Raw genomic sequence first — 57,671 nt, 5'->3', positions numbered from 1 at the left:
GCCACTGATCCCGACGCCGGATCGGGAGGCCATCCGGCGTCGCAGCGACATCGACCCTCCGGCAGGCAGACCAAGGTGATCATCCGCGTCGACGGCTCAGCCCTCGTCCGCGGCGAACTCGCCGACGGCGAGGTCTGCGAGATCGCCGGCATCGGCCCCGTCGCACTCTCCGCAGTCCGCGAACAGATGCTGGACGCCCACATCGCCTACGTCATCACCAACGCCACCGACGTCACCGTCGCCCACCTCGGACGACAGGTCACCGCACGGCAACGCACCGCACTGGAAGCCCGCGGCTACCGATGCGAGGTACCCGGCTGCACCGCCGACCACCTCCTGGAGATCGACCACGTCACCGGATGGGCCATCACCCGAACCACCCGCCTGGACGACCTCGCCTGGCTCTGCGCCGCACATCACCGCGACAAGACCAGACGCAACCACCAGCTCCACGGCCCACCCGGCCAACGCATCTGGACCACCGACACCGGCGTGGAGATCAGCCGCGACCCACCCGCCCACGCTGCCTGACACCCACCGGAACCCACACGCACCGGCCGTACCCGGGACGCCCGGTCCTTGAGCCGCCACACCGTCGTTGCCGACGACACGCGACCAATCTCGCCGATCGACCGGCCCGAAGCCGGGCTTGGCCCTCCGCCGATGTCTGTGCAAGGTGCGACCAACGCCACCCCGCGACCGTCACGGAAGATCGGGCTCTCCCACCGGTGTCGCCGCGAGGTGCGATCAGAGAAGCTTGTTCGGCAGAAGACGAGCCACTCAGGCGGGATCAAGGACGCTGGTCGAACGTCGATCTCGGGCGGTGTCGCTGCAAGGTGCGACCAGGGTGCCCCTTGACCACCCGCCGACCGATCTCGGGCGGTGTCGCTGCAAGGTGCGACCAGGGTGCCCCTTGACCACCCGCCGACCGATCTCGGGCGGTGTCGCTGCAAGGTGCGACCAGGGTGCCCCTTGACCACCCGCCGACCGGACTCGGTCCGCCGGTGTCGCTGCAAGGTGCGACCAGAGGCACCCCTCGACCGACCGGACAACCAACCTCGGTCCGCCGTCGTCGCTGCGAGGTGACCAGACCAGCCTCCTGCAGCTACAGCCGGATGACGCGCCGGGCTCGGGTCATGACGTTCAGCGCGCCGTGCAGGCCGCGGTCGAGGATGGAGTCCTCGTCGGGCATCAGGCCGAGCTCGCGGGCCATCTGCATGCCGTCCCAGTAGGTCCGGGTCGACGCGATCATGCCGTCGGCATCGACAGTGATCAGCTCGCTGCCGATGACCTCACCCGAGGCACCGGTCGGCTGGTACCCGTCGAAGGGGCCGCCGGTGAACGTGCCCGTCGCGGTGAACTCCAGGGCCACGGTGTCGCCCTGGACGATCATGGAGTCCTTCGTCCGCTGGAAGTCGGGGAAGGCGGTGAACAACATCTCCAGCGCACCGCGGATCGCATCGCGCCCCGTGTAGGTGCCGACCGGCAACCACAGGAGCGTCGCGTCCGGTGCATGCATCTCGAGCAGTCCGTCGATGTCGTGCGCGTCGATACGCTCCTGGTAGCGATCGATGACGAGGTCGAGTTCGGCCATGGCAATCCCTCCGGTAGTCGGCTACCGGGTCGCCGCAACGCAGCAGGCCCACGACCAACGTACGCCTGCCCACGCCAGCCGTGAACCCCTCTCATCACCCGCTTCAGGTCAGCTCGGAGATCTCGAACAGATGGCCATCGGGATCGCGGAAGAACGCCCGCGTCTCGCCCTCCCGTACGTGCGGCGGGGCCAGGAACGTCGCGCCGCGTTCGCGCAGCAGGGTGTACAGCCCGTGGCAGTCGGCGACGCGGAAGATCATCTGTGCGCTGACTCGGTCCGGGTCCTCCGGCGGCGCCAGGTGGACGGTCGGCTTGCCCTCGTCGGGGCCGCCGCCCTCGACCAGCAGGAGCCAGCTGTCCAGCAGTCGGAGCACGACCGACGTCCCGTACTCGCCCGTCACCTCGGCGTCCAGCACCGAGACGTACCAGTCGCGGCTGGCCACCGTGTCGGTGACAACCAGCATGGTGGTCAGGGCAGACGCCTCGAAACGCTCCATGCATGCACCGTAGAGGCCGATGCGCAGCAGGGGAACCCCGGCCCGCTACCCCTCTGCACTCCTTCGCCGGCGCTGCTTCGCCGCCACCAGCGCGAGGTCGGCGGCGTGGAGCAGCGTCGTGGCGTCGTCGCCGCCCGGGCTCCTGACCGACAGGCCGTAGCCGAACGAGGGGGTCCGGGGGATCGCGGTCAGCCGGTTCTCGAGCGCACGGGCGCCCTGCTCGTCGATGTTGGGCATGACGACGACGAACTCGTCCCCGCCGACCCGGGCGACGTGGTCGGCCGCCCGCGCCTCACCGCGCAGCACGTCGGCGAACCGGCGGATGAGCGCATCGCCGGCGTGGTGCCCCTCCTCGTCGTTGACGCGCTTCAGGCCGTCGAGGTCGAAGGCCACGACCGTTACCTCGGTTCCTCGCCGGTCGGCCTGCGCGATCGCGGTGTCGAGCATGGCCATCAACCCCCGCCGGTTGAGCAGCCCCGTCATCGGATCGGTGGTGGCGGCGTGCTCGAGGGTGTCGACCATGACCAGCAGCAGGCCACCGAGGTGGCTGGTGACCATCAGGACGATCAGGCGGCTGATTCCCGACGCGATCTCGGTGGCCAGGCCGCCAGCGCCCGGCTGTCCGAGCGACAGCGCGACCCCGACGCTCGCGCAGAGCAGGGCAACGAGGTCGGGGATCGGCTGGCGCATCACGGCGGTGACGATCAGCACCGCCAGCATGTAGCCCGCGGTGACCGACAGGTCGGGACCGGTGACCCGGTCGACCAACGCCACGACCAGCACCAGCACGAGCGACGCGGTGACGGCGGCCATCGGCGGTAGCCCCCGTAGCCCAGCCAGCAGTCGCATGGCCCGTAGGGCCCGGACGTCGTCTCGTGCGATGGACAGGATTGTGCCTCCTGACGCAGGAGGAGGGGGCGAATCCCGCTGCCGAACCAGGCATGCCGAAAATCATGCACGCCATGCGTAATTGCACGGCGTGCAAATTCGTCTAGCCTCGGTGTCCATGTCCGCCGACACCCTCCGCGAGCGCAAGAAGCGCGAGACGCGAACCGCGATCATCGTCGCGGCGCTGGAGCTGTGCGAGCAGCGTGGGGTCGAGGACGTGACCGTCGCCGACATCGCCGAGGCGGCGAACATCTCCCGGCGCACGTTCTTCAACTACTTCGGAACCCGCGAGGAGGCGATCCTCGGCGGCAGCCGCCAGCGGTCCGAGGCGATCGCGGGGCTCGTCGCGGCCCGTCCGGCCGACGAGGGTCCATGGGAGGCGGTCCGTCGGGCATACGGCCAGTTCCTCGCCGAGGGCGGCGAGCCCGAACGCGAGTGGCTGGCCCGCGCCCGCCTGGTGCGGTCCAACCCCAGCCTGCTCCCGCAGCAACGCGCCGACTTCGCCCGACTCGAGCAGGCGCTGACCGAGGCGCTCGTCGTTCGCAGCGGTGACGCGGCCGACCCCCTGCGACTTCGCCTGCTCGTTGCCGCTGCGGTGTCAGCCGTCCGCGTCGCCTTCAACGCCTGGCTGGACGGCGAGGTCGACGGGACCCTCGCTGCCGCGCTGGACGACGCCCTGTCCACCGTCGGCGCCGGCTTCGACCGCATGCCCACGCACAGCCCCTGAACGACGTCGAACCGTTCCGCCAGCCCCCGGAGAGCCCGCCGATGCCACCGCCACGTTCCGCCACGCCCACACCCACGAGCACACCCGCCTCCACGTCCACGGGGGACAAGCCCGTGTGGCTCGTCTTCACCGGGCTGATCCTGGCGATGCTGCTGGCGGTGCTCGACCAGACGATCGTCGCCACCGCGCTGCCGACCATCGTCGGCGACCTCGGTGGACTCAACCACCTGTCGTGGGTCGTCACCGCCTACCTGCTCGGGGTGACGGTCACCACTCCCCTGTACGGCAAGCTCGGCGACCAGTTCGGCCGCAAGCCGATCTTCCTGGGCGCGATCGGCGTCTTCCTGATCGGCTCCCTGCTCAGCGGTACCGCCCAGACGATGACCCAGCTGATCCTCTGGCGGGTCGTCCAGGGCATCGGCGGTGGTGGCCTGATGGTCCTCGCCCAGGCGATCATCGCCGACGTCGTCAGCCCGCGGGAACGCGCTCGCTACCAGGGCTACTTCGGGGCGGTGTTCGGCGGTGCATCCGTCGCCGGTCCGCTGCTCGGCGGCTTCTTCACCGACAACCTGTCGTGGCGCTACGTCTTCTGGATCAACCTCCCCATCGGCGTGATCGCCCTGGCCGTCGCCGCGATCGCCATCCCCCACGTCCGCGCCCCGATGACCCGTCGCGTCGATGTCGCGGGCAGCGTCCTGATGATCGCCGCGGTCAGCTGCCTGGTGCTGCTGACCACGTGGGGTGGCGCGGAGTACGCCTGGGGGTCGCCGCCCATCCTCTTCCTCGGGGCGGCCACCGTGGTGCTCATCGGTGGGCTGCTGCTGGTCGAGCGCCGTGCGGTCGAACCCGTGCTCCCCCTTCGCCTGTTCGCCGACCGCACCTTCACCGTTGCCACCATCGTCGGGTTCGTCGTCGGCTTCGGCATGTTCGGGGTGATCAGCTTCCTGCCGTTGTTCCTCCAGGTCGTCACCGGTGCCTCGGCCACCGGATCGGGCCTGGCGCTCGTCCCGCTCATGGGCGGCCTGCTCGTCAGCTCCATCGGCGCCGGGCAGGTCATCGGTCGAACCGGTAGGTACCGGGCCTTCCCCATCGTCGGGACGGGGGTCGCCACGGTCGGCATGCTGCTGCTGTCGACGATGGGCACCACCACCTCCGGCGCGACCGTGTCGACCTTCATGGTCGTGCTCGGTCTGGGCCTCGGACTGGTCATGCAGGTCATCGTCCTGGCCGTGCAGTCGTCCGTGCCCGCCCGGGACATGGGGGCCGGCACGGCCAACGTGAACTTCTTCAGGTCCGTCGGGGCCTCGGTCGGCGTCGCGGTCTTCGGGGCCCTGTTCAACACGGGACTGGCGAGCCGCCTCGGTGACCTGCTCCCGGCCGGCGCCGCCACCCAGCTCGGTGAGGCGGGGGCCCGCGGGTCCACGGCGATCGCCCAGCTGCCGGCGGCGGTCCAGCAGGCCTACGTCGATGGCGTCGCCGGGTCCCTGACGACGGTCTTCGGCTGGGCGGTCCCCGTGCTGGTCGTGGCGTTCGTGGCGGCGTGGTTCCTCCCCTCGGTGGAGCTGCGCGGCACCGGTGTCGCCGAGGAGCTGGCCAGGGAGGCCGCTGCCGGCGTCGCGCCCGGCCAGATCGCCCCCTCGGTGGTCGAGCCCACCGCCGACCATGGGCTGCGACCCGCCGGGGCCTGACGTCGGTCCATCCGCCGGACCCGCCGGGGGTCACACACCGTCATGTCCCCCGAAACTGGAGGTCATTGACAGTTGTTCGGCCGGCTGCCTAGGTTGCCCCCGTGACACGCCTGATCCCCATGCGTGCACTCCTCCTCCTCGGCGCACTGCTGGCCGCCGCCTGCAGCGGTGCATCTGCCGACGAGGTGGAGGTTCGCATGCTGGACAACACCTATGCCCCCGCCGTCGTCGAGGTCGACCCCGGCGAACCGGTCCGGTTCCGCAACGCCGGCCGGGTCCCCCACAACGTCATCGCCGACGACGGGTCGTTCGTCTCCGTCGACGAGACGGGGGACAACACCCAGCCCGGCGAGGACTGGACGGTGACGATCGACGACCCCGGCCTGTACGCCTACTACTGCTCGCTGCACGCCACGCAGAACGAGGCGGGCCGCTGGCAGGGCATGGTCGGCACGCTGGTGGTGGGTGACGTTGCCGACGCCGTCGACGTGGCCGCGGCCGGGTCCGACGCGCCTGCCGAATGGACCGGGGAGACCCGGCGCGTGCCCGAGGACCACCCGACGATCCAGAACGCCGTCGATGCCGCCGACCCCGGCGACCTGGTCCTGATCGGGCCCGGCGTCTACAGGGAGGCCGTGTCGGTCACCACCCCCGGGCTGGTCATCCGCGGCACCGACCGCAACGAGGTGATCCTCGACGGCGAGCTGACCCGCGAGAACGGGTTCGCCGTCACCGCCGACGGGGTGGCCATCGAGAACCTCACCGCCCGCGGCTACACCGTCAACGGGTTCTTCTGGAACGGCGTCACCGGCTATCGCGGCAGCTACCTGACCGCCATCGACGACTGGGTCTACGGCATCTACGCCTTCGACTCCGTCGACGGGCTGTTCGAGCACAGCTACGCCTCGGGCTCGTGGGACGCCGGCTACTACATCGGCCAGTGCGACCCGTGCAACGCCGTCGTCACCGACGTGCTCGCCGAGTTCAACGGCCTCGGCTACTCCGGCACCAACGCCTCGGGCAACATCTGGATCGTCGACTCCGAGTGGCGGCACAACGTCGCCGGCATCGTGCCCAACACGCTGGACTCCGAGCTGCTGCCGCCGGCCAACGACGTGGTGATCGCCGGGAACTGGATCCACGACAACGGTGAGGTGGGCCGGGCGCCCAACCGCACCGCCGAGTGGTCCGCCTACGGCAACGGCGTGGTCCTGGCCGGCGTCCGCGACGCGGTGGTCCGCAACAACCTGATCGTCAACAACCCGACGTCGGGCGTGCAGGTCGTGTCGATGATCGACGAGCAGTTCTGGCCGTCGGGCGGCAACGAGATCCGTGACAACGTCATCCGCGGCTCGGGCCGGTCCGACCTGGCCATCGGCGGTCCGCTGGAGCAGGGGTCCTGTATCGCCGACAACGACGCGGACACCACCCTGCCGTTCCTCGCCGGGCTGCTGCACCGCTGCGACGGCATCAACCTGCCCCTGTGGTACGGACTTGCCACCGCAGCCGACCCGCTGGCCCGCATCGCCCAGGTCAACGCCGGCCAGAACCCGCAGCTCGCGCACGGCGAGGCACCCAAGCCGGAGATGGACTTCGCCCAGCTGCCCGGCGGCGCGGACGCACCGGTCGTGCCGGCGGTCGACGTGTTCGCCGGGCTGGACTTCGACCCAGATGCGATCGTCACCCCGACGATGCCCGACGGGGTGGAGATCGCCGACCGCCGGACGACCCTGTTCGGCATCCCGCTGGACGGCGGCTTCTGGCCGGTGCTGTACGGGGCGCTGATGTGGTGGATCCCCGTCCTCGTCTGGCTCCTCGGCGGGCTGTGGGCGCTTGCCCGGCTGTGGCGTGGCGAGAAGGCGACGTGGCAGAAGGCTGGCTGGTCCCTCGCCGCCGTCGGATGGCCGACCGTCGGCGTCATCGCCTACACCGGCCTGGCCGCCGACGGCTGGTCGTGGCGACGACGACTCCTGGTCGCCGTCGGTGGCACGCTGGTGTGGCTGATCGTCGTGGTGGCAGCGCTGCTGATCGGTGGAGTGGTCTGAACCGGAGAGGGACGATTCGTGAGTGACAGGGCCGAGCCCGACGAGGTGACGCCAGCCGACGGCGGCGCGGCCGGTTCCGGCGAGCCCACCACGACCGGCACCGCCGCGTCCGGGACCGCGGCCGGCCATCGGAGGGTCGGCCGGCGACAGGCACTCCGAAGCCTCGGGGGCGGGAGCCTGTCGGTCCTCGGTGGCGGCATGGCCATCGGCGCCGTCAGCACCCACGCGATCACCCACGCGAAGGGGGCGCAGGCTGCGGCACCGGTCGTGGGGTCGGCTGATGTCGACCACGTCGCCCACTCCGCGTCCGGTGGCTACCCGACCGCCAACCCCGGCGCCATGTCGGCGGAGCTGCCGGTGGGCGCGGCCGCCGGACCGTACGGCGGGCCGTACGCCGCCCCGGAGGACGTGGCCGAGGACGCGCTCGACGGGGTGACCGTCCCCCCTCCCGCGACGTCCACCTCCACGGGCGAGGCGGTCGAGGTCGAGATCGACGTGGTCGAGCGGGCCCATCGGATCAGCCGGAGCCACACCCTCCAGGCGTGGACCTACAACGGCACGGTGCCGGGTCCGATCATCCGAGCCACCGAGGGCCAGACCATCCGCGTCCGGTTCCGCAACGCCACCGGACACGACCACAACCTGCACTTCCACGGCCGGCACTCCCCGTTCCACGACGGCTGGGAGCCCGTGCCGCCGGGTGGCGAGACCGTCTACGAGATCGTCGCGGGGCCTGCCGGCGTGCATCCCTACCACTGCCACACCATGCCGATCGACCGCCACATCGCCCGCGGGCTGTACGGGATGTTGATCGTCGACCCGCCGGGTGGACGACCACCCGCCCACGAGGTGGCGCTGCTGCTGTCGGGCTTCGACCTCGACGAGGACGGCCGCAACGAGGTGTACGCCTGGAACGGCATCGCCGGCTTCTACGAGAAGTTCCCGATCAAGCTCCCCACGGCCGAGCCCGTCCGGGCCTACGTCGTCAACGCCACCGAGTTCGACCCCCTCGCGTCGTTCCACCTGCACGCCGAGACCTTCGACGTCTACCCGGCCGGCATCGGCGACACCCCGGCGTTCTCCAACGACGTGGTCACCCTCGGCCAGATGGACCGGGCGATCCTGGAGTTCACCCTGTCCGAGCGTGGTCGCTACATGTTCCACCCGCACCAGCACTCCATCGCCCACCGCGGCGCGATGGGTTGGTTCGCCGCGATCTGATCGGCCGCGCCCGATCGCCCGGCATCGGGACGGCGCGTCGGCCGGGTCGACACGAGACACTGCCGGGCGTGACCGTCGAACGCCCGCCCCAGGACCCTGCCGCCCTCCTCCACCGTCGTCGGCGGATCCTTGCCTCCCTGGACCTCGAGATGGGCCGCGGGCTGGAGATCGGGCCGCTGTACCAGCCGGTGGCGCTGAAGGAGGAGTGCGACGTCCGCTACGTCGACGTTCACCGCACACCAGGGCTGCGCGAGTACTACGCCGCCCATCCCGGGACGCCGATCGACGAGATCGTCGAGGTCGACTTCCCCCTCGTCGTGGGTGACCGCACCCGGTCGCTCGCCGAGGCCACCGCCGTGGCCGGCCCGTTCGACTGGGTCGTCGCCTCCCACGTCATCGAACACGTCCCCGACCTGATCGGCTGGCTGGCCGACATCGCCGACGTGCTGGTCGACGGCGGTCGGCTGTCGCTGGCCATCCCCGACCGGCGGTACTCCTTCGACGCCCGACGACCCGCGACGACCGTCGGGCAGATGTTGCTGGCCCACCAGCACGGTGACACCCGCCCGTCGGTCCGCGCGGTGTTCGACCACCACCACGAGGCGGTCACCGTCGACGCCCGGGCGGCATGGGACGGTCGACCCGGCCGCGAGACGACGATGTTCCCGCTGGAGACCGCGCACCACATGGCCGTGCGAGCCATGACCGAGGACACCTACATGGACTGCCACGTGTGGCTGTTCACCCCGCGCAGCCTGGTCCGCCAGCTGCAGGTCCTCGCCCGCATGGGCTACCTCGACTTCACCGTCGCCCACGTCGACCCGACGGCCGTGGACACCCTGGAGTTCTTCGCCGTGCTCGAGCGCATGCCCCGTGACCTCGACCCGGCCGAGCGGGCCCGCTTGGTCGAGGAGGGGTTCGTGCTGCCGGCCGACCACGTCCGTCCCGAACCCGAGCCCGACCCGCGGTTCGTCACGAGCGAGATCACCCACCGGGAGCAGGCGCTGCTGGACACCAAGCGGCGGATCAGCAACCGCCTCAAGGGACTGCTCAGCCGTCGGTGAGGTCGGCGCACCGGATGGGGGCACGCCAGTCGGCGTCGCCCTGGCGTGGCGGGATGACCACCTGCGCGATCTCCTCCGGTGACGTGCAGGCGTCCTCGGCGATGTCGACCTCGACGTTCCATGCGGGGCCGGCGGACCGCAGCGTCGTCGGGCGGGCGTCGAAGGACCACACCGCCAGGAGCAGCACCCCGCCGAGCACCAGCCCGGGCGTGACGACGCCGGCCAGCATCCCGGGCCGGAGCTGCACGGCCTCGAGGCTGCGGAGGATCGCGACGAACAGCAGGATCCCCGGCACCAGCGCGTAGCGTCCGCCGTTGGTCGGGACGTGCCCACCGTCCCAGGTGACCGCCAGCTGGACGTCCGGTCCGCGCACGAACAGCAGCGCCGCGAAGAACACGACGCTCCCGAGGACGAGGGCGACCGTGGTCCCACGTGCGGCGGTGGTCTGCTCGCGGACGATGCCGGCGACCAGCAGGGCACCGACGGCGAGCGCCACGACGACCACGAGCACGGCGCCCAGGGACAGCCACAGCCGCTGGCCGATGGTGTGCCCGGTCACCAGCTCGGTGACGACCCGCTGCAGGTAGATCCAGATCAGGTCGAGGGGAGCGCCGCCGGCGTCGCCCACCGACTCGCCGGCACGCATCCGGCCGAGCACCGCCACCGCCTGCACAGCAGTCCCGACGATCGTCGCCCACACCGGCCACAGGGTCGGGGCCGACAACGACCGACGATCACGCCACACCCGCCAGGCTGCGACCGGCCCCAGCAGCGGGGCGAAGATGGAGGACAGCGTCGCGGTCAGGCAGACCACGCTGCCCAGCGCCTGACGGCCCCGTCCACCGCGTGTGTCGGCCAGCGCCAGCAGCCCGCCGGCCATCAGGTAGTAGTGCAGGTTGGTGATGTTCGCGAGCGTCTCGTAGGCGCCCCAGGTGCACAGGACGACGAACGCGGCCAGCGCCGTCCGTGCCCACCGCGTCGTCAGCAGGCTGGCCGAGGCGAACCAGCCGTAGGTCGCCAGGCCGGCCACGATCCCGCCGGAGGCCAGCGAGAACCACGCGTCGACCAGCCGGACGGGCAGGACCGTCGCGACCAGCGCGAGCAGCCGCGGGACGGTGTGCAGGTAGCCGGCGTAGGGATGCCACAGCGACCGAGCGCCGAGGTCCCATGCCTCGAACAGGAACAGGCGGCCGTCCTCGGCCCAGACCGTCGCCCATGGGGGCGCCCCGCTGTACCGCACCTGGGTGGCGACGGTGGCCCCCACCAGCGCCAGCAGCACCAGGCCGATCGTGCGCCGACGGTCGGGGGTCATGGCCGGACGGTACGGACGATCAGCGTCGTCACGCCGGCGACCGCGACGGTCAGGCCGGAGAAGGTGACCAGGGCCGCCCGCATCGCCAGGTCACCGCCCGCCCCGCTGACCATCACGACCCCGGCCACGGCCAGGGCCAGCAGCCACGGCGGCGCCAGCGAGACGTGGCGGTCGAGCGCGATCACGACCTGGTTGGCGAGCAGCGCCGCGCAGGCCAGGAAGACGGCGGCGGCGGTCAGGCCGGCGAACGTGGGGCTCGGGCGCAGATCGGACCCGAAGGCGATCGCGACCAGCGGCGGCCCCAGCACGACGCCGGCACCGGCCACGGGCAGCACCGCCACGAGGCCGTAGCGGATGACCTTGCGGATCCGCGGCCACAGCAGCGACGGCTGGTGGGTGGCCTGCTGGAGGTACGGCAGGATGCGGGCCAGCAGGCCGGAGTACAGCAGGACCAGGGGCGCACGGGCGGCGGTGGTGGTGACGAACACCATCGAGGTCACCGCCGGGTCGGCGCCGAGCAACGCGGTGACCAGCGGCCCGCCGGCGAGCAGCACCTGCGCGATGGCGTTGGCGAGGGTCGTGGTCGCAAGGAACGGCGTGGCCGTGGTTGCCGGTTGGGCGGGCCTGGCCGACGGACCTGCTGCGGACTCCTCCGCTGGCGTGGCCACCACGTCCCCGCGTGCCGCAGCGCGAGCCGGGGCCGGATTCGAGCCGAACAGGCGTCGCGGCCCGTGGCCGGCCAGCACCCACCAGGCTCCCGACACGAACGCGCCGCCCGCAAGGGTCAGGGCCAGCACCTCGGCGCGTGGCGCGATGATCATGGCCGCCACGGCGATCACGAGGCGCAGCAGCGACTCGCTGCCGGTCAGGACCCCGTAGACGGTGAACCGTTCGTCGGCGGCGCTCAGCCCGCGAGCGGCGACATGGGTGCCGAACCCCAGCGCGATCAGCCCGGCGGCGAGGGGCCACACGGGATCGGTCGACCCGAACAGCTGCATGGCGAAGACGCCGGTCAGCGTCGTCAGGCCGATGACCAGGCCCACGATCCAGGTCCATGGCCCCCGTCCCATGCGGCCGGTGCGGGTGACGTAGGCCTCCAGGGACAGCAGCCCGACGGTGTGGATCAGGTACTGCAGGGTCCACAGCACCCCGACGGGGGCGTAGTCGTGCTGGCCGAGCACCCGGGCACCGAGGATGGTGAAGGCGTAGGCACCCAGCCCCGATGCGATCCCGCCCATGACAACAGCGCGCGTGCTGCTGTCGCGGCGCGCGCTTCGGGCCGCGGCCTCTGCACTCATGCCATCCATCGTCGCAGGCCCTCCACCCGGCCGATCGACATGCCACCCGCTCTCGTGGACAGGGGTGGACGGTGTAGCTTCCCCCGCTTGATGGGAGATTCCGGGGAACCACAGCAGGGCAACGGCGTGGGTGTGCGTCGTGCGCTCGTCATCGTGCCGACCTACGAGGAGTCGGCCACGATCGGCACGGTCCTCGAGCGCCTGTTCGCGGCCGCCGACGAAGGTACCGAGGTGCTCGTCGTCGACGACGGCTCCGCCGACGGGACCAGCGAGATCGTGAGGTCCCACCCCCTGGCCGGTGACCGGGTCCACCTCCTGGAGCGCGGTGCCAAGCTCGGCCTCGGGTCGGCCTACCGCGACGGCTTCGCCTGGGGCATGGCGCGCGACTTCGATGCCCTCGTGGAGATGGACGCCGACCTGTCCCACGACCCCGCCGACGTGCCGCGCCTGCTGGCGGGGCTGGAGGACGCGCACCTCGTCATCGGGTCCCGCTACGTACCGGGCGGGTCGACGCACGGCTGGGGCGTCGGCCGCAAGGTCCTCTCGCGGTTCGGCAACCTCTACGTGCGGGTCGTGACCGGGCTGCCGGTCGCCGATGCCACCGCCGGCTACCGCGCCTACCGCACCTCCACCCTGCGGGCGATCGGCATCGACTCGATCACCTCCGAGGGCTACAGCTTCCAGGTGGAGGGGGCCATCCGCACCTGGCGGGCCGGCTACCGGATCGCGGAGGTGCCGGTCGCCTTCTCCGAGCGCGAGGAGGGGCAGTCCAAGATGCACGGCGGCATCGTCAGGGAGGCGCTGCGGCGGGTCATCGCCTGGGGCCTCGAGGGCCCGCGGACCCCCCGCACCGTCCGCGAGGTCGAACCGTGGACCGGACACCCGGACAGGCGCTGAGACTTTCGGAACCCGGGGTCAAGCCCCTAGGGTCGTGGTGTGGTGGACATTGGGGAGGATGTTTCGCAGCAGTCGGCAACCCGTGACGTGGTTCGCGCGTCCCAAGTGGTGATGCATCGTTTCGTGCCGCTGCTGGCGTTGGCCTGTCTCCTCCTGGCGTCGGTCGGTTCGCCTGCCGCCGCGCAGGACGCCGGCGCCGGGGGCGACCGCCTCGCCGTGGATGTCGCCGTCGGGTTCGACGGGGTGGGCAGGGGGTCCTCGTGGACGCCCGTGACGGTCAGCTTCCGTCCCGACCGGCCCATCAGCGGCGAGCTCCGGGTGCAGTCGAGCAACGACGCCTTCGGCACGACCAGCACGACGGTGATCCCGCTCGAGCTGGTCGCCGGTGCGCCGGTTGCCCTGCGGACGGTCGTCCCCCCGGGCCGGGTGGGGGTGACCGTGCTCGAGGGCGACGACGTGATCGCGTCCCCGCAGCAGCAGGGGGCAACCCACCGCGGCCTGATGCTGGTCGGGTTGCTGGGTCGCGGGCCGCGGCCCGCCGGACCGGCCGTCACCCAGCTGCCGCCGTCGACGACCGCCCGGTGGGTCGGGGTCGACACCGACTGGCTGGACGTGCCACGGGCCCTGGCCTCCCTCGACCTGCTCGTCGTCGAGCCCGACCAGTGGGCGACCCTCGGGGAGGACGACCGGCAGGAGATCTGGCGCGAGGTCACGACCGCCGGCATGACGCTGGTCCTGACCGGACAGGTCGACGACACCCTGCTGCCGCAGCCGGTCCGCATGGACGCCCCGCCGCCGGACGCCATCGTCGTGCCCGCCACCACCAGCGACGGTGCCGAGGGGCCCGACGCGGGTGCCGTCATCGCCCCCGCCGGGCTGGGACGCCTCGTCCTGACCGACGCCGACCCCAACGTCGACACCGACGTCGCGACCTGGGAGGCGATCGTCAGCCCGCGGGGGGTGCTGGACCCGCTGCAGGACGGCGAGTCCTACGACAGCCAGCCGTTCGCCGCCCAGGACCTGCTGCAGTCAACCGGCAACGTGCCCGAGATCCCGGCGATCCCCTTCCTCGTGCTGTTCCTCGTCGCCTACCTGCTGGTCGTCGGCCCGCTGACCAGCGTCGTCCTGGCCCGACGTGGCCGGCCGGAGCTTGCCTGGGTGGCCGTCCCCGTCGTCGGGCTGGTCTTCGCCGCCGTCCCCCTCGCGCTCGGCGGCTCGACGGACGGCGGGACGACGGTGACGTCGCAGGTGCTGACCTGGTGGGTCGACGGCGTCGGCGAGCAGCGGGTTGCCGCCGCGTGGCGCACCCCGACATCGGGTGCGGTCGAGGCCACCCTCGACGGCACGGACTGGACGGCCTCGGCATGGGGCGGCCAGATCGGCGACGCGGCGGTCAGCCGCACCGACACCGACACGGCCGTCCGAGGCCAGCTGCGCGGCGGCGAGGTCGCCGGCGTGCTGGGTCAGCGTGTCATCGACGACCCCGCCCCGCTGCAGGTCGCCGCGACCGCTGGCGCCAACGGCATCACCGTCCACATCACCAACACCACCGCCGACGCGGTCGAGGACGCCCAGCTGGTCATCGGCAACCGCCGTGTCGACCTCGACCCGATCCCGGGCGGGGAGACCGTCACCGTCGCCGACGACCCCGGGCACCTGCAGCGGTCGCGGATGCAGCTCGACGCGTTCCCCACCGACGCCGACCGGTTCGGTGTGGTGATGCAGGCCCAGCCCGACGTCGCGGTGGCGGAGGAGATCATCGTCGAGATCGGCCCGGACGGCACGCAGACGGAGTTCGCCCAGCCCCTGCCCATGCCGCTCCCCGACGGCGGCTTCATGGGGCCGGGTCAGGGGTCGGGGCTGCTGCCCGCGGCCCTGCGGCTGGGCACCCCCGGCATGGTCTGGGTGGTCGCCCCGGCCAGCAGCGACGGCCCGCTGGTCGACGTCGACGGGGCACAGGCGCAGGAGGTCTCGACGATGCGCGCGGTCGGATCACGGATCCGCTTCGACGCGCCCGTCGACACCGCGCCGCCCGCGGCGTTGCTCACCCAGGTCGTCCGCCCCATCCAGGGGACCGGCGAGTGGATCGGTCCGGGCGAGGTGCTCGGCCCGAACCAGGTGCTGCGCGTCCAGCTGCCCCCCATGGCACCCGGCACCGCCATGGCCGGGTTCCTCCAGACCTTCGACGGTGGCGTCGAGCTGTGGGACGCCACCGCCCGCACGTGGCGCAACATGCCGCGGCAGTTCGGTGACGTGGCCGCCTCTCCCATCGCCTCGCCTGCGGGTGAGGTCTGGATCCGCATGAACGGCCAGGTCGACGGCACCGGGCTCGCCCTGGCCCCACCCGGCGTCGTCGCCGGGCCCAGCCCGGAGCAGGGCGGCGCCCGCGGCGAGCTCCAGCCGATGCCGATGCCGCTGCAGACCATCCCCGCCATCGAACCCCCCGTCCCGAGCCCGACCGCGGAGGTGGGTCAGTGACCGCGGCCGCCTCGCCTCCACCGCCGCCACCGGGTGCCCCCCGTCGAACAGCCGTGCCCGACACCGCAGATGCGGCCACGGGGACGGCTGTCGCCGACCCGCCCGCCATCCACCTCCGCGGGGTGACCAAACGGTTCGGGCCGACCCAGGCCGTCGCCGGCATCGACCTCGACGTCCCTGCGGGATCCCTGGTCGGCCTGATCGGACCCAACGGGGCCGGCAAGACCACGACCATGAAGTCGATCGCCGGGCTGCTCGCACCCGACACCGGCGTGGTGCAGGTCTTCGGCAACGACCCGATCCGGCAGCCGGGGATCGTCCGTCGCCTCGTTGGCTGGATGCCCGACTTCTTCGGCGTCTACGGCGGCCTCTCGGTCCACGAGTACCTCGACTTCTTCGCCGCCGCGTACAAGGTGCCGAAGGGCGAGCGGGCCCAGCGCGTGGACGACCTGCTCGAGCTGGTCCGCCTGACCGACAAGCGACGCACCGACGTCGAGGGGCTCAGCCGCGGCATGCAGCAACGGCTCGGACTGGCCCGCGCGCTGGTCCACGACCCCGAGGTCCTGCTGCTCGACGAACCCGCGTCGGGGCTGGACCCCCGTGCCCGCATCGAGCTGCGCGAGATCCTCCGGGCCCTCCACGGCGACGGCAAGACCGTCCTGATCAGCAGCCACATCCTGACCGAGCTCGCCCAGATGTGCGACAGCGTGGTGATCATGGACAGCGGCGGGGTCGTCGCCTCCGGCCGCACCGCCGACCTCGAGGCCAGCCTGTTCGGCGGGCACACCGGGGTGCGCATCCGCCTGCCCGACCCCGCGGGCACCGACGCCGCGGTCGAGTCCGCCCGCACGCTCGGCGCGGCCGTCGAGCACGTCCAGCCGGGGGTGATCTACCTGCGCGTCGCCGGGGCCGACGCCGAGGTCGCCGCGCTGGTCCGGTCACTGATCGGCGCCGGCGTCGACATCGCCGAGCTGACGCAGAAACGCCAGGACCTCGAGGAGCTGTTCATGTCCCTGACCAACCAGCGGAGCGCAGCCCCACCCCCGGCGGCACCACCGCCCGCCGCTGGACCGGCGGCCACCACCCCGCCACCGGCCGACGGGAGCCAGTCGTGAACCCGGTCCTCCGCCGAGAGCTGCTGCGCCGCTGGCGCCGGCCCCGGGCCACCCTGGTGCTGGTCCTGTTCCTGCTCGCCCTGTCACTCGTCACGTGGGGGCTGCACGAGATCGGTCGCCGGGTCCTCGAGGGACAGGCGCAGTGGATCGGCGCCGACGCCGCGTTCCTGCGACCGCAGCTCGGCCGGTTCATGGTCGAGAGCGTCCTGGCCACCCTGCTCGGGCTGGTGCTCGTCGCCGCCCCCGGCTTCGCCGCCGGACAGATCGCCGGTGAACGGGAACGCGGCAGCCTGCCGCTGCTGCAGGCCACCCTGATGACGCCCGGCCAGATCGTCCTCGGCAAGCTGTGGGCCTCCACCGCCTGGGTCGGCCTGCTCGTCGTCGCGTCGCTGCCGCTGGTCACCATCAGCACCGTCTTCGGTGGCGTGGAGCTGCTGGACGTCGTGCTCGGCCTGGCCGTCGTCCTGCTGATGGGGCTGTGCGTCGGCGCGATGGCGCTGGGCATCTCCTCGGTCGCCAAGGGCACCACCTCCGCCGTCGTCATGACCTATGCCCTGGTGCTGCTGCTGATCCTCGGCACCGGCTTCGTGGCGATCCTCATCGGGCTGGTCCGGGGAAGCCCCGAGAGCGCGATCATCCCGCTGTACGCCAACCCGTTCACCGCCCTGGCGGGTGCGGTCAACACCGGTGAGGTCGGTGGGATCCTGTCCCTTCCCTCCCCCCTGACCCCCTTCGCCTACCTGCTGCGTGCCGGCGACTTCGACAACGTCGGCTTCGGGGTCGACTTCGACCGGACGTGGCACTGGCTCAGGGGTGTCGGCCTGCTCGTCGCGTTCGCCGCGCTGGCGTTCCTCGTGGCCGTCCGCAAGGTCCGCCTGACCCGACCGACCGTCTCGGCCTCGATCGGCCCCGCCCGCGAGCCCGCCCCCACGACCGCAGGGCACCACGATGGGTGAGGGCCTGACCCGGCTGCTGGCGATGGTCCGGCGTCGGCTGCGCGTCAACCGCCTGCTGGCCGGGCTGTCCTTCGGCATGCTGCTCGCCGGTGGGCTGGTCCTGTGCTGGGCGCTGGTCAGCCGGCTGACCGTCCTGCCCGACGTCGACGGCGCCGTGACCGTCGTCGCCGGCCTGGTCGCCGTGGTCAGCACCGTCGCGGCGACCGCCGGTCGGATCGACCCCGTCCAGGCCGCCCGTGTCGCCGACCGGTGGCTCGACAGCGAGGACGCGTTCACCAGCGCGCTGGTCCTCCCGACCGACGAGGTGTCGGACCCGCTGGGGCTCGCCAGCCTCCAGGCACGCCGTGCCGAACGCCGGGCAGCGGAGGTGGCCGAGCTGCCAGGGAAGGCCCTCGTCCCGACACGCCGCCTCGCCGTCGGGGCATCCGCCGTCGCCCTCGCCGGACTGCTGATGGTGGTCCCCAACCCGCGAGACGACGACCGCGCCCGCCTGGAGGAGGAGCGGCTGGCGGCCGAGGAGGCTGCCGAAACGCTGGAGGAGGCGGCCGACCGGCTGGAGGAGGCCGACGCCGACGCGGCCCCGGCGCTGGCCGACCAGCTGCGCGACCTCGCCGAGGAGCTCCGCGAGGCGCCCCTGGAGGACGCGCTCGCCGAGCTCGACCGGGCCGCGGCCGACCTGGCCGACACCGCGGAGGCCGAGCTGCCACGAGAAGTCGCGCTGGACGGCCTTGCCCAGGAGCTCGCGGGTGCGCCCTTGCCCGGCGGCGGCAGCGGTGATCCGGCTGCCGAGCTGGAGGCGCTCGCCGCGGCGATCGAGGCCGGCGAGGTCACCGACACCGAGGCGCTGGCCGAACGGCTCGGCGAGCTCGGCGAGGCGCTCTCCGACGGCCTGCCCGCCGCCGCAGCCGGACTGCAGGCCGCGGCGGCGACGCTGGGGCAGCCCGGCGGCCAGGCCACCGCAGCCGCGGCCCTGCGTCGCGCCGCCGACGCTGTCCGCGACGCCCAGGCGGCGACCGCCGACGCGGCTGCGGCCGGGGCGGCTGCGGCCGCGGCAGAACGCGCGGCCGGCCAGGCCCGCGACGGCGCCGGCGACGGGAACGGCGACGGCAACGGCGATGGGAACGGGAACGGCCAGGGCAGCGGCGACGGGAACGGCGGCGGCACCGGGAACGGCCAGGGGCAAGGACAGGGTCAGGGGCAAGGACAGGGGCAGGGCAGCGGTGGTGGTGGCGGTGGACCGGGTGCCGTGGTCGATGCCCCCGGCACGGGCAACGGTGGCAGGGGCCAGTCGACACAGGGCCAGTCCGGCCCCGGCCAGGCCCCCGGCGAGGGACAGGAGACCGCGACCGGCCGAGACCCGCTCGCCCCCGTCGACCCCGACGAGCAGGTCTTCCTCGGGGGCACCCCCGACAACCTCGACGACGCCCCCGTCACCGGTACCCAGGAAGGGCAGGGCATCGCCTCCGACGCCCGCGTGCCCTACCTCGACGTGCTCGCCGACTACGCCAGCCGCGCCACCGCCGCCGTCGACCAACCCGGCTACCCGCTGCGCCTGCGCGACACCGTCCGCGACTACTTCGACCGCCTCGCCAGAGGAGCCAGCCAGTGACCCAGCAGCCCGCACCCCCTCCTGCCCCGCCGATGCCGCCGCGCGGCGACGCGTCGTCCCGGGCGGCCGACGCCGAGGCGGCCATCGCCCACGCGCTGCGGCTCGGCGAGTCCATCCGCAGCGAGGTCAGGCGGGTCATCGTCGGTCAGGCCGACATGGTCGAGGAGGTGCTGGCCTGCCTGTTCGCCGGCGGGCACGTCCTGCTCGAGGGTGTCCCCGGCCTGGGCAAGACCGTCCTGCTCAAGTCGCTGGCTGGTGCGCTGCGCATGGACTTCAGCCGCGTCCAGTGCACCCCCGACCTGATGCCCGCCGACATCCTCGGCACGACCGTCCTCACCGGCGACCAGGCCGGGGCGTTCCAGCCGGGTCCGGTCTTCACCAACCTGCTGCTGGCCGACGAGATCAACCGGGCCACCCCCAAGACCCAGGCCGCGCTGCTGGAGGCCATGGCCGAACGCGGGGTGACGCTCGGCGGCACCACCCGTCCGCTGCCCGACCCGTTCCTCGTCCTCGCGACGCAGAACCCCATCGACATGGAGGGGACCTACCCGCTGCCCGAGGCGCAGATGGACCGGTTCCTCGCCAAGGTCCTCGTGCCGATGCCCCCGGCCGATGACCTGGTCGACATCCTGACCCGCACGACCGGCACCACGTCCGCGGAGGTGCGACCCGTCGCGACCGTCGACGACGTCCGGGCGATGGTCGCCCTCACCAGGTCCATCCCCATCGCCCCCCACGTGCTGCACCATGCGGCCGCCCTGACCACCGCCACCCACCCCGACCGGCCCGATGCCGCCGACCCGGTCAAGCGGTACGTGCGGCTCGGCGCCTCTCCCCGTGGCGCCCAGGCGATGGTGCTGCTGGCCAAGGCGACCGCGCTGCTGGCCGGACGGGCCCATGCGTCGGTCGACGACCTCCGACGCGCCGCGCTGCCGGCGCTGCGCCACCGGCTGGTCCTCGGCTACGAAGCTGCCGCCGCTGGCGTCACCGCCGACCAGCTGGTCGCCGCCGTCCTGGACCGCGTCGGCCCGCCCGACCCGCAGGTCCGGGGCGCCTGAGGTGCCTGCCGCCCTGCTGCAGCCCGCGGAGCTGGAGGCGCTGCGGCGGCTGCAGCTGCGTGCGCGTCGGCGGGTGGCAACGGGTGGCAGCGGACAGCACCGTGCCCGTGGGCACGGCAGCTCGCTGGACTTCGACGACTACCGCCCCTACCAGCCCGGCGACGACCCACGCCGCGTCGACCACCACGCCCACCAGCGGCTCGGTCGGCTGCTGGTCAAGCTGTTCGAGGCCGAGGACGAGGTCGGCCTCCAGGTCGTCGTCGACACGTCCGCCTCCATGGCGTTCGGTGACAAGGCGACCGTGGCCTGCCGTCTCGCCGCAGCGCTCGCCGTCACCGCGGTGCTGGGTGGCGACCGTGTGCGACTGGCCACGACCGACGGCGAGGGGGGACTCGGACCGTGGCAACGCGGCCGGCCGGCGGTCGGCGCGACCCTGGCCCGGCTCACCGCCGTCCGTGACCACCTCGTCGACGGCGCCGCCGTCCCGTCCGACCCTGCGCGCGTGGACGCCGAGGACCCGGCGCTGGCCGCCATCCGCCGGTGCCTGCCCGCCAGCGGACGGGGGCCGGTCGTGCTGATCGGTGACCTGCTGACGCCAGGCTGGCCCGACGTCATCCGGCTGCTCGGAGCCGGCCGTGCCGGCGGGGCGATCGTGCACGTCGTCGGCCGCGACGACCTGGACCCCTGGCTGGACGACGACCCGCGCCTGGTCGACGCCGACCGGGGCACCGAGATCGACGGAGCCGCCACCCCGGCGGCCCGACGACGCTTCGTCGAACGGCGGGACGCCTGGCTGGACGGCGTGGACGCCACCGCCGGGGCGGCCGGGGTGACGTGTGTCCGGATCGTCGACGACCTGCCGGTCGACGAGCAGATCCTCGCGCTCCCCCGCAGCGGGGTGGTCGGGTGAGCCTGCTCGCCCCCCTCGGGCTGGCCGCCGGCGCCCTGCTCGGACCGCTCGTCCTCTGGTACGTCCTGCGCAGCCGCCGTCCCCGGCGGGTCGTCGCCTCGACCCTGCTGTTCGCCGACGAGGCCGAGACCGCCTCGGCCGCCATCCCGTGGCAGCGGTTCGCGCCCGACCGGACCTTCTGGATCATCGCGCTCGCCCTGCTGATGGCAGCACTGGCGCTGGCCCGTCCGGCAGTCGCCGTGCCCGCGGAGGTGTCGGACCACACGATCGTCGTCGTCGACGGGTCCGCGTCGATGCAGGCCACCACCGCCGACGGGCTGGCCCGCATCGAACATGCCCGCGCCGTCGTCGCCGAGCTGGTCGACCGGGCCGGCGACGGGCGCCTGGTCTCCGTCGTCCTTGCTGGCACCCACGCACGCGTGATCGCCGACACGCTCCCGGCCAGCCAGGCGGAGGCGGCGCTCGACGGCATCCGCGCCGACAGCACCGCCGGGGCGATGGACGAGGCCCTGACCCTCGCCGCAGCGATGATCCGTCCCGGCGAGGACACCGTCCTGCACCTCGTCACCGACGGCGGCATCAGCCCCGACGCGGCCTCGCTCGCCCCTCGCGGCACCATCCTGGACCTGGTCGGCGAGACCGGCCCCAACTTGGCGATCGGTGCGGTGCGCGCCGTCCCCCTCGGCGGCGGCAGCGCCCGGCTGGTGGTGCAGGTCGACAGCCATGCCGACATCCCCCTGGACATCGTCCTGACCGTCACCGTCGACGACGACACCGTGGCCACGAGGGCGGCGACCGTCGACCCGCGCGGTCGCAGCGACATCGAGGTCGACATCGAGGGCCTCGTCGGTGACCCCGACGGCAGGCCCCCGGTGCTGGAGGCCGCCGTCGTCGTCGACGACACCGGTCCCGACGGCGAACGTGTCGCCGATGGGCTGGCCCACGACAACCGGGCACGGGTCGTCCTGCCCGACCGGCCCGACGTGCGCATCCTGCACGTCGGCCCGGACAACCTGTTCCTCGACGCGGCCCTGGCCGCCGTCCCCGGTGTGGACGTCACCCGCGCCGACACGATGCCCGCCGCGCTGACGGCACGGCCGGACGGGGACGGCCCCGGTGGGCCTGCAGGCGTCGACGGCGGCGAGGACGTGCTGGACGGTGTCGACCTGGTCGTCGCCGACCGCGTGGACCTGCCGGCCGTCCCGACGGTGCCGATCCTGGCGTTCGCCCCGACCAGCCTGCCCGACGACGTCACCGTGACCGGCCGGCGTGCCCTGCCGACCATCACCCGCGTCGACACCGCCGACCCGCTGCTGGCCGACGCCGACCTGTCCGACCTCGCCGTCGCCGAGATGGACGTCGTCGAGGCACCGTCGATGCGCCGGCTGGTCGACGGCCCCGGTGGGCCGCTGCTGCTCGCCGGGCGGGTGGGCGACGCGTCGATGGTGCTGCTGCCCTTCGCGCTGGCCGACTCCAACCTGCCGCTCCAGGTCGGCCTGCCCGTCCTCGTGGCCAACGCCGTGCAGCAGCTGGCCGCCCCGACCACCGACGTCCCGCTGACCGCCGGGGCCGACCGGTCCCTGCCGCTGCCCACCGGGGTCGAGGCGACCCTGACCTCCCCCGACGGCGCCACCGTTCCCGTCGGCGGGTTCCGGCCCAGCGCAACGCTGGACACCCCGGGCGTGTGGACCGTCGCCTACGACGGCACCGTCCCGGACACCGCCCCCCGGGTGCTGGCCGTCAACCCCGACACGGCCGAGTCCGACCTGGCGGTCGTCGAACCCGCCCTCGGCACCCCGTCCACGGCCGACACCACCACCGTCACCGCCGGCGAGGTCGCGCAGGAGCTGGCCCTGCCCGGCGACACGGCGCTGGCCACCGACGGCCGGATCGAGCTGTGGCGATGGTTCGCTGCCGCAGCCGCCGCCCTCGTCGGCCTGGAGGTCCTGCTGCAGGCGTGGGCCGCGTGGCAGGTGCGCGGCGTCGATGGCCGGACGGTCCGGCGTCCCGACCGGCGACAGCGAGTCGCCACCGGCATGCGCGTCGCGGCCCTCCTCCTGCTGGTCGCCACGCTGCTGGACCCGGCCATCCCCCTGCGGGGACGGGACGTCGACGTGGTCTTCGTGGTCGACGCGTCAGCCAGCATGGGGTCGGGTGGCCAGCAGGCAGCGCTCGAGTGGGTCAGGGCCGCAAGCGTCGACGCCGCGGAGGACGACCGCATCGGTGTGGTCCTGTTCGGGCGTGACGCCCAGGTCGCCCACCGGCTGCTGAACGCCTCGCCGAGCGTCCTGCCGCCCGTCGTCGTCCGCGAGGACGGCAGCGACATGGAACGCGCGGTCAGGCTCGCCGGAGGCCTGCTCGGCCGGGAGAACCGTCGCCGGGTCGTGCTGCTGACCGACGGGCGGGCGACGCAGGGCAACCTCGACCAGGCCGCGGCGCTGCTGGCCGAGACCGGCATCGGCCTGGACGTCGTCCGGGTCGGCGAGGCCGGCGTCGCCGACGTCCTGGTCGAGGCCGTCGAGGCGCCCGCGTCGGTCCGGCAGGGTGAGGCCTACCCCATCGACGTCGTGCTGCGCAACGACACCGGACGCGATGCCGAGGGTGTGCTGGTCGTCCGCATCGGCGACCAGCAGGTCGCCAGCCAGCAGGTCCAGCTGCCGCCCGGCACCTCCACCATTACCGTCGACCACGTGGCCGGTGACGACCCGCTGGACCGCATCACCGCCGAGCTGCGCAGCGGCGAGTCGACCGTCGCCCGCAACGACACCGGCCAGGCCGCCGTGAGGGTCGCCGGGCCGCCACGGGTCCTGATGATCGCCGACGACCCGGCCGACGCCGACCCGCTGGCCGCCGCCCTGGAGGCCGGCGGGGTCACCGTCGAGCAGCGGCCCATCAGCCAGGGCCTTCCCACGGCCGACCGGCTGCTGGCCAACGATGCGATCGTCCTGGTCGACGTGGCCGCCCCGTCCCTCGGGACCGCCGGCATGACCGCCCTCGACGCCGCCGTCCGTGACGGCGGGGTCGGCCTGGTGGCCGTCGGCGGCGAGCAGTCCTTCGGGCTCGGCGACTACACCGACACCTCGCTGGAGGACCTGCTGCCGGTCTCCTCCCGCATCACCGACCCGCTGCGGCGCCCGCGCGTGGCCGAGGCGCTGGTCGTGGACTCCTCGGAGTCCATGGGGGCCTGCCACTGCGCCGACGAGGCCATGGGCGGCCCCATCCAGGAGGACCCCGGCGCCGTCCAGAAGACCGAGATCGCCCGGCAGGCCGTCCGCCGTGCCGTGCAGGCGCTGGAGTCCACCGACACCGTCGGTGTGCTCGCCTTCGACACGCAGTCCCACTGGGTGCTGCCGCTGCAGCAGGTCCCCGAGTCCGCGGTGGTCGAGGACGGGCTGGCGCAGCTGCAGCCGTCCGGCAACACCGACATCCCGCAGGCGATCCGCGTCGCCATCGAGGGTCTCCGCGGTGCCGACGCGGAGCTGCGGCACATCGTGCTGTTCTCCGACGGGTTCATGGGCGACCTCACGGGCCTCGGGCCGGTGGCCGACGAGGCACTGGACGCCGGCATCACCCTGTCGGTCGTCGGCACGGGCGAGGGCAGCTTCGACGAGCTGGAGGACATGGCCCGGCGGGGCGGCGGCCGCTACTACCCGGGACGCGACCTGTCGGAGATCCCCGAGATCCTGGCCGCCGAGGTCATGCAGGTCGCCCGTCCGCTGGTCAGCGAGGGCAGCTTCGTCCCGACCGTCACCGGGCTGGACGACGCCACCGAGGGGCTGGACAGCGCCCCGCCCCTGCTGGGGTTCGTGGCCACCACCGCCAAGCCGACCGCCCGCCGGCTGCTGACCGTCGGCGAGTTCGCCGATCCCCTGCTGGCCACGTGGCAGGTCGGGGCGGGCACGGCCACGGCGTGGACCAGCGACGCGGCTGCCCGCTGGTCGGCCGGGTGGGTCGGCTGGGGTGGCTACCAGTCGTTCTGGGCCGACGTGGTCAAGGACACGTTCCCCGACGCGACGGGCGACACGATCGATGCGTCGGCCACGGCCGGGCCGGGTGGCCTGGACGTCACCGCGCAGGTGCCCGCCAACGTGGCCGGCACCACGGTCACCGCGACGGTCGTCGACCCCGACGGCGTCCGGCACGAGGTCGAGCTGCACCGCGACGACTTGGGCGGGTTCTCCGGCACGCTGCCCGCCGAAGCGGAGGGGGTGCACCTCGTCAGCATCCTCGCCACCGACGGGGCCGGCGAACCCATCGGCCGGGCGACCGTTCCGGCCGTCCGGGCCTACCCCGCGGAGTTCGGGGCCGCCCCCGCCGACGACGCCGCCCTGACCCGGGCGGCCGAGCAGACCGGCGGGCTGGTCGACCCGGCGCAGGCCGCGGCGTTCCGCAGCGACGACCTGGACCCGGGCCGGCGAGGCGTCCGCATCCGGTCGTGGCTGCTGGTCGCCGCGATGCTGCTGGCGGTGGCCGAGGTCGGGGTACGACGCCTGCGCCTCGAACGCGGTGACCTGCGCCGGCTGCGGTCGCGCACGGCCGATGCGTCCCGGCCGTCGTCCCGGTCGACCGCCGGCCCGTCGAGCACGGTCGGGACGCCGTCGACCACCGACCGCGTGTCGGGTGCGTCGGGGGTCGGCCACCGCGGTCCCCCCGGCGGATCACCCCCGCTGGCCAGCCCCGGCCCCGAGCCGTCGACCGACGCCGGCCCGCCCGCGCCCCCTCCTCCTCCCGATGGTGAACCAACTCCCACCGCCGGGGAACCCGCCACCGGCCTGGCCGCCCTCCGCAGGGCCCGCGACAAGGCGTTCGACCGGGATGACTCCAGCCCCTGGTGACGCGTGCTGGATCCCGGGCCGCCCGTCGTGACCACCCGACACGCGCGTCGGCGTGGTCAGGCGTCGAGCAGATCGCGGAGGAGGGGAGGGATCAGCTCGCGGGTGTCCTCGACGACCTCGTGGGTGGCCAGCCAGGCGTCCAGCTCGGCCAGGGGCACGCGGTCGAGGGCGGTGACCTCGCCGTCCGCGGGGTGCAGCTCGCCGTCGAAACGGGCGACGTACACCCGCCCGACCAGCGACGCGGGGTCGGTGGGCGACGCGGCCGTCCACTCCACCTCACCGAGGTCCTCCAGCGGGATGCCCTCCAGGCCCGCCTCCTCGGCCAGCTCGCGGCGGGCCGCGGCCTCCCACGGTTCGCCGACGTCGCAGATGCCGCCGAACGCCAGGTCCCAGTGGCCGCCGGCCAGGTCCTTCCACTCCGCCCGCCGGTGCACGACCACCTCGTCGTCGCTGGTCAGGACCACGACGTAGGTGGAGCGGTGGCGCAGCCCCTTGGCGCGCATGCGGGCGCGGGGCACCACGTCGGCCACCGACCCGTCCTCGGCCAGCACCTCGACCGGCTGCTCGGCGGCTGAGGTGGCCCCGACCGGTGTGGCCAGCTCGGCGATCACGGCGGCGACCTCCTCGGGGGCGAACTCGAGGGTGGCGTCGCCCACGGTCAGCTCGACCCGCTGCCACGACGGCATCTCCGACGGCCACGACTGGGACCAGACCCCGATCCCCTGCTCCAGCGCCAGGCGGTGGGCCCGGACCCGGAAGTCCGCGGCGGTCGTGCGCATCGCCACGTGGAACATCGAGACCTGCGGGGGGTCGGGGACGACCTCGACCCCGTCGACGTCGGCAAGGGCAGCCGCGACGGCGCGGGCGTGAGCCAGGTAGTCGGGCATGCGGCCCAGCCGAGCACGCAGGCCGGCGAGGGCGCTGGCGGCGTAGGGCCACAGGGCGAACACCGTCCCGCCGTGTCGGTGCCGCCACTCGCGGGCACGATCGACCAGGTCGTCCTCGCCGACCAGGCAGGCCCCCGCGATGGCGCCGAGCCCCTTGTAGAACGACACGTAGACGCTGTCGAACAACGCGGCGACCTCGGCGTGCGGGCGGTCGTACCCGGCGGCGGCCTCCCACAGGCGGGCCCCGTCCATGTGCACGGCCATGCCGCGCTCGCGAGCCCACGTGGTCTGGGCGACCAGCGCGTCCCAGGACGGCAGGCGACCCCCGATCTCCCGCTGCGGCAGCTCCAGCAGCAACGTCCCCGCGGGTTCGGCGATCGCCTCGAGGTCGGTGAGGGAGAGCAGCTCGACCGGCGACCCGACGGGCCGCAGGGTCAGGCCGTGCAGGCGCTGGGGACCCTCGTCCTCGTGCAGCAGCAGGTGGGCGGTCGGGTGCATCAGCGCGGTGGCGCTGCCCACGTCCTCGGCGTGGATCCGCAGGGCGATCTGCTGGGACATCGTGCCCGACGGCATGAACACCGCGGCGGGCTTGCCCAGCAGCTCGGCGACCTCGGCCTCGAGCTCGGCGACCACCCCGCCGCCGCCGTACCGGTCGGCCTCGACGTCGTCGGGCAGCTCGGCCAGCAGGTCAGCAGGCGTGCGCTCGCCGTGCCAGTGGAGGAACCGGGTGCAGCGGGCCGCCAGGGCCCGCTGACGGCCGGCGTCATCCATGGTCGTGGTCGTGCCCGTGTGTGTGCGCGGCGTCGAGCTTCGCCCGTGCCTCCGCGATCAGGTCGGGGTCGGCGGCAGGGCTGCCGTCGGAGAGGATGCAGAACTCGTTGCCGTCGGGGTCGGCCAGCACCTCCCACGTCACGTCGGGGTCCTCGTGCTGGCCGATGTCGACCCGTGTCGCGCCGAGGTCCAGCGCCTTGGCGACCGCCGCGGCCTGGTCGTCGGGCCGCAGGTCGAAGTGCAGCCGGTTCTTCCCGGCCTTGGGGTCATCGACCTCCACGAACAGGATGGGAAACCCCTCCCCGTCCCGCGGGCCGATCATGACCTCGCCCTCGTCCTCGAACGTGCGGACCCACCCGAGCAGGTCCTCGTAGAACATCGCCAGGGCGTCGGGGTCGGGTGTGTCGATGAGCAGGGCGTCGACGGTGATGCGCATGGCCGGCACGATACCCGCGCCGGCACCTCCGTCGACGGGGTTACTGGATGGCCAGGTAGCAGAGGTAGCGGGCCTCGGTCGACAGGTCGGTGGCCACGTCCGATGCGAGGGTCCACGACAGGGCGCGGTCCTCGTGGGAGGGGATCAGGTCGGCGTCGCTGCCGTCGAACCGCAGGACGTCGCCACCGCGGATGTAGTCGACGGTGTAGATGAAGGTGCGCTCGCCGTCGACGACCCAGTGGGCGGCCGACGCCGATCCCGCGACGGGCTGGAAGAAGGCCAGCTGGGAGATGTGGCCGGTCCGTCCGTCGACGTGGAACACGCGGGTGCCGTGCTCGTACCAGCCGGCGGCGACCATGATGTCGCCCTCGGCGGCCACGCCGGACGCGATCTCGGTCGCGGTCGGCTGACGGGTGTCGAACCAGTGGCCCGAGCAGCCCAGCGCGTTGACCGCGGCGTTGCCGTCACCGTCGTAGGTGCCCGACTCGGGGCGGAAGACCTCGATGGCCTCGAACTGCGTGCCGTCCTCCCAGTCCGCGATCGACCACGACGCCAGCGGGCCCGACCCCGCACCACAGGTGCCGGTGAAGTTGGTCTCGCCGTTGCCCAGCATGATCTCGCCCGGGGCCAGGTTGGTGGGCAGGCCGTCGGCGTCGAGGATCACCGGGTCGGTGGTGGTGTCGCGGGGCTCGTAGGCCTCGAAGTCCAGGACCTTGTTGTTGTGCTGGTACTGGGTCCCGAAGTCGCCGTGGTCGGCCCTGTTCGACTGGCTGATGACGAGCGGGACCTGCGGGTCGGTGACGTCGAGCATGACGATCGGGGTCGTGTCGGTCGTCAGGACCCGCTCGAGGTCGCCGTCGCCGTCGAGGTCGCGGTCGCCGATGACCTCGACGTTGTGGCCGCCGCCCGGACGCGACCCGATCTGGGCCTGCACGACGTCCTTCCAGTCCCCCACCAGCTCGGGGTTGGACTTGTCGGACATGTCGTAGATGTCGCCGTCGGAGCCGTAGACCCAGTCGCACGCATCGTCGATGCAGTCGACGATGTGGGCACCCTCCAGCAGGATCTGGCCCTCCAGGGTGATCAGCACCTGCCCGGTCGCCGCGATCGGGTCGCTGACGGTGAAGACGTAGTAGTACGCGTCGACGGTGAACTCGCTCATGAGCACCGTCCTGCCGTCGGCCGACACCGACACGTCCTCGTTCTCGAAGTTGGGGATCTCGAAGCGGCCGAGCGGCACGGGGAACGCCGGGTTGTCGACGTTGTAGATCGTCAGCCCCTGGGCGCCGGAGACGTAGAAGCGTCGCTCGCCGTCGGGCATCACGTGGTAGCGCGCACCGATGCCGGAGGAGTCCGCGGCGAGCGTGCCGAGGTAGTCCATGTTGTCGCTGGAGAAGCCGCCGGGCCCCGGGGCGGCGTCGACCAGCAACGAGCCGGTGTCGGTGGCCGCGTCGAGCGACGGCAGGGCGGTCGCGGGCATGATGCCGGCAGCCAGGGCAAGGAGGGCGACGAGTGCCGCGAGGATGGTGCGCATGGTGCGTGGTTCGACGTGGGTGCATGCGTTTCCTGCCCGGCGGTGCCGGTGGGTCGTGGCGACACGGGCGGAATCAGCGCCCCGCGGGACCGGTTGGGTCGGACGTGGCAGGGTTCACGCCGCCACCACTCGAGGAGGAGCGCCACGGTGATCACGACGTCACGATGCACGTTCGACAGCCCCAGGGGACACGAGCTGTCCGCCCGCCTCGACGTGCCGCAGGGCCGGGCCGTCCGCGGAGCGGCCGTGTTCGCCCACTGCTTCACGTGCTCCAAGGACCTGAAGGTGGAGAAGGAGATCGCCCAGGCGCTGACCCGTGAGGGCTTCGCCGTCCTGGCCTTCGACTTCACCGGCCTCGGCCGCAGCGGGGGCGAGCTGTCCGGGTCGAGCTTCTCCGCCGACGTCGAGGACCTCGTCGCCGCCGCACGGTACCTGGGCGAGACCGTCGCCCCGACCTCGCTGCTGGTCGGCCATTCCCTCGGTGGGGCGGCCGTGCTGGCGGCCGCCCCACGCATCGAGTCGGTGGCCGCCGTCGCGACCATCGGCGCGCCTGCCGACCCCGGCCACGTCGAACACCTGCTGTCGGCGGGCCTGGAGGAGATCGACCGCGAGGGGCAGGCCGAGGTGTCCATCGGCGGTCGACCGTTCACGATCGGGCGGTCGTTCGTGGAGGACCTGCGGACCCACCGGCTGGTCGACACGTTGCCGTCGCTGGGCAAGGCGCTGCTGGTCATGCACTCCCCGCTGGACCAGACGGTCGGCATCGACAACGCGCGGATCATCCACGACGCCGCCAAGCACCCCAAGAGCTTCGTGTCGCTGGATCACGCCGACCACCTGCTGAGCGACCCGCGGGACGCCCACTACGCAGCGGGGGTCATCGCCGCATGGGCCGAGCGGTACCTGCCTTCACCCCAGGTGGCGGGCAGCACCACCTACGACGAGGCCGGCGCCACCGCCGTGACCAAGGGCACCCTCGAGACGGACGTGACCAGCCGTGGCTACGTGCTGCGGGTCGACGAACCGGAGGAGGCCGGCGGCCTCGAGACCGGCCCGACCCCCTACGACCTGCTTGCCGGTGCCCTGGCGTCCTGCACCACCCTCACGCTGCGGATCTACGCCGACCGCAAGGGGTACCCGCTGACCGCCGCCCGGGCGACGGTGACCCACGATCGGGTCCACGCCAAGGACTGCAACGAGTGCGAACACGTGGCCGGGCGCATCGAGAAGTTCGACAAGACCCTGGTGCTGGAGGGCGACCTGACCGACGACCAGCGGGCCGACCTGCTGCGCGTCGCCGACAAGTGCCCCGTCCACAAGACGTTGCACGGCCAGATCGAGGTCCACACCGTCCTCGAGTGACGCCCGCCCGGTGGCAGGACGGGCACTGGCCGGCAGGTCAGCTGCTGGCGCCGAGGTCGCGGAACGGCGGCGGCATGTCGCCCTCGTCGCCCACCACGATCCACATGGAGAAGCGCGTCACCGTGGCGGCGGCGTTGGCGTAGCGATGGGGCTCGTGGGCCTCGAACACCACGACCTCGTCGGCCTGCACGTCAACCGACCGGGCCCCGACGGCCACCGTCAGCGCGCCCTCGTGCACACGGACCGTCTCGGTGGTGCCGCGGGGGTGGGCCTCACCGTCGAAGGCGTCGCCGGGTGCGAGCTCCCAGTCCCACAGCTCGACGCCACCCGGCGGGTCGGTGCCGATCAGCAGGGACGCCCGGCTGCCGGCCGGGGTGCTCCACAGGTCGACCGCGTCGTCCGCCCGGCGATGCTTGACCAGCGGACCGGATGGCCGTTCCAGCAGGGTGTGCAGGCCGACGCCCAGCGACTCCGACAACGCGCACAGGGTCGCCACCGACGGGTTGGAGCGCTGCTGCTCGATGGCGACGATCGTGCCCTTCGACAGCCCGCACGACTGGGCGAGGGTGTCTTGGGACCAGCCGAGCGCCTGCCGCAACCGCAGCACGTTGGCGCCGATCACGTCGGCCAGCTCCTCGACGTCCACGAGCACTCCTCGGTCAGTTCAGTAGGTATGTGGGCCAGTTGGTTGCACCGCATGCCATTGATGGATACGGTGGCGGGCCATTCAACTGGACGAGGAGGATAGCGAAATGACCGCGCTGCTGCTGTCGCTGGGGTCGGCCGTCACGTTCGGTGCCGCCGACTTCCTCGGAGGACTCGCGACGCGACGCGGTGACGCCGTGCCCGTCGCGGCGGTCAGCCAGGCGGTCGGCCTCGTGCTGGTCCTCGTGGCCATGCTCGTCCTGCCGGGCACGCCCAGCGCCCAGGCCATGGTGTGGGGCGGGGTGGCCGGACTCGCCGGGGCAGGCGGCCTGGTCGCGTACTTCCGCGCGCTGGGCATGGGGCAGATGGGTGCCGCGGCCCCCATGGCGTCCCTCGTCGGGGCAGCCGTGCCGGTCACCTTCGGGCTGGGCCTGGGCGAACGGCCCGACCAGCTGGCCGTCGTGGGCATCGCCGTCGGGATCGCCGGGACCGTCCTCGTGTCGCGCACGGGCGGATCCTTGACCCCAGAGACGGCGGCGCAGCGCCGTGGGCTGCTGGTCGCGGCGTTCGCCGGCGCGCTGTTCGGCGTGTTCTTCGTCGCGCTCGACCAGGCGCCGGACGACTCGGGCCTGTGGCCGCTGGTCGCCGCGCGCATCGTCGGCCTCGTCCTGCTCGGCGCGGTCATCGCGGCCCGTCGTCCGGCGTGGCCCACGGGCCGGGTGGCCGGCATGGCCACCACGTCGGGCCTGCTCGACATGACCGCCAACGTCCTGTTCCTCCTCGCCACCCGCCAGGGGCTGCTGGTCCTCACGTCCGTGGTGACGGGCCTGTACCCCGTCGGGGTGGTGCTGCTGGCGTGGCTGTTCCTGCGTGAACGGCTCGGCGCCAGCCAGCAGGTCGGCGTGGCGTTCGCCCTCGGCGCGACGGTGCTGATCGCGGTCTGACCCTCTTTGGGGGCTGATCGTGCCGATACCCACGATGGGGTGGGGTGGGCCCCGATCGGGCCGGTGGCCACGGGCGTGGCCGAGCCGTCCCGGTGGACAGGGATGAGGTGGGCCGTTTCTGGGAACTCCTCGGAGCAGACCCCGCCGACACGGCGGGGCCCGACCCGATAGGACATCCCCATGGCCGCTGCCGCCGACCTGACCGTCGAGGAGGCGAAGGACCCCAACCCGTCGCGAGGCGAACGGTTGCACGCCGACGAGTCCGGCGAGCTGAACGCCAGCTTCGACCGCAGCGTCGAGGAGGGCGCGGGCCGGCTGAACCGCCCGATCGGCAACCTGCTCGCGACCGGGTTCATGGCCGGGCTGGACGTCGGGTTCGGTGTGCTGGCCCTGCTGTTCGTGGAGCACGAGACGGGGTCGGAGCTGCTCGGTGGCCTGGCGTTCACCATCGGCTTCATCGCCATCCACCTCGGGCGCTCCGAGCTGTTCACCGAGAACTTCCTGGTTCCCGTGACCACGGTGATCACCCGCAAGGCCAGCCTGCGACAGCTCGGGCGGCTGTGGGCCGGCACGTACACCACGAACCTCGCCGGTGGCTGGCTGATCGCCGCGATGGTGATGATCGCCTACCCCGACCTGCACCCCATCGCGATGGAGCGCGGCGAGTCGATCATGAGCCGTGCCCTGTCGCTGGAGTCGTTCATGCTGGCCGTGCTGGCCGGTGCGGCCATCACCCTCATGACCTGGATGGTCCGCAACGCCGAGACCGAGGGCGGCCGGCTCGTGTCGGTCATCGCCTTCGGCTTCATCCTCGGCTCGACCCACATGAACCACGTCGTCGTCATCTCCATCAAGATGTTCGCGGCGCTCCAGGTGGGTGGGACCGGCTACGGCTACTGGGACTGGCTGCAGCTGTCGTCCTACGCCGTCCTCGGCAACATGCTGGGCGGCCTCGGCCTGGTCACCCTGTTGCGCCTCGTGCAGGTCGGCCGCCCCCACATCGAACGGCGTCGTCGCACCGCCATGACCATCAAGGGGTCGGACTACCGCCGCCGGATCCGGCCCGACGAGGACTGATCAGCTGTACGAAGGCCTCGTCGCCTGCCGTGTCGCTCAGCTGCAGGACCGCAGCAGCAGGATCAGCACGGCCGACGCGACGATCGAGACCAGGATGGACCCGGTGCAGCCGAGCTTGTTGGAGAAGAAGACGAACATGCGGCGATGCTGCCCCGCGCCGGGACGTTCGGAACGTCAGCGGATGTCGGCAAGCAGGTCGACAAGCTCGGTGACGGCCGCCGGGTCGACACCCGGGTCGCTGAAGACCTGCTCGTTCAGGACGGCCGTCGCCTGCTTGACGACGGCCCGTCCCTCCTCGGTCAATGTGGCCAGCTTGGCGCGCCGGTCGGTCGGATGGTCCTCCCGGACGACGAAGCCCTGCCGCTCCAGCCGGTCGATGGCCGATGTCACCGAGGTCGGGTGGACCTGCAGTCGCCGACCGATCGCCCCCATGGGCAACGACCCGGTCCGGCTGAACGACAGCAGCTGCAGGACCTCGTAGCGGGCGAACGTCAGGTCGAAGGGCTTCAGCAGCCCGTCGATGCGCTGCTGGAAGACCGCCTGCACTCGCGTGATGGAGGTGACCAGCGCCATGCCGTCGGCGGCGTCGGCCCAGCCGTGCTCGACCCATCGACGATGGGCTTCCCGGATCGGGTCGAAGTCGGCGTCCACCGGAGGGTCAGACGTTGCGGCGGTACTGCCCGCCGACCTCGAAGAACGCCTCGGTGATCTGGCCGAGCGAACACACGCGGGCGGCGTCCATCAGCGCCTCGAAGGTGTTGCCGTCGGACGTCGCGACCTCCTGCAGGCGGGCCAGCGCCGCGTCGGCCGCCGACCGGTGGCTGGCCGTCCACTCCTGGACACGACGCAGCTGCGAGGCCTTCTCCTCCTCCGTCGCCCGGGCCAGCTCGACCTCCGGCAGGTCCTCCTCCTCGCCCTTGGGCGGCAGGAAGGTGTTGACCCCGATGATGGGCAACGAGCCGTCGTGCTTGCGGTGCTCGTACTTCATCGACTCGTCCTGGATCTTGCCGCGCTGGTAGCCGGTTTCCATCGCCCCGAGCACGCCGCCACGGTTGGAGATGGCCTCGAACTCCTTGAGCACGGCCTCCTCGACCAGGTCGGTCAGCTCCTCGACGATCCACGAGCCCTGCAGCGGGTTCTCGTTCTTCGCCAGGCCCCATTCCTGGTCGATGATCATCTGGATGGCCAGCGCCCGGCGCACCGACTCCGTCGTGGGGGTCGTGATGGCCTCGTCGTAGGCGTTGGTGTGCAGCGAGTTGGTGTTGTCGTAGATCGCGCACAGCGCCTGCAGCGTCGTGCGGATGTCGTTGAAGTGCATCTCCTGGGCGTGCAGCGACCGGCCGGAGGTCTGCACGTGGTACTTCAGCTTCTGCGACCGCTCGTTGGCCCCGTACCGCTCCTTCATCGCGACCGCCCAGATGCGACGGGCCACACGGCCCAGCACCGTGTACTCCGCGTCCATGCCGTTGGAGAAGAAGAACGACAGGTTCGGCGCGAAGTCGTCGATGTCCATGCCGCGGGCCAGGTAGGACTCGACGTAGGTGAAGCCGTTGGACAGGGTGAACGCCAGCTGGCTGATGGGGTTCGCCCCCGCCTCGGCGATGTGGTACCCGCTGATGGAGACCGAGTAGAAGTTGCGGACGTCGTGGTCGATGAACCACTCCTGGATGTCGGCCATGCAGCGCAGGCTGAACTCGGTGGAGAAGATGCAGGTGTTCTGCCCCTGGTCCTCCTTGAGGATGTCGGCCTGCACCGTGCCGCGGACCGAGGAGAACGTGTGGGCGCGGATGCCCGCCATCTCCTCCTCCGTGGGCTGGCGCCCTTCCCGCTCCACGAACCGATCGACCTGCTGATCCAGGGCGGTGTTGAGGAAGAACGCCAGGATCGTCGGGGCCGGCCCGTTGATCGTCATCGACACCGACGTCGTCGGGTCGCACAGGTCGAAGCCCTTGTACAGCTCCTTCATGTCGTCCAGCGTCGCGATCGACACACCCGAGGTGCCGACCTTGCCGTAGATGTCGGGACGTTCGTCGGGGTCACGGCCGTAGAGGGTCACGGAGTCGAACGCCGTGGACAGGCGGGTGGCCGGCTGTCCCTCGGCCAGCAGGTGGAACCGGCGGTTGGTGCGGAACGGGTCGCCCTCGCCGGCGAACATGCGGGCGGGCGCCTCGCCGTCGCGCTTCAGCGGGAACACCCCGGCGGTGTAGGGGAAGTGGCCGGGCAGGTTCTCGCGCCGCAGGAACCGGACGAGCTCGGCCTTCTCGGTGGTCCGCGGCAGAGCGACGCGGCGCACCTTCGAGCCCGACAACGTCTCGCGGGTGGCGGGGGCGCTGATCTGCTTGCCGCGGACGGTGAAGGTGATCTCCTCGCCCGAGTAGTCCTCGACCGTCTGCGTCCACGAGTCCAGCAGCGTGTGGACCTCGGGGTCCATCTGGCCCTCGAGCTCGTCGACCAGCGCGTCGACGGCGTCGGCCGCGTCGCCGGCTTCCAGCATCCGGCTGGTCCGCTGGGCGGCCTGCAGCTTGCCGGCCAGCACGGCCTGCTCCTCGGTCATGGCGTGGTAGCTGCGGACCGTCGAGGCGATGTCGGCGAGGTACCGCTCCCGCTCGCCCGGCACGATGACCGACAGGTGCGAGGAGTGGCGCACGTCGACCCGGGGCAGCGCACCCCCACCCTCCGGCAGGCCCTTCGGGGTCAGCAGGGCCTTCAGCTCCTGGTACAGGGCGGTCACGCCGTCGTCGTCGAAGCGGGCGGCGGAGGTGCCGAAGACGGGCATCTCCTCCCACGGGGTGCCGAACGCCTGGCGGTTGCGGACCATCTGGCGGGCCACGTCGCGCATGGCGTCCTCGGCGCCGCGACGCTCGAACTTGTTGATGGCCACGACGTCGGCGAAGTCGAGCATGTCGATCTTCTCCAGCTGGCTGGCCGCGCCGAACTCGGGGGTCATGACGTACATCGACACGTCGACGTGGTCGGTGATGGCGGCGTTGCCCTGGCCGATGCCGGGGGTCTCGACGATGACCAGGTCGAAGCCACCGGCCTTGCAGGCGTCGATGACGGCGTCGAGGTTGTCGGGCACCTCCGCGCCCGGCGTGCGGGTGGCGAGGGAGCGGAAGAAGACCAGCCCCGGCTCGACGGTGTTCATGCGGATGCGGTCGCCCAGCAGCGCCCCGCCACCACGACGACGCGACGGGTCGATGGCCAGCACGGCCACCCGCAGCTTGTCCTCGTGGTCACGGCGGATGCGACGGACCAGCTCGTCGGTCAGCGAGGACTTGCCCGCGCCGCCGGTCCCCGTGATGCCCAGCACCGGCACGGTGCGCGCGGCTGCGGCCTCGGGCAGCCACGTCGGCACCTGCCCGTCCTGGATGCGGGTGATCAGCCGACCGATGGCGGTCTCGTCGCCGGTCTGCACGGCGTCGGCGCTGGGCTCCTCACCCGACGACAACGACACGTCGCAGGTCCGGATGATCTGGTTGATCATCCCGGGCAGCCCCAGCTCCTGCCCGTCGCCCGGGGAGAAGATGCGGTCGATGCCGCGGGAGTGCAGCAGCTCGATCTCTGCCGGCACGATCGTCCCGCCGCCACCGCCGTAGACGCGGACGTGGGTGGCGCCCTTCTCGTCGAGCAGCTCGCGCAGGTAGGTGAAGTACTCGACGTGCCCGCCCTGGTAGGAGCTGACGGCGACCCCCTGGGCGTCCTCCTGGATCGCGGCGGTGACGACCTCGGCGACGGAGCGGTCGTGGCCGAGGTGGATGACCTCCGCACCCTGCGACTGCAGCAGCCGTCGCATGATGTTGATCGCGGCGTCGTGCCCGTCGAACAGCGACCCGGCGGTCACGATCCGGACGGGGTTGGTGGGGACGTGCAGGGACGACTCGGTGCTCACGGCGGCTCCAGCCTGGGAAGGGGACACAGCGGTTGGAAGTCCGATACTAGGACATCCAAGTAAGTCTGTGAAGTGGTCGGCCGACGGTCGCCGAGCCCGTTCAGGGCAGGACGCGTTCGCGGATGCCGCGTGGCCGACGACGCCCCCCGTTGGCCTGCTCCTCCGCGTCGGCCTCCCGGACCGCACGGATGCGTTCCTTCAGGACGAACTCCTCCAGCAGCACCCGGATCATCGCGGCCACGGGCAGCGCGAGGAGGGCACCGACGGGGCCGGCGAGGGTGCCGCCGATCAGCAGCGCCACGATGCCGATGGCCGGCGAGACGTCGATGGCGTCGCGCATGACCCGGGGCACGATCACGTAGTTCTCGACCTGCTGGTAGGTCAGCAGCACGGCACCGGTCAGCAGGGCCTGGCCGACCCCCTGGGTGAGGGCGACCCCGACCGCGGCGGCGGCCCCGACGGTGGCGCCGACGGCCGGGACCATGTCGGTCAGGGCGATGAAGACGGCCAGCGCGGCCGCGTAGGGCACGCCGATGGCGGTCAGCGCGATCCATGCCACGACACCGGCGATGGCGCTGACCAGGAGGTTGCCGGCGATGTAGTTGGCCATCAGGCTGGTGGAGCGGTTCAGGAGGCGGAGGAACCCCTCGCGGTCCTCGCGCACCAGCAGGCGAACGCCCCAGCGCTTGATGCGCGGCAGGGCCATCGCGAAGTACGGCGTCAGCGTGAGGACCAGCAGCAGGTCGAAGACCGCGGAGAACACCCCGCCGACGGCGCTCATCGCCCCGTCCGGCAGCTGGCCGACCGCCGATCCGACCTGCTCCATCGGGTCGATCCGCGCGGTCAGGTCGGCGATGAAGGGGCTGTCCTGCTCCAGGCCCTCCACGTACTCCGGCAAGGTCTCGACCAGCGTGCCGACCTGGTCCACGACGACGGGGACGATCAGGAACAGGGCCGCGCCCGTGACGGCGATGCCGATGGCGATGATCACGGCCATCGCCGCCCCGCGTGGCAGCCCACGGTCCTGCAGCCACTCGATCGCCGGCTGCAGGCCGATCGCCAGCACCGCCGAGGCGGCGAGCACGATGAGCAGCCCCTGGAGGATGGCCAGCATGCGGATGCTGATGACCAGCAGCAGCACGAGCGCGGCGACCTTCACCCAGTAGGCGATGGGCGGGAAGCGGTCCTGCCAGAGCGGCCGGTCGGCGGTGGTCATGACCGACTGACCATGTCCATCCGCCGACGGCCCGAAACCGCCTCGCCGCTACTCCTCGGCGACCAGCAGGGGCCCGATGCTGCTGCGCAGCTCGTCGGGCAGGACGGCGGTGCCGCCGATCAGCGCCGCGCGGTCGGCGACGGTGGCGCTGGCCCGCAGGAACCCGGCCCCGGAGGACGCGTCGGCCAGGCCGTCGGGCGGCACGATGAGCACGATCCCGCCCATCGCCGCGGCGGCCGGCACCCCCGCGAGGGCGTCGGGGAAGCGGACACCCGATGCGAGCAGCAGCATGTCGAGTCCGGCCCCGGCGTCGGTGGCCGCCGACGCCAGGGCGACCGCGGTCTGGTAGCGGTCGGCGCCGGCCAGCCGTCGGACGGCACGGCCGAGGCCGTCGGCGGCGGCGGTGGAGACCGCCCGGGCGCCACCAGCCACCACGAGGGGGGCGTCGGCGAGGGTCACGCGCTGCACGATGCGCGCCACCTCGGCCACGCTGGCGTCGTCGACCAGCAGGATCGGGACCGGCGTTCGCTGGGCGGTCCCGCCGACCCCGCCCCCGACCACGGCCAGCCCGCCGGCGGCCAGGGCGTCGGCGAAGTCGTCGGCGCGGGCCACGATCGCCGTGGGTGCCGGTCCCCCGGTCAGCGCCGCGATGCGGTCGGCCACGATGCCTGCTGTGGTGATGCGGTTGCTGCCGGCCAGGCGCACGACCTCGATGCCCATGCCTTCCAGGGACGTGCGCACGGCGTCGCCCAGCACACCCGTGCCGCCGACGAGGTGGACGCGGTCGACTCCCAGCCGGTACAGGTCGTCGGCGACTCGGGGGTCGAGGGCTGCGCCCGAGGTCAGCAGGGTCGGACCCTCGACGGCGGCGGCCAGCGGGCCGGCCGTCAGCGCGTCGGGGAAGGCGTCGGCGTTCACCAGGACTGCGTCGCGGGCCTCCCCGAACGCCTCCTCCGACAACGCGACGGCCGTGGCGATCCGGTCGTCACCGGCGATCCGGCCGACCGTGTCGCCGCCGACCAGCGGCAGGCGCAGGATCGAGGGCACCGTCCCATCGGTGGACAGGGTGATCCGATCGGCGACGGGGGCGTTGCGGTAGCTGTCGTCGGTGGTCGCCACGACGAGACGGGCCGCGTGCCCCGTCTCGAAGCGGTGGACGGCCGCGGGCAGGCGGAGCTCGACCATGCCGGGCAGCAGGTCCGCGGGGATCCGGCTGGCCGCGACCATGCGCTTGATCAGCGTGGCCGTCCCGTCGGGGGCGACGTCGTAGAGCTTGGTGAACAGCACCGCGTCACGGCCGTTGCTGTTGGCGACGTGCAGACGAAGCGTGGGGATGCCCACGACCTCTGCCGGTGCGGTGAACGGCGGCGTGTCCAGCGCGACGTGCTGGCCCGGGACCTCCGACGGTGGGATGCCGGCGCCCGGCTGCCCCTCGTCGGTGAAGTTGGGGGTTTCGGAGTGTGCGGCCGGCAGGCCGTTGGGTGGGTTGAGGAGTGTCGCGGAGAGGATCGGCGCGTCGTCGGTGTGGGGGCCCGCACCGATCGGCTCGAGCCCCTCGTCGGTCAGCCGGTAGCTGGTTCCGGCGCCACCGGCGAACCCGGGTTCGGCGGGTCCGCGGCCGACCGTGGCGTAGGCGGCGTCGGCGTTGCCGACGGGACGGTCCCCCACCGTGGGGACCGAGTACTCGACCCAGTCCCGGAAGACGCTGAACCGTGGACCGGGATGGCCGATGCCCCGCAGGTAGTGGTCGAAGAAGCGGCCGATGCGGTCGGCGTAGGTCGTGGCCCGGAAGGCCTCCTGCGCCTCGGGCGAGTCGTCGTAGGCGCTGTTGTAGGGCTCGCCCTCACCGGGCCGCGGGGCGTAGCCGTGCCCGCCCCAGTTCCACAGCATGAACACGTCGTCGTTGCCGGCGGCCCGGAGCGCCTCGAACGTGGCGGTGGCCTCGACCGGCGTGAACAGGGTGTCGGACTGGCCCTGCGTCAGCAGCACGGGCACCGTCACGTCGTCGATGACGTTGGCCACGCTGGACCTGGCGACGAACGCACGCTGCTCGGCGGTCACGTCACCCGTGGTGGACAGGCTCGCGAAGATCGGGCAGACCATCGGGTCGAACCCCGGGCAGGGCGGCTGGCCCGGGTAGAGGGTCTGCTGGGTCACGGGGTCGCAGCCGCCGTTGCCCATCGCAGGCTGCGTGGCTGCCACCGTCGTGAACAACGAGGACCACGTCGACTTGAAGACCCCCTGCTCGTAGTGCTCGAGGTCGGACGTGCCGCCGTCCCCGATCAGGTTGTTGGGCACGAGTGAGAACTGCAGGGAGTTCCACGTGCGGGCAGGGGCGATGGCGTCCAGCCGAGGGTCGGTGGCCGCGACCAGCCCCTGGTGCCCGCCGCCGTAGGAGCCACCGGCCATGCCGACCCGTGGGTCGCCGGGGGCGTCCATCAGCACGTCGTCGCGGGCGGCCAGCAGGTCGATCAGCCGGCTGACGTTGCGGGCGTCGTAGTCCACCGAGTCAAGCGCCACGCAACCGGAGGACTGCCCGAACCCCTGATGGGTGCTGGCGATCACCACGTACCCCTTGCCGGCGAAGAAGGCCGCCAGGGTGGTGACCTCGCCGACGTCCTTGCTGTTGCCGAACCCGTGGGCGATCACCATCGCCGGCCGCGGGTCGGCGGCCGACGCCCCCTCCGGCACCCAGATGTCGTGGTCGAGGGTGACCGGGTAGGTCTCGTCGGGACCCGTCGTGGTCTCCAGCATCCCCGGGGTGCGCTCGTACGCCTGCGGTGGGTCCTGGGCGCGCACGGGGCTGGCGAGGGCACCCACGCAGGCGAGCACGGCGAGGACAGCGAGGACTCGGCTCTTCGGCATCTGCGGAGGGTAATCCCGCCGCGCCCGGTCCTTCGCTGTCCTCACCGTTTCGTGGTCAGGCCCTCCCTGGTCAGCCGGCTGGCGCCACCGTCGCCTCGAGCGCGGTGACCGCGCCGTCGGTGACCGCCCCGCCGGAGGACACCACGGTCACACCCTGCACGAGGCCGGACAGGCCCTCGAGCACGGCCGTGGACTCCGCTGACGCCTCGAGGTCGCCACCGTCGACGAGGACCAGCACCTGTCCTGCCGCTGCTGCAGCGGGCCCGGCCACCAGCGCATCGGCGAAGGCCTCACCGGTCGCGACCCACGGCTGGTTGATCCGCAGGCCGGCGTTGCGGGACGCGTCGACGACCGCGGCAGAGGTGCCGTAGCGGGTGTCACCCGCCAGCCGTGGGGCGTCGCCGGCGACGTCGTCCGACACGGCGGCGACACCGCCGAGCACGGTCACCTGCGGGTCGCCGAGCGCGGTCATCGCGTCGGTGGTCTCCGAGGGCATCCGGTCGGTCTCCACCAGCAGGATGGGCTGCCCGAGGAATGCGGCGAGGCCAGCGACGCCGACCGCGTCGGGGAAGTCCCCGCCGTCGGCGACGAAGACGTCGCTCGGCTGGCCCGTCGCGCTGGCGATCACGTCGGCCACCGCCCCGGCCGTGCCGAACCGGTTGGTACCGGCCACCCGGCTGACCTGGATGTCCGCATCCGCGAGCGCCTGCTCGACGGCCGAGGACAGGGCGGCGGTTCCGCCCAGCAGGACGACGTCGGCCACGCCCAGGCGCTGCAGCTCGGCCAGCACGGTCGGGTCGAGCGCGTCGCTGGGGTTCAGCAGCAGCGGTGCGTCGAGCGCGCCGGCGAGGGCCGACCCGGTGAGCGCGTCGGCGTACTCGTCGGCACGGGCCAGCACCGCGGTGGATGCCGCGGGTCGTGCCGACGACACCGCGATGGCGGTGGCGACCGCGTCCGTCCCGTCGATGACTCCCGCGGTGGGCGGCGCACAGGCGGGCATGCCCGGCCGCGTCTCGGAGGTGAACGCGCAGCCCAACGAGCGGTCGGCGCGGACCGCCGGGTCGATCAGGTCCTCGCCGGCAGGTGCGGTGCCGGTCTGGATCCACGTCAGCAGGTCCACGAACGCCCCGCCGAGCTCCTCGGCGGTGAAGTCGCAGTGACCGGGTGCACGGATGGTCCGCTGGACGAGGTTGGCCGACAGGTCGTTGGCCGCGACCTCCTCGGCGTACACGACCTGGTTGCGCAGCGGCACGAACAGGTCGCCGGTGGTGTGCAACGACAGGGTCGGCACCTGCGGGGTGCCCTCGATGATGGGGAAGGGCGGCTCGCCGTCGTTGCTCACCCGGGACACGGCGGCGTTGAGGGCCTGCTCCTGGGCGGACGGCTCGGCGCTGGTGGCGTTGGGGAACCCGTAGATGGTGTCGGCGTTGTCGTAGACTCCCTCGACCCCGACGGGGGTCGGGATGCCCTCCGACAGGGCGTTTCCGTAGAGGGCCTGCAGGAACGGCACCGTCGGCGCGTCCCCGTCCTCACCGTCGAGGTCCACCGCGGCGAGGGTGTTCCAGAAGGTCAGGGATTCCTCGAACGTCGGCCGCTCGCCACCGCTGAGTGCCTCGACGACGTCGGCGTACTGGACGCCGGCCGGTGTCGTCAGCCCAGTCTGCAGGCCGAGGGCCGCGGAGATCTGCTGGGCCGGACCGCCGAGGAACGGCAACCCCCCGGGAACCGGCACGTCGACACCGGCGAGGGCGCCGGCGACGAGGTTGACGTCGGTGAAGTACTCGAACAGCTCGACGTCACCCATGACCCCGCAGGCGGGGAGGGCCCCGACGTAGGCGTCGGGGTAGCGCTCGAGCGCCACACCGGTGATGTGGCCGCCCATGGAGAACCCGTGGATGATCGTGGCCGTGGGGGCGTCCTCCCCCGTCAGCTCGGGGAAGCGGTCGGCGAGGTCCTGGGTCTGGTCGACCGGCCCGTCGATGACATAGCCGTTGGCGGAGTAGCTGGAGGCGGCCCAGGCGATGCCCTGCTGCACGAACAGGGGCCGCAGCGGTGGGTCCTGGACGACCAGCTCGGCCTGCTGGGGACCGACGAAGCCGTGGGCGTAGAGCACCAGTGTGCCGTTCCAGTCGTCGGGCACCTCGATGCGGTAGGCGTGTTCGGCGCCGTCGGTCTCGAGGGTGCCGGCGAAGGCCTGCGCGCCGGGCAGGGCCTCGAAGGCAGGGTCGACGACGACGTAGTCGGGGGGTTCCGGTGCCTGTGCGGCGGCGGGTGCGGCGAGCAGGCCGATCAGGAGGGCGACGGTGGACAGGATCGAGAAGGTGACTCTGGTCATGTCGACAGACCCTCGCAGATCCGTGGGGGGCCACGAGGGCGCCGTCGAGAAAGACCCCGGTGGGTGATGCGGTCGGTACGAGGGGTGGTCCGACGACGTCGACAGGGCGCTCCCCTCGTCTGGTCCGGCAGGCCGATACCCTTCGGCCATGGCTGACAGGGCAGCGCTGGTGGCGCGCATCAGGGACGGCGTCATCGGACGCGACGAGACGGTCATCGGCCCCTACGGGGATCGACCCGTCGTGTACGCCGACTACACCGCGTCGGGGCGGGCGCTGGACCTCGTGGAGGACGCGATCCGCGAGCACGTCCTGCCGAAGTACGCCAACACCCACACCGAGTCCTCCGGCACCGGGCTGCAGACGACCCGCTTCCGCGAGGACGCACGGGAGATCATCCGTCGCTGCGTCGGCGCGACCGAGGACCACGCGGTGCTGTTCTGCGGGTCGGGCTCCACCGGGGCGATCGACCGCCTGGTCACCGTCCTCGGCCTGCGCATCCCCGAGCAGTGGGCTGACCGGATCGAGATCGCCCCCGAGGAACGGCCGGTCGTGTTCATCGGGCCGTTCGAGCACCACTCCAACGACCTGCCGTGGCGTGAGTCGGTGGCCGACGTCGTCACGATCCACGAGGACCTCGACGGGGGCATCGACCTGGCCGACCTCGAGAAGGCCCTGATCGACCACGCCGACCGGCCGCTGAAGATCGGGTCGTTCTCTGCGGCCTCCAACGTGACCGGCATCACCTCCGACACCGAGGCGATCAGCCGGTTGCTGCACCAGCACGGTGCGCTGTCGTTCTGGGACTACGCGGCCGCCGCGCCGTACGTGCCGATCGACGTGGCACCCGACGACGGTGACCCCGACCACTACTTCGACGCCATCGTGATCTCGCCCCACAAGCTCGTCGGCGGCCCCGGGACCCCCGGCCTGCTCGTGGCCCGCAAGGACCTGTTCACCAACCGGGTCCCCGGGGTGCCCGGCGGCGGGACGGTCTGGTACGTCAACCCCGACGACCACCACTACCTCGACGACATCGAGCACCGCGAGGAGGGCGGCACCCCCGACATCGTCGGCGCCATCCGGGCCGGGCTGGTGTTCGCGCTCAAGGACGCCGTCGGGGCCGAGGAGATCCGCCGTCGCGAGACCGCGTTCATCACCCGCGCGATCGAGCGCTGGTGCGCCCATCCGCGGATCGAGATCCTCGGCAACCGCGAGCACGAACGGCTGTCGATCGTGTCCTTCGTGGTCCGCCACGGCGATGCCGGTCGCTACCTGCACCACAACTACGTCGTGGCGTTGCTCAACGACCTGTTCGGCATCCAGTCACGGGGCGGCTGCTCGTGTGCCGGCCCCTACGGCCACCGGCTGCTCGGCATCGACCTGGACACCTCCCGAGCTTTCGAACGCGAGATCGGCACGGGATGCGAGGGCATCAAGCCCGGCTGGGTCAGGGTCAACTTCAACTACTTCATCGACGAGGCCGAGTTCGACTACGTGCTGTCGGCAGTCGAGCTCGTCGCCGACCGGGGCGCGGCGCTGCTGCCCGACTACCGCTTCGACGCCCGCACCGGGTTGTGGCGCCATCGGGCGGCGGACGACCGCGGTGTCGAGCGGCTGACCGACCTCGTCATCGGGCCAGACGGCTTCGCCCCCGCGCACCGTCGCCCCGCGCCGACGGGTGAGGTCGACCTGTCCTCGCACCTGCGCACCGCCGAGGAGATCCTGGACCGGGGGCCGACCGTGACCGATCCGGGCTGGCCGGAGGTCACCGCCGACTTCGAGCAGCTGCGCTGGTTCCCGCTGCCCGCCGAGCTGACCGGCACCTGAGGCAGGACCGTTCGGACCCGTGCCGGCCGGTGGGGACGGGCGGCCCCGCCGGGTGGCGTCAGACGAGGGCGAGCTCGCGGTCGCGGTACTCCGAGATCTTCCGACGGGCACGCTGCAGGGCGTTGTCGATCCGCTTGCGGTGCATCTCGAGGCGGTCGGCGATGTCGTCGTAGGACGCGCCGGCGGCGTACATCTGCAGGACCTGCGTCTCCAGGCTGCTGAGGGTGGCGCGGATGTGACGCTGCAGCATCTCCACGGACTCCATGGAGTCGCTGATGACCGCCGGGTCCTCCTCGGTGACGGCGATGTCCATCCAGTCCTCGTACACCGACGCGTCGTGCAGGACACGGTGGCGGTACCGGTTGGCCTTGGTCACCGCGGCCCACATCTGGCGATCGACGCAGAGCCGGGCGAACGGTCCGAAGGGGCCCGCGGTCGGGTCGAAGTCACGGATGGCGTGCCACAGGCCGACCATGCCCTCCTGCACCAGGTCGTCGTGGTCACCCCCGGGGATGAAGCGCTCCCGTGCCATCGCCCGCACCATCGGACGGAACCGCTCGACCAGCAGGCGCAGGGCACCGTCGTCGCCCGCGCGAGCCGCCACGGCGAGGGCGTCGTGGGACGTGTGGGTGATCGTGGTCACAGTGCCGGTCCGTCCGAGTCCATCCACAACGCACGGTGCGCTGCTGATGGGTAGACGGACGAGGCGTCACGGCGTTAACACCCTCGCGGAGAAAAGTTCGCCGCAGGTCCGATGGGGGTCAGCGGCCGACGCCGATGACCTCGGGCAGCCCGGTCTCGCGGACCAGCCCCTCGACCTGTTCGCCCAGTCCGGCGCCGACCTCGAGCAGGTCCTCGTCGCCGACGGTGACCGGATCGTCCTCGCCGGTGTCGGGCTCCCGCCCGACGGAGGCGACGCCGACGTCCAGCCGCGGACGGGCCTGCTCCGTGGCCTGCGTGCCGGTGCCGACGGTCGGCGCGGTCGTCACCGGCGTGCTGATCACGACGACATCCGTGGACGTCGGGGTGGACCCGAAGTCGATCGGGACCGACACCTGGGTGGCGCTGCCCTTGGTGGCGACGCTGCCCGGAGCCATCCGGATGACCTGCCCGTCGTCCTGGAGGGCCTGGAACGCGGTCGGGCTGATCACGGCCACGGCCGCAACGATCACGAGCGCAGGTACCGCGGCGATCGGGCCGAGGTGGGCGGTCTTCGCGGCGAACGCCGGCAGCTTGAAGCCCGCGCCGGGCAGGAGCGCCGCGACCTTGGCCCAGCCGTCGCGCATCTTGGCGCGCGCCCGGGTCAGCAGGACCCGGGCCGATCCCTCGGTCACGCCGAGCCGCTCGGCGACGACGGGGACCGGTTCACCCAGCGCGTCGCGCATCCACAGCGCCGTGGCCTGTCGTTCGCTGAGGGCCTGCAGGGTCTCGTGGACCAAGCGCGCCCGTTCGCGTTCCAGCGCGACCGTCTCGGGTTCGTCGGTGCCGTCGGAGCTGTCGAGCACGTCGTCGACGACGTAGGGCATCGCCTTGGCCCCGGCTCGGAGCATGTCCAGGCACACCCGTTCGGCGATCCGGCAAAGGTAGCTCCGCAGCCTCGTCGGATCGTCGACGTGCTGGAGTGACCGCATGCCCCGCACCATCGTCTCCTGCACCGCGTCCTCCGCGTCGGTGCGCGAACGCAGGCGACGGAAGCAGACGGCCTCGACGGAGGGACGATGCCGGCGGAGCAGCTCGTCGAGGGCGTCCTGGTCGCCCAGGAGCGCGTCGGCGAAGGTGGTGCCCCGCTGCGGCGGGAGGAGGGCGGTCACCGACGGATCAGGCGTCCCAGGTGCGGATGCAGACGCGGTCCTCGCCCCACAACGGGCGGGACTTCAGGCAGACGTACGGACCGCCGGAATCGGAGTCGATGTCCACGGGGGACTCGGCGCCGGCCGGCGACACCATGGCGAGGGCGGACAGGGCAGCGATTGACAGCGCGAGGACCTTGCGACGCATGACTGACTCCTCTGGGACGAGTGGAGGTTGACGAGAGGTTCTTGCCTGTCCAACGACCGGTACCTGCCCGCGTGACGAAATTTCGGACTGATCGTGTGGAGAACTAGTCAACTCTTGTCATGCAGTGTGCGTGAGGGGCGCCTTCGCTGCAAGACGTCATGGGAGACAGTTCGGGGCGGAAGGGGTGTACCAACGGCCGTTGTGTCAACCGGGTGCGAACGGTCGCGGGTCCTTGCCCTCGGGTCGTCAGAATCCGAAGATCTCGCCGGACGCAAGGCCGGCCAGTCCCCACAGGACGAGGATGCCGCCCCCCGCGACCTTGACCCAGGCGGAGGGGATCGACGGCGTGCCCACCGGGTTGCCGTCGTCGTCGATGGGCTGCCCCGGGAACAGGCCCGTCCGATGGAAGCGGAACAGCGCCACCCCGGTCCCCCCGGCCATCGCCGCGCCGAGGGCGAGCAGCATCCAGTTGACGAGGTCCATCCACGTCTCGGGGGTCATCACGGCAGGATCAGTCCTTCGGGGGCACGACGACGGTGGCGGCCACTGTAGGCCGCCACCGTCGAGGGGCATCCGGAGTCGGGAGCGTCCGGGCCGGGTCAGCCCTGGGGTTCGGTGACCCGCTCCGGCTCGGGGGTGACCGGCGTCGAGGCCGGGTGCACGTGGTGCTGCACCGCGACCGGCGGCCGACGGCGGCGCAGGGTCCGGACGATCGCCCAGACGCCGAGCCCGAGGAGCACGAAGGGCAGCAGGACCGTGGCGATCACCAGGAGTCCACCGATGACGTCGATCAGCGTGTTGCGGGCGGTCTCGACGTAGGTGCCCAGCTGTGGGCCGTCCTCGACGACCTCCTCGACGGCGTCGGCGCCGAGCTCGTGGATGCGGACGGTGAGGGTGGAGAACGACGAGCGGTCCGCCAGCAGGTTCAGCCGGCCGGTGATCTCCTCGATGCGTCGCTGGATGTCCTCCAGCTGCTGCTGGATCGCGATGGCGTCCGACACGTTCGTCGCGTCGGCGAGCAGGCCGAGGTAGAAGCCCTCCTGGGCCCGCAGGTTGCGCCGGCGGGACTCGAGGTCGGTGAACTCCTCGCTGACGTCCTGGCTGGTGACGTTGCGGTCCACGATGTCGCCTGCCTCACCGACGGCGGTCAGCAGGTCCTCGAAGCTGCGGACAGGGACCCGGACGGTCACCTGTCCCTGCACGAGCCCTTCGGTGTCGGTGGAGGACGACGACCCGGAGACGTGGCCACCGAGGGCCTGGGCGCGGGCGATGACCTGGCCGAACGCGGTGTCGAAGGCGCCGGGGTCGACCTCGAGGGTCACCGTGCCCTCCTTGATGATCCGTTCCCCCGTCGTGGCGGTGTCGGGCACGCTCGTGGGGACCGAGCCGGTCGGTCCGACCGCGTCGGCGTCACCGCCGTCACCGGCGTCGCCGGCGTCCTCGGCGTCACCGCCGTCACCGGCGTCGCCGGCGTCCTCGGCGGGTGCCGGCGCCTCGGCCTCGGCGACCGCGGCCTCGCCGAACCCGAACTCCTCTTCTCCGAGGCGATCCGAGGCCTCCTCGTCGAACGTGCCGGCGTCGTCTGCGGCGATGTCGCTGCGCTCGGCGGTGTCGGTGCTGGCGATGTCGCCGGCGTCGTCGGAGGAGCAGGCCCCGGCGAGCAACAGCAGGAGGACGGCAACCGCAGCTGACCGCCGGAGGGTCCATCGCCGCCGTCGGCTGGGGGCCTGGCTGCGGCGGGGCATCGGGCTGTGGGTGTGTTCCATGGGGGTCCTCCGGGTGGTCGCGTGCCCGGTCCGACGCCGCCGATCACCCCCGGGTTTCCACGAAAGGGTTCCGTCACCGATCACGGTCGTAGGCTCCGGCCGATGACGCCTGCCGATCCCCCCGCCCCCATGCCCCCGGCCGTGATGCGCCCGCTGGACTTCCGGCGCCAGGACGAGGCGACGATGCTCGCCACCTCCACCCACCTGCGGGAGGTGATGCGCACCCGACGCTCGGTCAGGTCCTTCGCCACCGACCCGGTCCCCCGCGAGCTGGTGGAGGCGGCGCTCGAGGTCGCTGCGTCGGCCCCGTCCGGTGCGCACCGGCAGCCCTGGACCTTCGTGGTGGTCGCCGACCCCGAGGAACGCCGGCGGATCCGCGAGGCGGCCGAGGAGGAGGAACGGGCCTTCTACGCTGACCGGGCCCCGGAGGAATGGCTGCGTGCCCTCGCCCCGCTCGGCACCGACGACGTCAAGACCCACCTGACCGACGCGCCGTGGCTGATCGTGATGCTGCGTCACCGGTGGACCGTCCAGCCCGACGGCAGCCGGTCGAAGAACTACTACTCCAGCGAGTCCTGCGGCATCGCCGCCGGGTTCCTGATCGCGGCGCTGCACCAGATGGGGCTGGCCACGCTGCCTCACACCCCGAGCCCCATGGGCTTCCTGACCGAGATCCTCCAGCGGCCCGAGCACGAGCAGCCCTACCTGGTGCTGCCCGTCGGTTATCCGGCCCCCGACGCCGTCGTTCCCGACATCGACCGCAAGCCGCTCGACGAGGTCGTCGTCTGGCGCTGACTCAGATGGCCCCACCCGTGGAGGGGTAGGCGGGTGCGGCCGGCGGCGGTGCGTAGCCGCCCCCACCGCCACCGGAACCGGGCGGGGGTCCGGGGGTGCGGGCGATGTTGGCGAACCGCGAGTGGTGGCCCAGGAACGACAGGCGGACCGTGGCCAGCCGACCGGCACGGTGCTTGGCGATGATCAGCTCGGCCTCGCCCTTGGCCTCGGTGTCGGGGTTGTAGACCTCGTCGCGGTAGATGAACCCGACGATGTCGGCGTCCTGCTCGATCGCACCGGACTCACGCAGGTCCGACAGCATCGGGCGGCGGTCGGTCCGCTCCTCCGGCTTTCGCGACAGCTGCGACAGCGCGATGACCGGGCAGCCGATTTCCTTGGCGAGCACCTTCAGGCCACGCGAGAACTCCGCGACCTCCTGCACACGGCCGTCGGACTTCTTGTGGGACTCCATCAGCTGCAGGTAGTCCACGACGATCAGCGACAGGCCGTGGCGCTGGGCGATCCGGCGACACTTCGAGCGGATCTCCATCATGGTGATGCCCGGCGTGTCGTCGATGAAGAGCGGCGCCTCCGACAGCTTGCCCATCGCCTTGGACAGCTTGGGCCAGTCGTCGTGGCGCAGCTTGCCGGTGCGGAGCCGGTCGGAGTCGAGCTTGGCCTCCGCCGACAGCATGCGCTGCACGATCTCCATCTGGCCCATCTCGAGGGAGAAGATGGCGGCGGGCTTGCGCTGGCCGGCGGCGACGTTGGTGATGATGTTGGTCACCAGCGTCGACTTCCCCATCGCGGGTCGCGCCGCGAGGATGATCAGCTGGCCGGGCTGCAGGCCCGACGTCAGCTGGTCGAGGTCGGTGAAGCCGGTCTCGAGGCCGGTGATGGTCGAGTCGGACTCGTGCAGCTTCTCGATCAGGTCGAAGGCTTCCGACAGCAGGTCTCGCATGGGCACGAACTCGCCCTTGCGCTGCTTGTTGGCCAGGTCGAAGACGTGGGCCTCGGCCTCGTCGACGGCGTCGGCACCGGTCTTCTCCAGGTCGAAGCCCAGCTTGGTCAGCGTCGAGCCGGCCTCGATCAGCCGTCGCTTGAGGGCGCGGTCGGTGACGATCCGGGCGTAGTAGACGGCGTTGGCGGGCGTGGGGACCTGGGCGGAGATGTCGGCGATGGCGATGGCGCCGCCGACGTCGGCGAGCTTGCCCCGCCGCTCGAGCTCGTCGGCGAGGGTGACGGTGTCGACCGGTTCGCCCTTGTCGTAGAGGTCGCACATCGCCTCGAACATCGTGCGATGGGCCCCGCGGTAGAAGTCCGCGGGGTTGACCGACTCCGACACCTCGGCGATCGCGTCGGCGGACAGCAGCATGCTGCCGAGGACGCTGATCTCTGCCTCCAGCGAGTAGGGAGGCGTGCGCTGGTACCCCCCTTCGGGGGAGGGTGCGTCGTAATCGGGAACGGTTGCCACGGGCGGTCTCCAGACACCGTCGGTCGTGAGGGGGCGTCCGTGGGAGGATGCCTGTGGGGTGTGACATCCGCTATCGGTCGCGACCGATCCGGACGACCTGCGGGGGATCGTTGGGTCCACCCACAGGAGCGGGCGGCTTCTCCACACGCTGCGCCGGGCCATCCACGAGAACAGCGGCTTGTCCACGGGGTTGTCCACACCCCACCGTCGGATCGTCCGAGATCCTCGTGTCCGTGGCCGGTTCTTCGCAGGAGCTGCCTGCGGCCGGCGAATCTTCGGCGACGATGGACGCATGAACCCCATCAACATCCGTCTGGCCAACCTGTACCGGATCGGTGTGGGCCCCTCCTCGAGCCACACCGTCGGACCGATGCGGGCGGCTGCCTTCGCCAGGGCCGAGCTCATCGGGCACGGCGGTGTGCCCCGGTCCCTCAGGGTGGAGCTGAAGGGGTCGTTGGGGGCCACGGGGCGGGGCCACCACTCCGACCTGGCGGTCCTGGCCGGCCTGCACGGCTGGGAACCTCACGACTGCGACATCGACGCGGTGCTGGCCCTGCGCGAGACGCTGTCGGCCGACCCCCACGTCGCGTGGTCCGGCGGCGCGCGGGTGCGACTGCACCCCGACGACGTGGTGTTCCTGCGGGCCCGCGACACCAAGGGTGAGGTGTTGCCCCACCCCAACACGATGGTCTTCCACGCCACCTTCGACGACGGGTCGACGACATCCTCGACGTGGTGCTCGATCGGTGGGGGGTTCATCCGCCGTCCCGAGGAGGTGGCCGGGGGCGACGACGGGCCCGGCAAGCCCCGTGAGGTTCCACACCCCTTCAACGATGCCGAGTCCCTGATGCAGCGGGCGAGGGAGATCGGCGGGACCCTCGGCGACGTCGTGCTGGCCAACGAGCGGGCGCTGTCCGACGACGACGGCGCGTCGGCCGTCGCCCACCTCGACGCGGTGTGGGAGACCTTCCTCTCCTGCATCGAGCGGGGCACCACGACCACCGGCGAGCTGCCCGGCGGGCTCGCGGTCCAGCGTCGCGCCCGGCTGCTGCTGGATCGCATCGGCGAGGGGCAGGTCAGCGAGGCCTACGCCGACATCGCCCGGGCCCAGGCCTACGCCTTCGCGGTGCAGGAGGAGAACGCCGCGGGCGGCCGGGTCGTCACCGCGCCGACCAACGGGGCCGCCGGCATCGTCCCGGCGGTGCTGGTGGAGGCCGCCGACCGCAAGGGCCACTCCCGCGAGGAGATCCACGCCGCCCTGGCCACAGCGGCGGCGATCGCCATGCTGGTCAAGACCCACGCCTCGATCTCCGGCGCCGAGGTCGGCTGCCAGGGCGAGGTCGGTACGGCCACGTCGATGGCGGCCGCCGCGCTGTGCCAGCTGATGGGCGGCACGATCGACCAGGTCGCCAACGCCGCCGAGATCGCCATGGAGCACAACCTCGGCCTGACCTGCGATCCCATCAAGGGGCTGGTCCAGGCCCCCTGCATCGAGCGCAACGCCATGGGGGTGGCCAAGGCCCACTCGGCCGCCCAGCTGGCCCTCCACTCCGTCGTGGCGGGCGTCGTCAGCCTCGACAAGGTCATCAAGGTCATGAAGCGCACCGGCGACGACATGCGCCGCGAGTACAAGGAGACCTCCGAGGGCGGCCTGGCCGTCTCCTTCCCCGAGTGCTGACGGCCCGTTCCTGCCGGCGCAGCGCGGACGGGCCCGCGGGTCGGGCATCCCGCGGGTCGGACGGGCCCGCGGGTCGGGCATCCCGCGGGTCGGGGGCCCGCGGGTCGGGGGTCCCGGCGAATTGTGCAGCTCTGCCGGCTCGTCGGCCGAGCTGCACCGGCGCCGCTCCGAGATGTGCACCTTTGCCAGCCGAGTGGCTGAACTGCACTTCGTGATCGCGGCGGGACAACCGCAACGACCCCGCGCCGTGGGCGCGGGGTCGTCGGATGCCTGGCTGTGTGGCTGGCTGTGTGTCTGGCCTACGCGTCGGCGGAGGCGGCAACCGCCGCGTCGACCTCTGCCTCGTCGGCGTCGGCGTCGACGGCGGGGACCTCGGGGGTCTCGGCCGCGTTGTCGGCGTCCTCGAGGGCGGACTCGAGGTCACCGGACTCGATGATCTCGTCGGCGACGATGTCGACGATGACGTTGGCGATGACCTCGCGGTGGAGCTTGACGCCGACCTCGTGCTGGCCGACCTCCTTGAGGGCACGGTCCAGGACGATCTTCTTGTGGTCGACCTGCACACCCGTCGTGGAGACGACGGCCTCGGCGATGTCGCGCTTGCCGACGGAGCCGTACAGCGTGCCGTCCTCGCCCGCGGTGGCGGTGATGACGAGCGTGCGACCCTCGAGGCCCTTCTTGACCTCTTCGGCGTCGGCGATCTCGACGGCCTCGCGCTTCAGGCGGGACCGGCGCAGGGCCTCGGCGTCGGCGACGGCGCCCTTGGTGGCACGCATCGCCAGGTTCTGGGGGATCAGGTAGTTGTTGGCGTAGCCGTTGGCCACGTCGACGATGTCCCCGGCGTCACCGAGGTTGTCGACGAACGCCTTCAGGATGATCTTCATCGCAGACCAGCGCTCCTAGCGGTTCGTGTAGGGCATCAGCGCCATCTCGCGGGCGTTCTTGATCGCCTTTGCGAGGAGTCGCTGCTGCTGCGGGTTGACACCGGTCACGCGAGCGGAACGGAGCTTGCCGCGCTCGGACACGAAACGCTGCAGCATCTCGACGTCCTTGTAGTCGATGTAGGTGATCTTGTTGGCCTTGAAGAAGTCTTCCTTCTTCTTGGCGGGCCGCTGCTGCCGCTGGGGCTGAGTACGTGCCATGGGTCGTCCTTTGTGCTGGATGGGGAAGGGCCCGTGGGCGGTGGGCCTGGAGGGGTCTGGAAGAGCGGGATGCGCCCCGCGCCCCGCGCAACGGTGAGGTGGCGGAGCCTTGGATGAAGGGCCCCAGCCGGGACGGGCGGGGTCGAGCGGGCGTCGAATGCGCCCCACTCACCGCCCGGCGATAACGGCACCGAGGCAATCAGCCAACGAGGGTAGCACGGCCGACGGATCGGGCACAGCCCGGGACGGCTCGGCCGCGTCGGTCAGTCGGCCGGGCGCAGCAGGGCCACGGTGGCGGCCGCCGCGAGGGCGGCGAGCAGCTGGACGGACACGAACGGCAGCACGTCGGCCGGGGAGATCCCGGCGAAGGTGTCGGTCAGCATCCGCGAGAACGTGACGGCGGGGTTGGCGAAGCTGGTGGAGGAGGTGAACCAATGGGCGCCGGCGACGAACGCCCCGACCGCCACGGCGATCGCGGGGACGCTGGCCCGCGCCCGGACCATCAGGAAGATGACCAGCACCAGGCCATAGGTCGCGACGGCCTCGCCGAGCCACTGGCCGGCACCCGTCCGCCGGGTCGTCCCGAACGTCACCGCGTCGAGGTCGAACATGGCGTTGGCGATCACCACGCCGACCGCGCCGCCGGCCAGCTGGGCGAGGACGAAGCTGCCGGTGCGCGTCCAGGCCCCCGGTCGCCGCCAGCCGTCGGGGTGCAGCAGCTGGTCGGCGAGGGTGACCGCCGGATTGAGGTGGGCGCCGGAGACCGGGCCGATCGCCATGATGATGGCGGCCAGTCCCATCCCGGTCGCCAGGGCCGCCTCGAGCAGCTGCAACCCCTCGTCCAGCGGGCTGCGTGTCGCCGCCATGATCCCCGAGCCGACGACGGCGATCAGCAGCAGCGCCGTGCCGATGCCCTCGGCCAGCACGAGCCGGCCGAGCGCAGGGGGGACGTCGCGTTCGGTGTCGGCGATCTCCGCGGTCAGGTCGGGCGTGTGGGCGGATGTCGGCGTGCTCATGCGGCGCTCACCCTGGGTGCGAGGTCGTTGACACGGCGCTGGAGCTCGTCGAAGGCGTGGTCGAACGCCTCCTGGCGGCCGTCGGCCAGCGGGTCGGGGATGGACCAGTGCAGGCGTGGGGCGTCGAACGGCGGCCCGGCCTCCCGGGCGAGGTCGCAGACCGACACGACGAGCTGCGGTGGGGTGTCGATGTCGCCGTAGCCGCGTGGGGCGTCGGCGGGCTCGGGCAGGCCGTGACGTCGCAGCAGCGCGACGGTGGCCTCGGGGACGGCGGCGGCCGGCATGTGGCCGGCCGACGCGGCGGGCACCGTCGACACCGACTGCCAGATCGCGGCGGCCATCTGCGACCGCGCGGCGTTGGCCGTGCACACGAACAGGACCGAGGACGCGGTCCAGGACCGGGCCCCGATGAGCCCGTCGAGCCGCGAGCGGTCCAGCACCAGGTAGCGGCGCCGGCCGTCGGCGTGGGACCGCTGCCGCTGCACCAGGCCGGTCTGGTCCAGCACCTTCAGGTGGTGGGCAAGGCCGTTGGGCGGCATGCCGAGGGCCGCCGCGACCTCGTCGGGCGCCAGGTCGCTGTCGAGCAGCGCCTCCACGATCGCCAGCCGCACCGGGTCGCCCAGGGCCGCGTGCACCCGGGCCCGGTCGGCGCGGGCGGCGTCGGCGGGGTCCGGCAACGTCGCGTTGGACGTGACGTCGTCGGTCATCCGGCCACCGGCACCTGCAGGTCGGCCAGCAGCGCCTCGACCCGCTGGCGGATCTCGTCGCGGATCGGTCGGACGGACTCCACGCCCTTGCCGGCGGGGTCGGTGATGGCCCAGTCCTCGTACCGCTTGCCGGGGAAGACGGGGCAGGTGTCGCCGCAGCCCATGGTGATCACGACGTCGGCGGCGAGCACCTCGTCGTCGGTCCAGCGGGTCGGCTGGGCCGCCGTGATGTCGATGCCGACCTCCTGCATCGCCTCGACCGCGGCCGGGTTGACCTCATCGGCGGGCTCGGACCCGCCGGAGAACACGTCGACGGCGCCGTCGGCGAGGTGCTGCGTCCAGGCGGCGGCCATCTGTGACCTGCCGGCGTTGTGGACGCAGAGGAAGAGGACGCGGGGTCGATCGGTGCCGGGCCGGTCGGTCGTGGGGCGATCGGGGGCGGTGGTCATGGGGTGCTCCGAACAGGGCGTGGGCGGACGCCGACATCATATACGCGAGGAATTGTTGAACCAAATGACGCCGGAGTTCAGGCCGGCAGCGCCACCTTCAGCTCGCTGAGCAGTCCCTCGACCCGGCCCCTGATCTCGTCGCGGATCGGGCGGACGGCCTCGAGGTCCTTGCCGGCGGGGTCGGTGATGGCCCAGTCCTCGTACCGCTTGCCGGGGAAGATGGGGCAGGCGTCGCCGCAGCCCATCGTGATGACGACGGCGGCGGCGCACACCACCTCGTCGGTCCAGGGCTTCGGGTAGGCGGCGGCCATGTCGATGCCGACCTCCGCCATCGCCTCGACCGCAGCCGTGTTGACCTCGCTGGCGGGTTCGGAGCCACCGGAGAACACCTCCACGGCGCCGCCGGACAGGTGGGTCGTCCATGCTGCAGCCATCTGCGACCGGCCGGCGTTGTGGGTGCACAGGAACAGGACGTGGGGTCGGTCGCCGGCCACCAGGTGCTCCAGCTTGGCGAGGGCTCGCAGGCGGTCGGCGGCGAAGCGCTCCGCAAGGACGGGCAGCCACGACGTGACCCTGGCGGAGGCCAGCTGGTCGAGGGACTCCAGCAGCAGCCGCTCGATGGTCTCGGGACCGGCGACGCCCGCGAACCGGCGGTGCAGGCGGGTGGTGCTGTTGGCGATCAGGTAC

General features: G+C 72.3%; 46 protein-coding genes (2 of these 46 cut by a window edge). 20 read left to right on the top strand and 26 right to left on the bottom strand.

Annotated elements, in window-relative coordinates; genetic code table 11:
- On the top strand, nucleotides 1–531 hold part of the coding region annotated (locus CUC05_RS13215) for an HNH endonuclease signature motif containing protein (protein ID WP_157965524.1) (this coding region is incomplete at its 5' end). 673 nt of the annotated region lie to the left of the window's left edge; 531 of 1,204 annotated nt are visible.
- Nucleotides 532–1,105: 574 nt separating this feature from the next.
- On the opposite strand, the gene CUC05_RS13210 is transcribed toward CUC05_RS13215, so the two are convergent.
- The 3 genes from CUC05_RS13210 to CUC05_RS13200 all read right to left on the bottom strand — a co-directional run bounded on the left by CUC05_RS13210 (nucleotide 1,106) and on the right by CUC05_RS13200 (nucleotide 2,903).
- Entirely contained in the window at nucleotides 1,106–1,594 is a 489-nt protein-coding gene (locus tag CUC05_RS13210) for an ester cyclase (protein ID WP_108666567.1), read from the bottom strand.
- A gap of 103 nt (nucleotides 1,595–1,697) precedes the next feature.
- Nucleotides 1,698–2,090 carry a VOC family protein gene (locus tag CUC05_RS13205; RefSeq protein ID WP_108666566.1) on the bottom strand — a complete coding sequence of 131 codons (393 nt, stop codon included), beginning with the start codon at nucleotides 2,088–2,090 and terminating at the stop codon, nucleotides 1,698–1,700.
- Between the two features lie 45 nt (nucleotides 2,091–2,135).
- Nucleotides 2,136–2,903: a GGDEF domain-containing protein gene (locus CUC05_RS13200; RefSeq protein WP_157965523.1), complete on the bottom strand. Its 768-nt coding sequence runs from the start codon at nucleotides 2,901–2,903 to the stop codon at nucleotides 2,136–2,138.
- A 193-nt stretch (nucleotides 2,904–3,096) separates the two neighbouring features.
- Between CUC05_RS13200 and CUC05_RS13195 the strand changes: the two genes are divergently transcribed.
- From CUC05_RS13195 to CUC05_RS13175, 5 genes are all read left to right on the top strand, one after another.
- Nucleotides 3,097–3,705, top strand: a complete 609-nt coding sequence (locus CUC05_RS13195; protein ID WP_108666564.1) for a TetR/AcrR family transcriptional regulator — start codon at nucleotides 3,097–3,099, stop codon at nucleotides 3,703–3,705.
- Nucleotides 3,706–3,746: 41 nt separating this feature from the next.
- Nucleotides 3,747–5,393: an MDR family MFS transporter gene (locus CUC05_RS13190; RefSeq protein WP_108666563.1), complete on the top strand. Its 1,647-nt coding sequence runs from the start codon at nucleotides 3,747–3,749 to the stop codon at nucleotides 5,391–5,393.
- 101 nt (nucleotides 5,394–5,494) lie between these two features.
- Nucleotides 5,495–7,438 carry a right-handed parallel beta-helix repeat-containing protein gene (locus CUC05_RS13185; protein ID WP_108666562.1) on the top strand — a complete coding sequence of 648 codons (1,944 nt, stop codon included), beginning with the start codon at nucleotides 5,495–5,497 and terminating at the stop codon, nucleotides 7,436–7,438.
- 18 nt (nucleotides 7,439–7,456) lie between these two features.
- Nucleotides 7,457–8,659, top strand: coding sequence for a multicopper oxidase domain-containing protein (locus CUC05_RS13180; protein WP_205712319.1), 1,203 nt, complete (start codon nucleotides 7,457–7,459; stop codon nucleotides 8,657–8,659).
- A gap of 68 nt (nucleotides 8,660–8,727) precedes the next feature.
- A complete protein-coding gene (locus CUC05_RS13175) occupies nucleotides 8,728–9,723 on the top strand; it encodes a methyltransferase domain-containing protein (RefSeq protein ID WP_108666561.1) in 996 nt (331 codons plus the stop codon).
- Here the strand turns inward: CUC05_RS13175 and CUC05_RS13170 are convergent.
- Nucleotides 9,710–11,035, bottom strand: a complete 1,326-nt coding sequence (locus CUC05_RS13170) for a hypothetical protein (RefSeq protein ID WP_108666560.1) — start codon at nucleotides 11,033–11,035, stop codon at nucleotides 9,710–9,712. The genes CUC05_RS13175 and CUC05_RS13170 overlap by 14 nt on opposite strands.
- The gene (locus tag CUC05_RS13165) at nucleotides 11,032–12,333 is read right to left on the bottom strand and encodes a hypothetical protein (protein WP_157965522.1); all 1,302 of its coding nucleotides are present in this window, start codon (nucleotides 12,331–12,333) and stop codon (nucleotides 11,032–11,034) included. The genes CUC05_RS13170 and CUC05_RS13165 overlap by 4 nt, the downstream gene beginning before the upstream one ends.
- 90 nt (nucleotides 12,334–12,423) lie before the next feature.
- Between CUC05_RS13165 and CUC05_RS13160 the strand changes: the two genes are divergently transcribed.
- The 8 genes from CUC05_RS13160 (at nucleotide 12,424) to CUC05_RS24270 (ending at nucleotide 26,191) form a co-directional block, all read left to right on the top strand.
- Nucleotides 12,424–13,230, top strand: coding sequence for a polyprenol monophosphomannose synthase (locus tag CUC05_RS13160; RefSeq protein ID WP_108666558.1), 807 nt, complete (start codon nucleotides 12,424–12,426; stop codon nucleotides 13,228–13,230).
- A gap of 111 nt (nucleotides 13,231–13,341) precedes the next feature.
- Nucleotides 13,342–15,708, top strand: coding sequence for a hypothetical protein (locus tag CUC05_RS13155; protein WP_157965521.1), 2,367 nt, complete (start codon nucleotides 13,342–13,344; stop codon nucleotides 15,706–15,708).
- Between the two features lie 53 nt (nucleotides 15,709–15,761).
- The gene (locus tag CUC05_RS13150; RefSeq protein WP_205712318.1) at nucleotides 15,762–16,823 is read left to right on the top strand and encodes an ABC transporter ATP-binding protein; all 1,062 of its coding nucleotides are present in this window, start codon (nucleotides 15,762–15,764) and stop codon (nucleotides 16,821–16,823) included.
- A complete protein-coding gene (locus tag CUC05_RS13145; protein WP_108666556.1) occupies nucleotides 16,820–17,779 on the top strand; it encodes an ABC transporter permease in 960 nt (319 codons plus the stop codon). Before CUC05_RS13150 ends, CUC05_RS13145 begins: the two co-directional genes overlap by 4 nt.
- A complete protein-coding gene (locus tag CUC05_RS13140) occupies nucleotides 17,772–19,388 on the top strand; it encodes a hypothetical protein (protein WP_108666555.1) in 1,617 nt (538 codons plus the stop codon). Before CUC05_RS13145 ends, CUC05_RS13140 begins: the two co-directional genes overlap by 8 nt.
- 32 nt (nucleotides 19,389–19,420) lie before the next feature.
- Nucleotides 19,421–20,446: an AAA family ATPase gene (locus tag CUC05_RS13135; RefSeq protein WP_108666593.1), complete on the top strand. Its 1,026-nt coding sequence runs from the start codon at nucleotides 19,421–19,423 to the stop codon at nucleotides 20,444–20,446.
- Between the two features lies 1 nt (nucleotide 20,447).
- Entirely contained in the window at nucleotides 20,448–21,356 is a 909-nt protein-coding gene (locus CUC05_RS13130) for a DUF58 domain-containing protein (RefSeq protein WP_157965520.1), read from the top strand.
- Complete coding sequence (locus tag CUC05_RS24270; RefSeq protein WP_157965519.1) at nucleotides 21,353–26,191, top strand: VWA domain-containing protein; 4,839 nt, start codon at nucleotides 21,353–21,355, stop codon at nucleotides 26,189–26,191. Before CUC05_RS13130 ends, CUC05_RS24270 begins: the two co-directional genes overlap by 4 nt.
- 56 nt (nucleotides 26,192–26,247) lie before the next feature.
- On the opposite strand, the gene CUC05_RS13110 is transcribed toward CUC05_RS24270, so the two are convergent.
- Genes CUC05_RS13110 through CUC05_RS13100 form a run of 3 tightly spaced genes read right to left on the bottom strand, consistent with a single transcriptional unit; the run spans nucleotide 26,248 to nucleotide 29,819 of the window.
- Entirely contained in the window at nucleotides 26,248–27,849 is a 1,602-nt protein-coding gene (locus tag CUC05_RS13110) for a beta-eliminating lyase-related protein (RefSeq protein ID WP_157965518.1), read from the bottom strand.
- Nucleotides 27,842–28,285 carry a VOC family protein gene (locus CUC05_RS13105; protein WP_157965517.1) on the bottom strand — a complete coding sequence of 148 codons (444 nt, stop codon included), beginning with the start codon at nucleotides 28,283–28,285 and terminating at the stop codon, nucleotides 27,842–27,844. The genes CUC05_RS13110 and CUC05_RS13105 overlap by 8 nt, the downstream gene beginning before the upstream one ends.
- Before the next feature lie 40 nt (nucleotides 28,286–28,325).
- Complete coding sequence (locus CUC05_RS13100; RefSeq protein ID WP_108666553.1) at nucleotides 28,326–29,819, bottom strand: LVIVD repeat-containing protein; 1,494 nt, start codon at nucleotides 29,817–29,819, stop codon at nucleotides 28,326–28,328.
- Between the two features lie 147 nt (nucleotides 29,820–29,966).
- Here CUC05_RS13100 and CUC05_RS13095 point away from each other — a divergent pair, with 147 nt between their 5' ends.
- On the top strand, nucleotides 29,967–31,181 hold the full coding sequence (locus CUC05_RS13095) for a bifunctional alpha/beta hydrolase/OsmC family protein (RefSeq protein ID WP_205712316.1): 1,215 nt from the start codon (nucleotides 29,967–29,969) through the stop codon (nucleotides 31,179–31,181).
- A gap of 37 nt (nucleotides 31,182–31,218) precedes the next feature.
- Here CUC05_RS13095 and CUC05_RS13090 read toward each other — a convergent pair whose 3' ends face one another.
- A complete protein-coding gene (locus CUC05_RS13090; protein WP_170128004.1) occupies nucleotides 31,219–31,827 on the bottom strand; it encodes a helix-turn-helix domain-containing protein in 609 nt (202 codons plus the stop codon).
- 106 nt (nucleotides 31,828–31,933) lie between these two features.
- On the opposite strand from CUC05_RS13090, the gene CUC05_RS13085 reads away from it, so the two are divergent.
- Nucleotides 31,934–32,770: a DMT family transporter gene (locus CUC05_RS13085; protein ID WP_108666551.1), complete on the top strand. Its 837-nt coding sequence runs from the start codon at nucleotides 31,934–31,936 to the stop codon at nucleotides 32,768–32,770.
- A gap of 180 nt (nucleotides 32,771–32,950) precedes the next feature.
- Entirely contained in the window at nucleotides 32,951–33,847 is an 897-nt protein-coding gene (locus tag CUC05_RS13080; RefSeq protein WP_108666550.1) for a formate/nitrite transporter family protein, read from the top strand.
- Between the two features lie 174 nt (nucleotides 33,848–34,021).
- On the opposite strand, the gene CUC05_RS13075 is transcribed toward CUC05_RS13080, so the two are convergent.
- The 5 genes from CUC05_RS13075 to CUC05_RS13055 all read right to left on the bottom strand — a co-directional run bounded on the left by CUC05_RS13075 (nucleotide 34,022) and on the right by CUC05_RS13055 (nucleotide 44,152).
- Nucleotides 34,022–34,498 carry a MarR family winged helix-turn-helix transcriptional regulator gene (locus CUC05_RS13075; RefSeq protein WP_205712315.1) on the bottom strand — a complete coding sequence of 159 codons (477 nt, stop codon included), beginning with the start codon at nucleotides 34,496–34,498 and terminating at the stop codon, nucleotides 34,022–34,024.
- A 7-nt stretch (nucleotides 34,499–34,505) separates the two neighbouring features.
- Complete coding sequence (gene icmF / locus CUC05_RS13070) at nucleotides 34,506–37,736, bottom strand: fused isobutyryl-CoA mutase/GTPase IcmF (RefSeq protein WP_108666549.1); 3,231 nt, start codon at nucleotides 37,734–37,736, stop codon at nucleotides 34,506–34,508.
- 100 nt (nucleotides 37,737–37,836) lie between these two features.
- A complete protein-coding gene (locus CUC05_RS13065) occupies nucleotides 37,837–38,952 on the bottom strand; it encodes an AI-2E family transporter (RefSeq protein WP_108666548.1) in 1,116 nt (371 codons plus the stop codon).
- 48 nt (nucleotides 38,953–39,000) lie between these two features.
- Nucleotides 39,001–41,817 (bottom strand): cell wall-binding repeat-containing protein, encoded by a 2,817-nt coding sequence (locus CUC05_RS13060; protein WP_108666547.1) that lies wholly within the window; start codon nucleotides 41,815–41,817, stop codon nucleotides 39,001–39,003.
- Between the two features lie 70 nt (nucleotides 41,818–41,887).
- Nucleotides 41,888–44,152 (bottom strand): cell wall-binding repeat-containing protein, encoded by a 2,265-nt coding sequence (locus CUC05_RS13055; RefSeq protein WP_108666546.1) that lies wholly within the window; start codon nucleotides 44,150–44,152, stop codon nucleotides 41,888–41,890.
- A 148-nt stretch (nucleotides 44,153–44,300) separates the two neighbouring features.
- Between CUC05_RS13055 and CUC05_RS13050 the strand changes: the two genes are divergently transcribed.
- Nucleotides 44,301–45,980: an aminotransferase class V-fold PLP-dependent enzyme gene (locus tag CUC05_RS13050; RefSeq protein ID WP_108666545.1), complete on the top strand. Its 1,680-nt coding sequence runs from the start codon at nucleotides 44,301–44,303 to the stop codon at nucleotides 45,978–45,980.
- A 58-nt stretch (nucleotides 45,981–46,038) separates the two neighbouring features.
- Here CUC05_RS13050 and CUC05_RS13045 read toward each other — a convergent pair whose 3' ends face one another.
- The 5 genes from CUC05_RS13045 to CUC05_RS13025 form a co-directional block, all read right to left on the bottom strand.
- Nucleotides 46,039–46,623 (bottom strand): sigma-70 family RNA polymerase sigma factor, encoded by a 585-nt coding sequence (locus CUC05_RS13045; protein ID WP_108666544.1) that lies wholly within the window; start codon nucleotides 46,621–46,623, stop codon nucleotides 46,039–46,041.
- A 118-nt stretch (nucleotides 46,624–46,741) separates the two neighbouring features.
- Nucleotides 46,742–47,791, bottom strand: coding sequence for an RNA polymerase sigma factor (locus tag CUC05_RS13040; RefSeq protein WP_108666543.1), 1,050 nt, complete (start codon nucleotides 47,789–47,791; stop codon nucleotides 46,742–46,744).
- Between the two features lie 7 nt (nucleotides 47,792–47,798).
- Nucleotides 47,799–47,978: a hypothetical protein gene (locus tag CUC05_RS13035; RefSeq protein WP_108666542.1), complete on the bottom strand. Its 180-nt coding sequence runs from the start codon at nucleotides 47,976–47,978 to the stop codon at nucleotides 47,799–47,801.
- A gap of 246 nt (nucleotides 47,979–48,224) precedes the next feature.
- Nucleotides 48,225–48,479, bottom strand: coding sequence for a hypothetical protein (locus tag CUC05_RS13030; RefSeq protein WP_108666541.1), 255 nt, complete (start codon nucleotides 48,477–48,479; stop codon nucleotides 48,225–48,227).
- A gap of 98 nt (nucleotides 48,480–48,577) precedes the next feature.
- Nucleotides 48,578–49,744, bottom strand: coding sequence for a DUF4349 domain-containing protein (locus CUC05_RS13025; RefSeq protein ID WP_108666540.1), 1,167 nt, complete (start codon nucleotides 49,742–49,744; stop codon nucleotides 48,578–48,580).
- Between the two features lie 102 nt (nucleotides 49,745–49,846).
- On the opposite strand from CUC05_RS13025, the gene CUC05_RS13020 reads away from it, so the two are divergent.
- Nucleotides 49,847–50,539 (top strand): nitroreductase family protein, encoded by a 693-nt coding sequence (locus CUC05_RS13020; protein ID WP_108666539.1) that lies wholly within the window; start codon nucleotides 49,847–49,849, stop codon nucleotides 50,537–50,539.
- Between the two features lies 1 nt (nucleotide 50,540).
- On the opposite strand, the gene dnaB is transcribed toward CUC05_RS13020, so the two are convergent.
- Nucleotides 50,541–51,992, bottom strand: coding sequence for a replicative DNA helicase (gene dnaB / locus CUC05_RS13015; RefSeq protein ID WP_205712314.1), 1,452 nt, complete (start codon nucleotides 51,990–51,992; stop codon nucleotides 50,541–50,543).
- A 292-nt stretch (nucleotides 51,993–52,284) separates the two neighbouring features.
- On the opposite strand from dnaB, the gene CUC05_RS13010 reads away from it, so the two are divergent.
- On the top strand, nucleotides 52,285–53,670 hold the full coding sequence (locus CUC05_RS13010; RefSeq protein ID WP_205712313.1) for an L-serine ammonia-lyase: 1,386 nt from the start codon (nucleotides 52,285–52,287) through the stop codon (nucleotides 53,668–53,670).
- 299 nt (nucleotides 53,671–53,969) lie between these two features.
- Here CUC05_RS13010 and rplI read toward each other — a convergent pair whose 3' ends face one another.
- The 6 genes from rplI to CUC05_RS25345 form a co-directional block, all read right to left on the bottom strand.
- Entirely contained in the window at nucleotides 53,970–54,554 is a 585-nt protein-coding gene (gene rplI / locus CUC05_RS13005) for a 50S ribosomal protein L9 (RefSeq protein WP_108666538.1), read from the bottom strand.
- 15 nt (nucleotides 54,555–54,569) lie between these two features.
- Nucleotides 54,570–54,812: a 30S ribosomal protein S18 gene (gene rpsR, locus CUC05_RS13000; RefSeq protein ID WP_108666537.1), complete on the bottom strand. Its 243-nt coding sequence runs from the start codon at nucleotides 54,810–54,812 to the stop codon at nucleotides 54,570–54,572.
- Between the two features lie 263 nt (nucleotides 54,813–55,075).
- Entirely contained in the window at nucleotides 55,076–55,828 is a 753-nt protein-coding gene (locus CUC05_RS12995) for an aquaporin (RefSeq protein WP_108666536.1), read from the bottom strand.
- Nucleotides 55,825–56,535 (bottom strand): arsenate reductase/protein-tyrosine-phosphatase family protein, encoded by a 711-nt coding sequence (locus CUC05_RS12990; RefSeq protein WP_108666535.1) that lies wholly within the window; start codon nucleotides 56,533–56,535, stop codon nucleotides 55,825–55,827. Before CUC05_RS12990 ends, CUC05_RS12995 begins: the two co-directional genes overlap by 4 nt.
- Entirely contained in the window at nucleotides 56,532–56,984 is a 453-nt protein-coding gene (locus CUC05_RS12985) for an arsenate reductase ArsC (protein ID WP_108666534.1), read from the bottom strand. The genes CUC05_RS12990 and CUC05_RS12985 overlap by 4 nt, the downstream gene beginning before the upstream one ends.
- A 77-nt stretch (nucleotides 56,985–57,061) precedes the next feature.
- On the bottom strand, nucleotides 57,062–57,671 hold the 3' portion of the coding sequence (locus CUC05_RS25345) for an arsenate reductase ArsC (protein WP_240606255.1). It continues 26 nt past the right edge of the window; the window shows 610 of its 636 coding nt (coding positions 27–636); the start codon falls outside the window, past its right edge; its stop codon occupies nucleotides 57,062–57,064.

Source organism: Euzebya rosea, from assembly GCF_003073135.1.
Lineage (GTDB): Bacteria > Actinomycetota > Nitriliruptoria > Euzebyales > Euzebyaceae > Euzebya > Euzebya rosea.
Note: the sequence above shows the minus strand (reverse complement) of the source record. Positions and strands in the feature narration are given on the sequence as shown.

Bases quoted from the DNA above. Each gene is read 5' to 3' on its own strand.
- rplI (WP_108666538.1), bottom strand. From the start codon at position 54,554: ATGAAGATCATCCTGAAGGCGTTCGTCGACAACCTCGGTGACGCCGGG.
- CUC05_RS13100 (WP_108666553.1), bottom strand. From the start codon at position 29,819: ATGCGCACCATCCTCGCGGCACTCGTCGCCCTCCTTGCCCTGGCTGCC.
- CUC05_RS13135 (WP_108666593.1), top strand. From the start codon at position 19,421: ATGCCGCCGCGCGGCGACGCGTCGTCCCGGGCGGCCGACGCCGAGGCG.
- CUC05_RS13020 (WP_108666539.1), top strand. From the start codon at position 49,847: ATGACGCCTGCCGATCCCCCCGCCCCCATGCCCCCGGCCGTGATGCGC.
- CUC05_RS13060 (WP_108666547.1), bottom strand. From the start codon at position 41,817: ATGCCGAAGAGCCGAGTCCTCGCTGTCCTCGCCGTGCTCGCCTGCGTG.
- CUC05_RS13085 (WP_108666551.1), top strand. From the start codon at position 31,934: ATGACCGCGCTGCTGCTGTCGCTGGGGTCGGCCGTCACGTTCGGTGCC.
- CUC05_RS13140 (WP_108666555.1), top strand. From the start codon at position 17,772: ATGGGTGAGGGCCTGACCCGGCTGCTGGCGATGGTCCGGCGTCGGCTG.
- CUC05_RS13050 (WP_108666545.1), top strand. From the start codon at position 44,301: ATGGCTGACAGGGCAGCGCTGGTGGCGCGCATCAGGGACGGCGTCATC.
- rpsR (WP_108666537.1), bottom strand. From the start codon at position 54,812: ATGGCACGTACTCAGCCCCAGCGGCAGCAGCGGCCCGCCAAGAAGAAG.
- CUC05_RS13025 (WP_108666540.1), bottom strand. From the start codon at position 49,744: ATGGAACACACCCACAGCCCGATGCCCCGCCGCAGCCAGGCCCCCAGC.
- CUC05_RS13055 (WP_108666546.1), bottom strand. From the start codon at position 44,152: ATGACCAGAGTCACCTTCTCGATCCTGTCCACCGTCGCCCTCCTGATC.
- CUC05_RS13200 (WP_157965523.1), bottom strand. From the start codon at position 2,903: ATGGCCGCCGTCACCGCGTCGCTCGTGCTGGTGCTGGTCGTGGCGTTG.
- CUC05_RS13030 (WP_108666541.1), bottom strand. From the start codon at position 48,479: ATGACCCCCGAGACGTGGATGGACCTCGTCAACTGGATGCTGCTCGCC.
- CUC05_RS12990 (WP_108666535.1), bottom strand. From the start codon at position 56,535: ATGACCGACGACGTCACGTCCAACGCGACGTTGCCGGACCCCGCCGAC.
- CUC05_RS13155 (WP_157965521.1), top strand. From the start codon at position 13,342: ATGCATCGTTTCGTGCCGCTGCTGGCGTTGGCCTGTCTCCTCCTGGCG.
- CUC05_RS13210 (WP_108666567.1), bottom strand. From the start codon at position 1,594: ATGGCCGAACTCGACCTCGTCATCGATCGCTACCAGGAGCGTATCGAC.
- CUC05_RS13035 (WP_108666542.1), bottom strand. From the start codon at position 47,978: ATGCGTCGCAAGGTCCTCGCGCTGTCAATCGCTGCCCTGTCCGCCCTC.
- CUC05_RS12985 (WP_108666534.1), bottom strand. From the start codon at position 56,984: ATGACCACCGCCCCCGATCGCCCCACGACCGACCGGCCCGGCACCGAT.
- CUC05_RS13065 (WP_108666548.1), bottom strand. From the start codon at position 38,952: ATGACCACCGCCGACCGGCCGCTCTGGCAGGACCGCTTCCCGCCCATC.
- CUC05_RS13170 (WP_108666560.1), bottom strand. From the start codon at position 11,035: ATGACCCCCGACCGTCGGCGCACGATCGGCCTGGTGCTGCTGGCGCTG.
- CUC05_RS13110 (WP_157965518.1), bottom strand. From the start codon at position 27,849: ATGGATGACGCCGGCCGTCAGCGGGCCCTGGCGGCCCGCTGCACCCGG.
- CUC05_RS13165 (WP_157965522.1), bottom strand. From the start codon at position 12,333: ATGAGTGCAGAGGCCGCGGCCCGAAGCGCGCGCCGCGACAGCAGCACG.
- CUC05_RS13010 (WP_205712313.1), top strand. From the start codon at position 52,285: ATGAACCCCATCAACATCCGTCTGGCCAACCTGTACCGGATCGGTGTG.
- CUC05_RS12995 (WP_108666536.1), bottom strand. From the start codon at position 55,828: ATGAGCACGCCGACATCCGCCCACACGCCCGACCTGACCGCGGAGATC.
- CUC05_RS13205 (WP_108666566.1), bottom strand. From the start codon at position 2,090: ATGGAGCGTTTCGAGGCGTCTGCCCTGACCACCATGCTGGTTGTCACC.
- CUC05_RS13080 (WP_108666550.1), top strand. From the start codon at position 32,951: ATGGCCGCTGCCGCCGACCTGACCGTCGAGGAGGCGAAGGACCCCAAC.
- CUC05_RS13160 (WP_108666558.1), top strand. From the start codon at position 12,424: ATGGGAGATTCCGGGGAACCACAGCAGGGCAACGGCGTGGGTGTGCGT.
- CUC05_RS13195 (WP_108666564.1), top strand. From the start codon at position 3,097: ATGTCCGCCGACACCCTCCGCGAGCGCAAGAAGCGCGAGACGCGAACC.
- CUC05_RS13190 (WP_108666563.1), top strand. From the start codon at position 3,747: ATGCCACCGCCACGTTCCGCCACGCCCACACCCACGAGCACACCCGCC.
- CUC05_RS13105 (WP_157965517.1), bottom strand. From the start codon at position 28,285: ATGCGCATCACCGTCGACGCCCTGCTCATCGACACACCCGACCCCGAC.